54 protein-coding genes (1 of these 54 cut by a window edge) are annotated in these 55,711 nt (G+C 67.3%); 27 read left to right on the top strand and 27 right to left on the bottom strand.

From position 1 onward, the window contains the following. Positions 1–13: 13 nt before the first annotated feature. The 4 genes from AB4Y79_RS19415 to AB4Y79_RS19430 all read left to right on the top strand — a co-directional run bounded on the left by AB4Y79_RS19415 (position 14) and on the right by AB4Y79_RS19430 (position 3,388). The gene (locus AB4Y79_RS19415) at positions 14–1,090 is read left to right on the top strand and encodes an L-idonate 5-dehydrogenase (protein WP_441865470.1); all 1,077 of its coding nucleotides are present in this window, start codon (positions 14–16) and stop codon (positions 1,088–1,090) included. Further along, the gene (locus AB4Y79_RS19420; protein WP_441865350.1) at positions 1,087–1,641 is read left to right on the top strand and encodes a gluconokinase; all 555 of its coding nucleotides are present in this window, start codon (positions 1,087–1,089) and stop codon (positions 1,639–1,641) included. Before AB4Y79_RS19415 ends, AB4Y79_RS19420 begins: the two co-directional genes overlap by 4 nt. 101 nt (positions 1,642–1,742) lie before the next feature. Next, entirely contained in the window at positions 1,743–2,339 is a 597-nt protein-coding gene (locus tag AB4Y79_RS19425; protein ID WP_441865353.1) for a TetR/AcrR family transcriptional regulator, read from the top strand. Next, entirely contained in the window at positions 2,336–3,388 is a 1,053-nt protein-coding gene (locus AB4Y79_RS19430; protein ID WP_441865355.1) for a DMT family transporter, read from the top strand. Before AB4Y79_RS19425 ends, AB4Y79_RS19430 begins: the two co-directional genes overlap by 4 nt. Here the strand turns inward: AB4Y79_RS19430 and AB4Y79_RS19435 are convergent. The 3 genes from AB4Y79_RS19435 to AB4Y79_RS19445 form a co-directional block, all read right to left on the bottom strand. After that, positions 3,299–3,595, bottom strand: coding sequence for a DUF3040 domain-containing protein (locus tag AB4Y79_RS19435; RefSeq protein ID WP_441865358.1), 297 nt, complete (start codon positions 3,593–3,595; stop codon positions 3,299–3,301). The genes AB4Y79_RS19430 and AB4Y79_RS19435 overlap by 90 nt on opposite strands. A 91-nt stretch (positions 3,596–3,686) precedes the next feature. Next, a complete protein-coding gene (locus AB4Y79_RS19440) occupies positions 3,687–4,211 on the bottom strand; it encodes a DUF488 domain-containing protein (protein ID WP_441865360.1) in 525 nt (174 codons plus the stop codon). 115 nt (positions 4,212–4,326) lie between these two features. Next, positions 4,327–5,373 (bottom strand): aldo/keto reductase, encoded by a 1,047-nt coding sequence (locus AB4Y79_RS19445; protein ID WP_441865362.1) that lies wholly within the window; start codon positions 5,371–5,373, stop codon positions 4,327–4,329. 283 nt (positions 5,374–5,656) lie between these two features. Here AB4Y79_RS19445 and malQ point away from each other — a divergent pair, with 283 nt between their 5' ends. Continuing rightward, positions 5,657–7,867: a 4-alpha-glucanotransferase gene (gene malQ, locus AB4Y79_RS19450; protein ID WP_441865365.1), complete on the top strand. Its 2,211-nt coding sequence runs from the start codon at positions 5,657–5,659 to the stop codon at positions 7,865–7,867. A 262-nt stretch (positions 7,868–8,129) separates the two neighbouring features. Further along, complete coding sequence (locus AB4Y79_RS19455; RefSeq protein WP_441865367.1) at positions 8,130–8,972, top strand: putative protein N(5)-glutamine methyltransferase; 843 nt, start codon at positions 8,130–8,132, stop codon at positions 8,970–8,972. 157 nt (positions 8,973–9,129) lie between these two features. Here AB4Y79_RS19455 and AB4Y79_RS19460 read toward each other — a convergent pair whose 3' ends face one another. From AB4Y79_RS19460 to AB4Y79_RS19510, 11 genes are all read right to left on the bottom strand, one after another. After that, positions 9,130–9,525 carry a YtxH domain-containing protein gene (locus AB4Y79_RS19460; protein ID WP_441865370.1) on the bottom strand — a complete coding sequence of 132 codons (396 nt, stop codon included), beginning with the start codon at positions 9,523–9,525 and terminating at the stop codon, positions 9,130–9,132. Between the two features lie 126 nt (positions 9,526–9,651). After that, complete coding sequence (locus AB4Y79_RS19465) at positions 9,652–9,918, bottom strand: GlsB/YeaQ/YmgE family stress response membrane protein (protein WP_308928877.1); 267 nt, start codon at positions 9,916–9,918, stop codon at positions 9,652–9,654. A gap of 132 nt (positions 9,919–10,050) precedes the next feature. Further along, entirely contained in the window at positions 10,051–10,884 is an 834-nt protein-coding gene (locus tag AB4Y79_RS19470) for an aldo/keto reductase (RefSeq protein WP_441865373.1), read from the bottom strand. 80 nt (positions 10,885–10,964) lie between these two features. Beyond that, positions 10,965–11,882, bottom strand: a complete 918-nt coding sequence (locus AB4Y79_RS19475; RefSeq protein ID WP_441865376.1) for an alpha/beta fold hydrolase — start codon at positions 11,880–11,882, stop codon at positions 10,965–10,967. 74 nt (positions 11,883–11,956) lie between these two features. Next, the gene (locus AB4Y79_RS19480; protein WP_441865378.1) at positions 11,957–13,513 is read right to left on the bottom strand and encodes a long-chain-fatty-acid--CoA ligase; all 1,557 of its coding nucleotides are present in this window, start codon (positions 13,511–13,513) and stop codon (positions 11,957–11,959) included. A gap of 40 nt (positions 13,514–13,553) precedes the next feature. Beyond that, a complete protein-coding gene (locus tag AB4Y79_RS19485) occupies positions 13,554–14,750 on the bottom strand; it encodes an acetyl-CoA C-acetyltransferase (protein ID WP_441865381.1) in 1,197 nt (398 codons plus the stop codon). Between the two features lie 47 nt (positions 14,751–14,797). After that, a complete protein-coding gene (locus AB4Y79_RS19490; protein WP_441865383.1) occupies positions 14,798–16,054 on the bottom strand; it encodes an acyl-CoA dehydrogenase family protein in 1,257 nt (418 codons plus the stop codon). A 125-nt stretch (positions 16,055–16,179) separates the two neighbouring features. Then, on the bottom strand, positions 16,180–16,902 hold the full coding sequence (locus AB4Y79_RS19495; protein WP_441865385.1) for a TetR/AcrR family transcriptional regulator: 723 nt from the start codon (positions 16,900–16,902) through the stop codon (positions 16,180–16,182). A gap of 81 nt (positions 16,903–16,983) precedes the next feature. Further along, on the bottom strand, positions 16,984–18,006 hold the full coding sequence (locus AB4Y79_RS19500) for an SDR family oxidoreductase (RefSeq protein WP_441865387.1): 1,023 nt from the start codon (positions 18,004–18,006) through the stop codon (positions 16,984–16,986). Beyond that, positions 18,000–18,971: an aldo/keto reductase gene (locus tag AB4Y79_RS19505; RefSeq protein ID WP_441865389.1), complete on the bottom strand. Its 972-nt coding sequence runs from the start codon at positions 18,969–18,971 to the stop codon at positions 18,000–18,002. The genes AB4Y79_RS19500 and AB4Y79_RS19505 overlap by 7 nt, the downstream gene beginning before the upstream one ends. Before the next feature lie 76 nt (positions 18,972–19,047). Then, positions 19,048–19,869: an aldo/keto reductase gene (locus AB4Y79_RS19510; RefSeq protein ID WP_441865391.1), complete on the bottom strand. Its 822-nt coding sequence runs from the start codon at positions 19,867–19,869 to the stop codon at positions 19,048–19,050. A 201-nt stretch (positions 19,870–20,070) separates the two neighbouring features. Between AB4Y79_RS19510 and AB4Y79_RS19515 the strand changes: the two genes are divergently transcribed. Together AB4Y79_RS19515 and AB4Y79_RS19520 are read left to right on the top strand one after the other, a co-directional pair. Then, positions 20,071–20,988: a helix-turn-helix domain-containing protein gene (locus tag AB4Y79_RS19515; protein WP_441865393.1), complete on the top strand. Its 918-nt coding sequence runs from the start codon at positions 20,071–20,073 to the stop codon at positions 20,986–20,988. 150 nt (positions 20,989–21,138) lie between these two features. Further along, entirely contained in the window at positions 21,139–21,345 is a 207-nt protein-coding gene (locus AB4Y79_RS19520) for a hypothetical protein (protein ID WP_308928867.1), read from the top strand. A gap of 73 nt (positions 21,346–21,418) precedes the next feature. Here the strand turns inward: AB4Y79_RS19520 and AB4Y79_RS19525 are convergent, their stop codons facing one another. Next, positions 21,419–21,631, bottom strand: coding sequence for a dodecin (locus AB4Y79_RS19525; RefSeq protein WP_308928866.1), 213 nt, complete (start codon positions 21,629–21,631; stop codon positions 21,419–21,421). Between the two features lie 116 nt (positions 21,632–21,747). Beyond that, on the bottom strand, positions 21,748–22,452 hold the full coding sequence (locus tag AB4Y79_RS19530) for a FadR/GntR family transcriptional regulator (protein ID WP_308928865.1): 705 nt from the start codon (positions 22,450–22,452) through the stop codon (positions 21,748–21,750). Between the two features lie 172 nt (positions 22,453–22,624). Here AB4Y79_RS19530 and AB4Y79_RS19535 point away from each other — a divergent pair, with 172 nt between their 5' ends. From AB4Y79_RS19535 to AB4Y79_RS19565, 7 genes are all read left to right on the top strand, one after another. Further along, positions 22,625–24,133, top strand: a complete 1,509-nt coding sequence (locus AB4Y79_RS19535) for a four-carbon acid sugar kinase family protein (RefSeq protein WP_441865396.1) — start codon at positions 22,625–22,627, stop codon at positions 24,131–24,133. Between the two features lie 87 nt (positions 24,134–24,220). After that, on the top strand, positions 24,221–25,120 hold the full coding sequence (locus tag AB4Y79_RS19540) for an NAD(P)-dependent oxidoreductase (RefSeq protein WP_441865398.1): 900 nt from the start codon (positions 24,221–24,223) through the stop codon (positions 25,118–25,120). Between the two features lie 165 nt (positions 25,121–25,285). Then, positions 25,286–26,752: a GntP family transporter gene (locus tag AB4Y79_RS19545; RefSeq protein ID WP_441865400.1), complete on the top strand. Its 1,467-nt coding sequence runs from the start codon at positions 25,286–25,288 to the stop codon at positions 26,750–26,752. Then, the gene (locus AB4Y79_RS19550; RefSeq protein WP_441865402.1) at positions 26,752–27,615 is read left to right on the top strand and encodes a class II fructose-bisphosphate aldolase; all 864 of its coding nucleotides are present in this window, start codon (positions 26,752–26,754) and stop codon (positions 27,613–27,615) included. Before AB4Y79_RS19545 ends, AB4Y79_RS19550 begins: the two co-directional genes overlap by 1 nt. Positions 27,616–27,650: 35 nt before the next feature. Continuing rightward, positions 27,651–28,049 (top strand): DUF1304 domain-containing protein, encoded by a 399-nt coding sequence (locus AB4Y79_RS19555; protein ID WP_441865405.1) that lies wholly within the window; start codon positions 27,651–27,653, stop codon positions 28,047–28,049. Positions 28,050–28,146: 97 nt separating this feature from the next. Next, a complete protein-coding gene (locus AB4Y79_RS19560) occupies positions 28,147–29,502 on the top strand; it encodes an acyltransferase family protein (RefSeq protein ID WP_441865408.1) in 1,356 nt (451 codons plus the stop codon). Positions 29,503–29,517: 15 nt separating this feature from the next. Next, a complete protein-coding gene (locus tag AB4Y79_RS19565; RefSeq protein ID WP_018763726.1) occupies positions 29,518–29,847 on the top strand; it encodes a GNAT family N-acetyltransferase in 330 nt (109 codons plus the stop codon). Here AB4Y79_RS19565 and AB4Y79_RS19570 read toward each other — a convergent pair. Further along, on the bottom strand, positions 29,814–30,206 hold the full coding sequence (locus AB4Y79_RS19570) for a hypothetical protein (RefSeq protein ID WP_441865412.1): 393 nt from the start codon (positions 30,204–30,206) through the stop codon (positions 29,814–29,816). The two genes, AB4Y79_RS19565 and AB4Y79_RS19570, sit on opposite strands and share 34 nt — an antisense overlap. Before the next feature lie 171 nt (positions 30,207–30,377). Beyond that, on the bottom strand, positions 30,378–30,713 hold the full coding sequence (locus AB4Y79_RS19575) for a hypothetical protein (RefSeq protein ID WP_441865415.1): 336 nt from the start codon (positions 30,711–30,713) through the stop codon (positions 30,378–30,380). 242 nt (positions 30,714–30,955) lie between these two features. On the opposite strand from AB4Y79_RS19575, the gene AB4Y79_RS19580 reads away from it, so the two are divergent. The 5 genes from AB4Y79_RS19580 to AB4Y79_RS19600 are packed head-to-tail and all read left to right on the top strand — an operon-like array spanning position 30,956 to position 37,209. Beyond that, positions 30,956–32,581: a pyridoxal phosphate-dependent decarboxylase family protein gene (locus AB4Y79_RS19580; protein WP_441865418.1), complete on the top strand. Its 1,626-nt coding sequence runs from the start codon at positions 30,956–30,958 to the stop codon at positions 32,579–32,581. Further along, on the top strand, positions 32,578–33,918 hold the full coding sequence (locus tag AB4Y79_RS19585) for a lysine N(6)-hydroxylase/L-ornithine N(5)-oxygenase family protein (protein WP_441865421.1): 1,341 nt from the start codon (positions 32,578–32,580) through the stop codon (positions 33,916–33,918). The genes AB4Y79_RS19580 and AB4Y79_RS19585 overlap by 4 nt, the downstream gene beginning before the upstream one ends. Beyond that, on the top strand, positions 33,915–34,502 hold the full coding sequence (locus tag AB4Y79_RS19590) for a GNAT family N-acetyltransferase (RefSeq protein WP_441865424.1): 588 nt from the start codon (positions 33,915–33,917) through the stop codon (positions 34,500–34,502). Before AB4Y79_RS19585 ends, AB4Y79_RS19590 begins: the two co-directional genes overlap by 4 nt. Continuing rightward, positions 34,499–36,403 carry an IucA/IucC family protein gene (locus AB4Y79_RS19595; RefSeq protein ID WP_441865427.1) on the top strand — a complete coding sequence of 635 codons (1,905 nt, stop codon included), beginning with the start codon at positions 34,499–34,501 and terminating at the stop codon, positions 36,401–36,403. Before AB4Y79_RS19590 ends, AB4Y79_RS19595 begins: the two co-directional genes overlap by 4 nt. Positions 36,404–36,429: 26 nt before the next feature. Next, complete coding sequence (locus tag AB4Y79_RS19600) at positions 36,430–37,209, top strand: SDR family NAD(P)-dependent oxidoreductase (RefSeq protein ID WP_441865430.1); 780 nt, start codon at positions 36,430–36,432, stop codon at positions 37,207–37,209. Here AB4Y79_RS19600 and AB4Y79_RS19605 read toward each other — a convergent pair. Beyond that, positions 37,159–38,301, bottom strand: coding sequence for an FUSC family protein (locus AB4Y79_RS19605; protein WP_441865433.1), 1,143 nt, complete (start codon positions 38,299–38,301; stop codon positions 37,159–37,161). The genes AB4Y79_RS19600 and AB4Y79_RS19605 overlap by 51 nt on opposite strands. A 223-nt stretch (positions 38,302–38,524) precedes the next feature. Then, positions 38,525–40,114 (bottom strand): MFS transporter, encoded by a 1,590-nt coding sequence (locus AB4Y79_RS19610; protein WP_441865436.1) that lies wholly within the window; start codon positions 40,112–40,114, stop codon positions 38,525–38,527. 435 nt (positions 40,115–40,549) lie between these two features. Between AB4Y79_RS19610 and AB4Y79_RS19615 the strand changes: the two genes are divergently transcribed. Then, complete coding sequence (locus tag AB4Y79_RS19615) at positions 40,550–40,807, top strand: hypothetical protein (protein ID WP_441865439.1); 258 nt, start codon at positions 40,550–40,552, stop codon at positions 40,805–40,807. 115 nt (positions 40,808–40,922) lie between these two features. Here AB4Y79_RS19615 and AB4Y79_RS19620 read toward each other — a convergent pair whose 3' ends face one another. Further along, positions 40,923–43,430 (bottom strand): ATP-dependent DNA ligase, encoded by a 2,508-nt coding sequence (locus AB4Y79_RS19620; protein ID WP_441865442.1) that lies wholly within the window; start codon positions 43,428–43,430, stop codon positions 40,923–40,925. A 40-nt stretch (positions 43,431–43,470) separates the two neighbouring features. Here AB4Y79_RS19620 and ku point away from each other — a divergent pair, with 40 nt between their 5' ends. From ku to AB4Y79_RS19635, 3 genes are all read left to right on the top strand, one after another. After that, complete coding sequence (ku, locus tag AB4Y79_RS19625; protein WP_441865444.1) at positions 43,471–44,610, top strand: non-homologous end joining protein Ku; 1,140 nt, start codon at positions 43,471–43,473, stop codon at positions 44,608–44,610. A 177-nt stretch (positions 44,611–44,787) separates the two neighbouring features. After that, the gene (locus AB4Y79_RS19630; protein WP_441865446.1) at positions 44,788–45,627 is read left to right on the top strand and encodes a class I SAM-dependent methyltransferase; all 840 of its coding nucleotides are present in this window, start codon (positions 44,788–44,790) and stop codon (positions 45,625–45,627) included. 2 nt (positions 45,628–45,629) lie between these two features. Then, complete coding sequence (locus AB4Y79_RS19635; protein ID WP_441865448.1) at positions 45,630–46,061, top strand: SRPBCC domain-containing protein; 432 nt, start codon at positions 45,630–45,632, stop codon at positions 46,059–46,061. A 114-nt stretch (positions 46,062–46,175) separates the two neighbouring features. Here the strand turns inward: AB4Y79_RS19635 and AB4Y79_RS19640 are convergent, their stop codons facing one another. From AB4Y79_RS19640 to AB4Y79_RS19660, 5 genes are all read right to left on the bottom strand, one after another. Continuing rightward, positions 46,176–46,454 carry an HPr family phosphocarrier protein gene (locus AB4Y79_RS19640; protein ID WP_018763716.1) on the bottom strand — a complete coding sequence of 93 codons (279 nt, stop codon included), beginning with the start codon at positions 46,452–46,454 and terminating at the stop codon, positions 46,176–46,178. A 67-nt stretch (positions 46,455–46,521) separates the two neighbouring features. Next, complete coding sequence (locus AB4Y79_RS19645) at positions 46,522–48,621, bottom strand: PTS fructose transporter subunit IIABC (RefSeq protein ID WP_441865451.1); 2,100 nt, start codon at positions 48,619–48,621, stop codon at positions 46,522–46,524. A gap of 2 nt (positions 48,622–48,623) precedes the next feature. Next, complete coding sequence (locus tag AB4Y79_RS19650; RefSeq protein ID WP_441865454.1) at positions 48,624–49,646, bottom strand: 1-phosphofructokinase family hexose kinase; 1,023 nt, start codon at positions 49,644–49,646, stop codon at positions 48,624–48,626. After that, entirely contained in the window at positions 49,643–50,449 is an 807-nt protein-coding gene (locus tag AB4Y79_RS19655) for a DeoR/GlpR family DNA-binding transcription regulator (protein ID WP_441865456.1), read from the bottom strand. The genes AB4Y79_RS19650 and AB4Y79_RS19655 overlap by 4 nt, the downstream gene beginning before the upstream one ends. 290 nt (positions 50,450–50,739) lie before the next feature. After that, positions 50,740–50,997, bottom strand: coding sequence for a DUF6458 family protein (locus AB4Y79_RS19660; RefSeq protein WP_308928844.1), 258 nt, complete (start codon positions 50,995–50,997; stop codon positions 50,740–50,742). Between the two features lie 172 nt (positions 50,998–51,169). Between AB4Y79_RS19660 and AB4Y79_RS19665 the strand changes: the two genes are divergently transcribed. The 3 genes from AB4Y79_RS19665 to AB4Y79_RS19675 all read left to right on the top strand — a co-directional run bounded on the left by AB4Y79_RS19665 (position 51,170) and on the right by AB4Y79_RS19675 (position 55,200). Continuing rightward, a complete protein-coding gene (locus AB4Y79_RS19665; protein ID WP_441865459.1) occupies positions 51,170–51,787 on the top strand; it encodes an alpha/beta hydrolase in 618 nt (205 codons plus the stop codon). 198 nt (positions 51,788–51,985) lie between these two features. Then, positions 51,986–52,723, top strand: a complete 738-nt coding sequence (locus AB4Y79_RS19670) for an HAD family hydrolase (protein WP_441865462.1) — start codon at positions 51,986–51,988, stop codon at positions 52,721–52,723. A gap of 131 nt (positions 52,724–52,854) precedes the next feature. After that, a complete protein-coding gene (locus AB4Y79_RS19675) occupies positions 52,855–55,200 on the top strand; it encodes a glycoside hydrolase family 65 protein (protein ID WP_441865464.1) in 2,346 nt (781 codons plus the stop codon). 63 nt (positions 55,201–55,263) lie between these two features. Here the strand turns inward: AB4Y79_RS19675 and AB4Y79_RS19680 are convergent, their stop codons facing one another. Further along, positions 55,264–55,711, bottom strand: the end of a protein-coding gene (locus AB4Y79_RS19680) for an MFS transporter (RefSeq protein ID WP_441865467.1). 863 nt of this gene lie beyond the right edge of the window; 448 of the gene's 1,311 nt are visible here — the last part of the coding sequence; its start codon lies off the right edge, out of view — the gene reads right to left on this strand; it ends in the stop codon at positions 55,264–55,266.

Below are 55,711 nucleotides of genomic sequence, written 5' to 3' on the forward strand. Positions count from 1 at the left end.
CGGTGGTGGTTTGATGGCAACGCCCCTTGACCTTGAATTGCCGGCCACGGGTCCGGCGCTGGTGGCCCATGCCGCCGGTGACCTGCGGATCGATGAGGTCCCGCTGCCCCGGCCGGCAGCAGACGAAGCGGTGGTGGAGGTGGCGTTCGGCGGGATTTGTGGTTCGGACCTGCATTACTGGCTACACGGTGCGGCGGGGGAGTCGATCCTGAAGGCGCCGCTGGTCCTGGGCCACGAAATTTCCGGGACGGTGGTGCGGGCCGCGGCCAACGGGGCAGGCCCGGTGGCCGGGACCGCCGTCGCCGTCCACCCCGCCACGCCGGGTCCCGGCGCGGCGCGGTATCCGGCGGACCGGCCCAACCTGTCCCCGGGGTGCACGTACCTGGGCAGCGCCGCCCGCTACCCGCATACCGATGGGGCGTTCAGCCGGTACGTGAACCTCCCGGTGCGGATGCTCCGGGCCCTGCCGGCGGGACTGGACCTGCGGACCGCAGCATTGATCGAGCCGGCGTCCGTGGCCTGGCACGCGGTGTCCAGGGCCGGGGACGTGGCGGGCAAGACGGCGCTTGTAGTCGGTTCCGGTCCCATCGGCGCCCTCGCCGTCGCAGTCCTGAAGCGGGCCGGCGCCGCCCGGGTCACCGCCGTCGACCTGCACCCCAAACCCCTTCAGATCGCCCGCGCCGTCGGGGCCGATGAGGTGATCAACGCCGCGGACACCGCAGCGATCGCCGCCGTGGAGGCCGACGTCGTGATCGAATCCTCCGGCAACCACCACGGCCTGGCCTCAGCCATCACCGGCGCGGTCCGCGGCGGGACCGTGGTCATGGTCGGGCTGCTGCCCACCGGCATGCAGCCGGTCCCCATCTCCCTGGCCATCACCCGCGAACTCGACCTCAAAGGCTCCTTCCGCTTCAACGACGAAATCGACCAGGTCATCACCGCCCTCGCGGACGGTTCCCTGCACATCGAGCCCGTCATCACCCACGAATACCCCCTCACCCAGGCACTGCAGGCCTTCGAAACCGCCAAGGACTCCACCAGCTCGGGCAAGGTGCTTCTGAGCTTCGGCGATGCGGGGCAGATCCAATGAGCGGCCATCTGCCTCCGCTGGTGGTGATGGGAGTCTCCGGCTGCGGGAAGTCCACCGTTGGCGCCCTTTTGGGCCGGCGGCTCGGCATGCCCTTCCTCGACGGCGACGACTTCCACCCCGCAGCCAACAAGGAGAAGATGGGCGCCGGGATTCCGCTCACCGACAGCGACCGGGAACCATGGCTCGCCCGCCTGGGGCAGTTGCTTGCGGGAACGGACGACGACGGTACGGCAGTTGCGCCGATCGTCGCCTGTTCGGCACTCAAGCGCCGTTACCGGGACCTGCTGCGCAGCGCAGCGCCGGAGGTTGTCTTCATCCACCTCACCGGCACGGAGGCCACCATCGGCGCGAGGATGGATGCCCGTGCCCACGAGTTCATGCCGCGAACCCTGCTGGAATCCCAGTTCGCGGCGCTTGAGCAGCTGGAAGAGGATGAGGCGCACGTCCTGGCCGACATCACCCAGCCGCCGGAACTCCTGGTGGAATCGCTGGCCTCGCAGCTCAAAGCCCTGTCCGCCCGGGCCGAACTCAAGGCCACGTCCGGGGGCTGAAGCAGCATCCACAGCAGCCCGCACTGCTTGGACCACAAGAGCGTTTCCGTCGGAGTGGAGGTAGGTAGACTGGTCTACCTACCTCCACCGCAAGGAGCCCCATGCCTGCATCCAGCATCCCGGCACCCGCCCGCCGCCCCGCCAGGGAACTGCTGCTCGACGCGGCCGCGCGCCTCTTCTATGCCCGCGGCGTGGCGGCCACCGGGATTGACACGATCACCGCCGAGGCCGGCGTGGCCAAGAAGAGCCTTTACAACAACTTCACGTCCAAGGCGGACCTGGTGGACGCCTACCTGCAAGCACGGCACGAGGAATGGCTGGGCCTCTACCGCAGCCGGCTGGAAGGTGCCGTCACCCCGGCGGAGCAGGCACTGGCGGTTTTCGACGCGTACCTGGACCACGCAAACGCCGCCTACCAGCATGGGTTCCGCGGGTGCGGGCTGCTCAACGCTGCGGCTGAACTGCCCACGGGAGATCCTGGCCGGGCGGCTGTACGTCAGCACAAAGAGGAAGTGCAGGACCTCCTGGCCCGGCACGTCACGGCACTGTTGCCCGGGCGTGAAAGCCAGGTGCCCGCCGTTGCCGCCCACTTGGCGTTCTTGCTTGAGGGAGCCATGGCCAGGGCGGGCCTGGAGGGCGGCGACGCGCCGCTGCGGCAAGCCCGTACCATCGCCGCGCAGCTGTTGGATGCACTGTGAACACCATTCCACGCCACCCGAAAGCGCAGCTCTGGGGAACCTTGTCCGTGGTGGCGGCGTCCGTCCTTTGGGGGACCACCGGGACGGCCGCCACGTTCGCGCCGGGCGTGAGTCCCCTGGCCATCGGCGCGGTGGCCATGGGGGCGGGCGGGTTGCTGCAGGCTCTGTACGCCGCACGGCATATTGCCAACCAGCCAGGCGGCCTGCTGCGTCGGTGGCGCCTGGTGCTGCTGGGGGCCGCGGCGGTGGCTGTCTACCCACTGGCCTTCTACAGCTCAATGCACCTCTCCGGCGTGGCCGTGGGAACGGTAGTCTCCATCGGCTCGGCGCCCATCGCGGCGGCACTCATCGAGCGGGCAGCGGACAGGAATCCGCTGCGCCGGCGGTGGATTGCCGGCGCGCTGCTGGGGATTGGTGGAGCGGCGCTGCTGTCCTTTGCAGGGCACGCCCCGGCCGGATCCGCGGCCGCCCCGGATTCCTGGACCACCATGGCGGGAGTCCTCCTGGGACTGCTGGCCGGCAGCACCTACGCCCTCTATTCATGGGCAGCTCACCGCGTGATCGGCGGCGGGGTCACGCCCAGGGCCGCCATGGGCACAGTCTTTGGCCTGGGCGGGCTCCTCCTAATGCCGGTCCTCGCCGTCACAGGCGGCCCGCTGCTGGCGTCCTGGACCACCATCAGTGTCGGGGCCTATATGGCGGTTGTGCCGATGTTCGCCGGCTATCTCCTGTTCGGCTGGGGCCTGGCCAGGGTGGGCGCGAGTACGGCCACCAGTATCTCGCTGCTCGAAACGGTGGTGGCTGCCGTGCTGGCGGTACTTGTGGTGGGGGAGAGGCTTCCGCCTCTCGGCTGGCTTGGCGCTGCCGCGGTCCTGGCCAGTCTGTTCATCCTGGCGCCGCGGCCACGCGCGGTACCAGGCGCACCCGCCATCACCGGTCCACAATTAGCGGCGGTGCCGTCAGGCGGTGGGCTGCCGCCGCGTGCTCCGGTTCAGCCCGATCGGGCCCAGCAACAGGCAGGCGCCCAACCCCAGCAGCAGAATTCCTAGCACTACCGCGCCGGGGGCCGGCAGTCCTGCCCCCGCCAGGATGAGCACCAAGCCGATCACGGCTGCTGCCAACCCGGGGAAAAGGCCGGTGGGGAAACGGCGCGCTGGATAGCCGGACAGCAGTTCCATGGCCAGATGGGGATCGTCCGCGATCAGCCCCAGTTCCAGCTCCTTGAGCAGGCGTCGCTCCTCATCGGACATTGGCATGGCAGCCCCTGTATTCCCTGGGAGGCGGTTCCGGTATCGACCGTAGGAGTCTTCTACCGCTTAGTCAATAGCCCGGCCACCCGGGCGGCGGTCACTCCAGGACGTCGTAGCGCAGCTCATTGCCCAGCACCCGCACGCCCTTGGTGGGAACGTGCGGTACCGCCTTGTCCGGCGGCATCAGGTGTTCAACCGGCACGTTGGCCAGCAGGACGCAGTGGTCTGAGATCAGCCTGCGGTGGCAGCGCCACCACAGCGTTTCGCTGCACATGATCGCCGTCTGGACGGCCTGGGAGCCGGTTACCAGTTCCTCGACAGCTGCGGCGAAGTCTTCGCTGCGCATGTAGGCGGCATAGGCGCGGAAGGACTCATTGCGCAGGGCCGTGTCCGGGGAATCGGGAGGCAGTTTCCGGAAGCCGCCCAGCCGTCGCTCCCAGCGGTAGCCGATGCCGGCAGCAGGCAGCCAGTCGGCCATGCGATCCTTGCCGAAATGCGGATACTTGCGGCTGCCCGGCCCAATCCGGACATCCACCAGCGATTCCGTCCCGGCGGCGCGGAGCAGCTTGGTGAAATCCTCCTGGGACGCGGTGCCGTGACCTACGGTGAACAGGGCCTTCATCGAAGCCATCATAGGCACTGGACGGTGGAGCTCTGCCGGCGGAAATCAGAAGGCACGACGACGGTACCGGCCTTCACGGGGCGCGGCACCTGGGTGCGGGCCGGCCGGGAGCCCGCTACCGGCGTCGTAATTCCGCGAACTCGATGGACGGGACAATGGCGCCCGCGTCCCGCTCCACGAAGTTGGTGCCCGGTGGAACAAGTTCGTCGATGGCGTCCAGGACCGTCTCGCCCAGTTGGACGTCCGCGGCGCGGAGGTACGCCTGGAGGTGTTCCTCGCTGCGCGGGCCGATAATCACGCTGCTGACGGCGGGGTGGGTCAGGGCAAAGCCTACGGCCAGGTCAACCAGGGATATCTCCAGCTTGTCCGCCAGCCGGGCCAAAGAATCCGCGGCGAGCAGCTTCCGCTCACTCGACGGCCCGGAAATGTCGTACCGGCCTGGAAGCGTGTGCACCCGGGTGGGCGGCTTGCCTGAGTCCAGGACGAAGCTGCCGGAGAGCCAGCCGCCCGCCAGCGGGCCGTAAGCGAGGACGCCCAGGCCGTACTGCTGGGCGATGGGCAGCACGTCGCGTTCATTGCCACGGACCAGGAGCGAGTAGGGAACCTGGTTGCCCAGCGGTGGAATCAGGTGGTTGGTGGTGGCCAGCCACTGTGCCTCGACAAGCTGGGCCGGCGTAAACACCGAGGTGCCGTAGTAGAGGATCTTGCCCTGGCGGATCAGGTCGTTGAGGGTGGTGATGGTTTCCAGCACGTCGGTGTTGTAGTCGGGCCGGTGCGCCTGGTAGAGGTCGATGCGGTCCGTCTGCAGCCGGCGGAGGCTGCCCTCGACGGCCTGGGTGATCCAGCGGCGGGAGTTCCCCGAGTGTGCCGGATTGGGGCTCATCTGGCCGTGGAACTTGGTGGCCAGGAAGACGTCGTCGCGCCGGCCGCGCAGGGCACGGCCCACCACCTGTTCGGACTCGCCCTGCGAATAGACGTCGGCCGTATCAATGGCCGTGATGCCGGCATCAAGCGCCGCATGGATGATGCGGATGGCGTCATCCGCGCCGGTGGGGGCGCCCGGCGGGCCGCCGGTCCCCTCGCCAAAGTTCATGGTGCCCAGGGTGAGTGGGCTGATGGGGGTGCCCGACCGTCCGAACACCCGCAGTTCGCTAAGGCCCATCTCCGGTCTCCTCCATATGGTTGCCGCGCCGTGGATCGTCATGACGCTACACAGATTCCGCAGACCACCGCAGATTTCCGCCTTAGTCCTTCTCTTTTCTTCGCATGAAGTAACCGGAGGGCCCGGGATGACGTTTTGTGGCTTCGCCGACATCTGCGGTCCGGGTTTCGCCCCGGCTGCGCCCTGCAATAATCTGAACCAACGGTTGTGCACTGGGGTGTCAGCTCCCGGGGCAACAGGCAGCACTGTAAGTTCGGGACCATCACAGACGAGGCGGACACCCATGACGGCTTCAGACCAGCAGCACGCACCACGGCCATGCATGCCCGCAGACCCTCCCGCCGCCCAGGCGCCGGTGGATCCGCACCTGCTCCAGCAGTTGGCGGACGCGCACGGGGTTGGCACGACCTTCCAGGGGTGGGACGGGCTCCCGCACTCCGTTGCCGAATCGACGCTGATCAAGGTGCTCGCCGCCCTGGGTGTGCAAGCCGATACGAACCAGCACATCGAAGCTGCCCTGGCGGAGGCGGAACTGGCGCCATGGCGTCGGATGCTGCCGCCCGCCGTCGTCATTAAGCAGGGCGAGCCCGCCCAGGTCCCGGTCCACGTCCGGGACGGCGCCACGGCCCGGCTGACGGTCACGCTCGAAGGCGGCGCGGGCTCACTGGAGGCGGCCCAGGAGGACGTCTGGGTCCAGCCCCGGGACGTCGACGGCGTCCCGACCGGCCGTGCCACCTTTTCCCTGCCGCCGGACCTCCCCTTGGGCTGGCACACCCTGCACGCCGACGCCGAGGGCGCCACGGCCACCGCCACCTTGGTGGTGACGCCTGCGCGGCTGGACACGGCGGCACCGCTGGTGGAGCGCCGCGGTTGGGGCCTGGCCACGCAGCTGTATTCGGTCCGGTCCAAGCGGTCGTGGGGCATCGGCGATTTCGCGGACCTGGCGGACCTGGCAGCCATCAGCGGCGAGCGCGGGGCCGACTATGTGCTGGTCAATCCGCTGCATGCGGCTGAGCCGGTTCCGCCGGTCCAGCCCTCGCCCTACTCACCGTCCACGCGGCGGTTCTTCAACCCGCTGTACATCCGCATTGAGGCGGTTCCCGAGCTTGCCTACCTTCGGCCGCGGAAGCGGGCGGCGCTGGAAAAGCTGCACGAGGAAGTCGCCGGGCTGAACAGGGACGGTGCACGGCTGCACCGGGATGCTGTGTACGCGGCGAAGCTGCAGGCGCTTGAGATGCTATACCACACGCGGCGCTCGCCGGCCCGGCAGGCAGCGTTCGACGAGTTCTGCCGCATCTCCGGGAGCGGCCTGGATGATTTCGCGCTGTGGTCCGCCATCAGGGAGGACCTCGCGCCGGACGATCCGCTGTGGACGGACCCGGCCTGCGCCATCGGAACACGTGAGGCGGAGGCGCTGCGGGAGAAGCTCGCGGACCGGATCGGGTTCCACCGCTGGCTGCAGTGGATCTGCGACGAGCAGTTGGAGGAGGCCCAGCAGGCCGCGTTGCGCTCCGGGATGCGGCTCGGTGTGGTGCACGATCTCGCCGTGGGGGTGGACCACAGCAGTGCCGACGCGTGGACGCTCCGCGGCGTGCTGGCGCCGGCCACCAGTGTGGGTGCGCCGCCGGACATGTACAACCAGCAGGGCCAGGACTGGGGCCAGCCGCCATGGCACCCCACCCGGCTTGCCGAAACCGGCTACGAGCCGTTCCGCAACATGCTCGCCACCGTGCTCAGGCACGCCGGCGGTATCCGCGTTGACCACATCCTGGGCCTGTTCCGGCTGTGGTGGATCCCGCAGGGCAACGCGCCGGGGGACGGCGCCTATGTCCGGTACGACCATGAGGCGCTGATCGGCATCCTCGCCCTCGAAGCGCACCGCGCAGGTGCCGTGGTGATCGGGGAAGACCTGGGCACGTTCGAGCCATGGGTGCGCGACTACCTCGCCGCCCGCGGCATCCTCGGCACGTCCATTCTTTGGTTCGAGTACGACGGCGATTCGCCGCTTGCGCCGGAAAAGTACCGTACGCAGGCACTCGCCAGCGTCAACACCCACGACCTCCCGCCCACCGCCGGCTACCTCGCCGGGGACCACGTGGCGTTGCGGAGCCGTCTTGGCCTGCTGGAGCGCTCCGAGGAGGAAGAGCGGGCCGAACACAACGCGTCGCTGGAAAAGATGTTCGCCCTGCTGCGCGAACGGGGGTACCTCTCCGAGGTGGCTGCCGGTGGACAGTCGGCTGAGGAACACACCATCGAGGCGCTGCACCTCCTGCTGGCCCAGGCACCGTCGGTGCTGCTCGGCGTGGCCCTGGTGGATGCGGTGGGGGAGCGGCGGGTCCAGAACCAGCCCGGAACCACCGAGGCGCTGTACCCCAACTGGCAGGTTCCGTTGGGCGGCCCCGACGGCAAACCCCTCTACCTCGACGACCTTCCCGCAAACAAGAGGTTCAATGCGTTGCTCGCGGCGGTGGAAGGGGCCCTCCACGGGTCTTGAATGGTCGTCAAAGGGGTGTAGCTGCCGATTCAAAGAATATTGCTGGCTGTGCCGGAGGTCGTGGTTCCATCCTTCTGCCAGTTCGCCCCCGTTTCCGTGAACCGGGCGGGCCGTTAGCATGGGATTCCGGCCATGGCAGAAGGGGCGCGGGTGCCGTTTCTGCCGTTTCGGATGTCCAAGCATGGCCCGTTTGGAGCTTTTGGTCCCTGGCTGCTGGCTGGCCACGGTGCGGGTTGCCGCCGGTTCACTGAGAGGCGTTCATATGCCAGTTCCTGAATCAAGCGCTGTTGACAGCCACCCCACTGCGGCCTTCGACCACATCGTGACGCTCCTGCGCTCGGCTGGCTGCGTTTTCGCTGAGGAGGAGGCCCGGCTGCTGCTGTCGGAAGCCACCGGGCCTGCGGAACTCGCCCTTAATGTCCAGCGCCGCGCTGCGGGGATGCCGCTGGAATACGTCCTCGGCTGGGCGGAGTTCGCCGGCCGGCGAATTCGTGTTGAGGCGGGCGTCTTCGTCCCGCGGCGCCGCACTGAACTGCTGGTCTGCCAGGCTGTGGCGCTGCTGTCCACCAGCCCGTCTGCGGAACCTCCGGTTGTCGTCGACCTGTGCTGCGGGTCCGGCGCCGTGGGAGCGGCTATGATTCGAGCGCTGCCCGGAGTGGACCTGCATGCCGCTGACATCGACGCCACAGCCGTGGAGTGCGCGCGGCGGAATATCGAACCACTCGGCGGCAGCGTTCATCGTGGCGATTTGTTCGAGGCGCTCCCATCGACGCTGCGCGGCCGGGTCAGGCTGCTGGCTGTCAACGCCCCATATGTTCCCACCGAAGCCATCAGGACCATGCCGCCCGAAGCCCGGCTGTACGAGCCGGCGATCTCGTTGGACGGCGGCGCGGACGGACTGGACTTCCATCGACGCGTTGCCGCCGGATCCATCGAGTGGCTCGCCCCCGGGGGGCACCTGCTCATCGAGACCAGTGAACGGCAGGCGGCCGGAACTTCTGCCATCATGGCCGCGGCCGGGTTCCGGACAGAGACCGTCCGTTCGGAGGACCTGGACGCGACGGTGGTTGTGGGCCGTGTACCGCCGGGGATCGGCAAGGACTAAGCCAGGGGAAGGCCAGCGTCACCTGCTTAAGACAATGCTGGCCGCCGCGTCCCCCAAGGATCGCGACGGCCAGCAAAGCGATTCAGTTGTAGCACAAGACTGGTCAAGTCCGCTTGTCACGCGGCTGAAGCACGTAACCAAGGGCGCGGACCAGGAGTCAGGCTTTTCCTCCGGCCCCGTCCGAGGTACCAAGGTTGGTGGTCTCCGGGTGGGTGCTGTGTGCGGGGATGTGGTCCTCGCCCAGCCCTGCCGCGTCACCAGTTGGGGATGTACCGGCGGCGGAGGACTTGCTCCCGCCGGACGTCCCGTCCCGGTGCATTGCAGAGCCGATCACGGTGCCTGCCCTGCGGGCGGCTTCGCCCAGTTGGTCGGCCACTTCGGGCGCCTTTTCCTTGACGGCCTCCGTTGCCACGGCCACCTTGTCCTGGACGGGCTTGCTGTCCCAAATACCGGCCGCTCGGGCCTTCAGCTTGTCGTAAGCTGCACGGCCCGACCGCGAGCCGAGAACGTAGCCGATGGCGACGCCCACACCTAAAAGAAGCTTGTTTTTCACGATGAACTCCTGCTCTGCGAGAAGGTTGTCAGTTCCGGCCCGGCCAGCGCTTGCCCGTTACCGGAGAAAATGAAAGCCGACTTGGGGAGGGTGTCCCCAAGCCGGCTTCCTGGCTTGCCCGTGCAGTTAGCCGCGGGCGCTGCGCCTGGTGACCATGCCGTAAATGGCAAGGACGATCAGCGAGCCGACGATCGCCAGCAGCCAGGTCTGGATGGAGAAGAACTCCTGCAGTCCACTGCCGAAGATCATTCCGCCCAGCCAGCCGCCGAGGAGCGCGCCAACAACGCCCAGGATCAAGGTGATGACCCAGCCGCCACCCTGCCTGCCCGGGAGGATCGCCTTAGCGATCGCACCAGCGATAAGTCCGAGAATCAGAAATGCAATAAATCCCATTTGTCGCTCTCTTCCTACGTAGAGGAGGCCTCCGGGTCCCGGAGGCACTTCATCCTTCTGGCTCAATAGTAATCATGCTTACTATCTTTTTGCCAACCCCGTTCGTCGAAAAAAGTGCACTTCAGGCTGATTTTAGTGCCCGGTTTTGTCGGAATCGTTGCCAGCGCCGGGACCGTCGTCCAGGACTGAAAGTTCCGCTAGATCCTGCGGGTCCAGGGCGAAATCGAACACATCCAAATTCTCCTGCATCCGCTCCGGAGAAGAGGTCTTGGGAATCGTTACCAATCCGTTTTGTATGTGCCACCGCAGAACCAGTTGGCCAGGGGATTTTCCGTGTTTTTCAGCGAGCTGCGCCAGGATGGGCGCGCCCAGCAAACCCGCGCCCTGCCCGCCCAGTGGACTGTAGGATTCCGTGACGATCCCGTGCGCGGCATGGAACTCGCGCTCCGCGGTCCGGGTAATCGCGGGGTTGAGCTGGACCTGGTTGACCGCCGGCACCACATCCGTCTCTGCCATCAGGCGCTCCAGGTGGGCCGGCTTGAAGTTGGACACCCCGATGGACCGGACCTTTCCCTCGGCCTGGAGCCGTTCAAACGTCTGCCAGGTGGAAACGTATTGGTCCCTGCCAGGCAGCGGCCAGTGGATCAGCAGCAGGTCCACATAATCCAGCCCCAGACGCTTCAGGGACCCCTCCAGCCCCGCAACGGCGCGGTCGTGGCCTTGGAATTCACCGTCCAGCTTGGTGGTGACGAAGAGTTCGCTGCGGTCCAGGCCAGTGGCCCGGATGCCGTTGCCCACACCACGTTCGTTGCCGTACTTCACCGCGGTATCAATGTGCCGGTACCCGGCTTCCACGGCCTGCACGACGGCGGCCGCCACCTGATCGTCGTCCAGCGGCCAGGTGCCTAAACCGAGTTGGGGGATGCTGTTGCCGTCGTTGAGGGGGATGAGCGGTGCAAGTGTCATTCCCCCAGTCTCCCTTGTAGCGGCCGTCCTGGCTCGCGGGAGGGCGGAGAATCTTTCGGCCTCCCTGAGGGGGCGGCAATTCAACGCGCCTTGAGGTCCTCCTGCGCCAACATGTCCTTGACGACGGCGGCAACCCTGGCCGCCCCGGCGCCTCCCATGACAATGGTGTAATGGTTGACGCCAGGAATCAGCTCTGCCCTCTTCAACGGCTGGCCATGCAGGTGCGTTTCCACGATTTCCTGCGTGTAAAGGCCGGGGGATTCATCGCGAAGTCCTCGCGGCGCCCACAACAGCACGGTGGCGTGGCGCAGGTTATCCAGCGCACGGCGGACTGATTCCCCTGCCAGGAGGTCCCTGGAGTCCTCGCTCATGGCTTCCACGACGGTCGATGGGTGAAGGTCTGGAGCTTCACCCATCAGGTCGTAGCGCGCATAGGCTTCCACGTCGGTGTTCCAGTCTGCTGCGAAGGCGGGATGATTTCGCCAGAAATCCAAGTAGGTTTCGTGGTCCGGGAACGTCATGGACAGCCGGGCGGCGGCCGGCCCGAGGATCGCCTGGATGGCTTGGTCCACGGTGACGCCGGCGGGTACGGGAAGGGGCAGCCCGCCGTCGACCAGGACGAGCGAGCTGATCCGGTCGGGATGGAGGTGTGCAAACACCTCGGCCACGAACGCTCCCATGGAATGCCCCAACACCAGGACCTGCCTGGCCGAGACCGCGTCGAGGACGTCAGCCAGGTCCTGGGCGTGCGACGCCATGCCGTAGGGGCCGGGCAGGCTGTTGCTGTGTCCGCGTCCTCGCAAGTCGGGCGCAATGATGCGGACGCCGGGGAGCGCGTCGGCCAGGACCGCCCACTGCATGTGCGAGGACGTCACCCCGTGCACGGCAAGAACGGTGGGCGCCCCGGCATCAGGTGACCCCCAGACCGCGGTACGGAGGAGGCCGCCCCGGACCGGAACGTCAATGGTGGTGTACTCGTTACGGCTGGGCGCGGTCACGGGCCGGGTCCCTTCGGGAGATCGGAACGGTGGGGTTTGTCGAGGCTGGCACGATTCGGCCCTGGAAATTACACCTAGGCCGGGTCCTCGGCCAGTTTCCGCTTGAGGATCTTTCCACTCGGTCCGAGCGGGAGCTCGGACAGGATCCTTACTACGCGCGGGTACTTGTAGGCCGCAAGCCGGGTACTGGCGAACTCAATCAGCTCGGCCTCCGTGAGGGTGGCCCCCGCGTCCAGCACAATCGCTGCCGCGACCTCCTGTCCATGGACGTCGTCCGGAATGCCGTAGACGGCGGCGCTGACCACTGCCGGGTGCGTCAGCAGGACTTCCTCGACTTCCCGCGGGTAGACGTTGTAGCCGTTGCGGATGATCATGTCTTTCTTGCGGTCCACGATGGTGAGGTAGCCGTCGTCGTCCTTTGTCCCAAGGTCCCCGCTGCGGAACCAGCCGTCCACCATGGCTTCTGCCGTGGCCTCCGGGCGGTTGAGGTAGCCCTTCATCAGCAGGTGTCCGCGGATGACGAGTTCGCCGAGCTCACCGCTGGGCAGCAGCTCGATTCTCTCTACCACCTCCGGCCGGGCGATTTCGATATCAACTCCCCAGATCGGGACCCCGATGGTTCCAGGCCGCGGCGCGGTGCCCACGTGGTTGAACGCCGCCACGGGTGAGGTCTCCGTGAGGCCGTAGCCCTCATGGATTTCCACGCCGAAGACGTCCCGGAACCTGTCCATTATGGCCAGCGGAAGCGATGCTCCGCCGGAGATGCCGTACCGCAGGGAGGCCGGCCGGTCCGGCACCGTCTTGGCAGCTTCCAGGAGCGCCACGTACATGGTGGGCACGCCTAGGAAGATGTTCACGTCGTGCTTCGCCAGCAGCTTCAGGGCATCTGCGCCGGTAAAGCGTGGCATCAGGACGATCGTGGCGCCGGCGCGGAGCCCGGTGTTGAGGACCACCGTCTGGCCGAAGGTGTGGAAGAGCGGCAGTCCACCGAACAGGACATCGCCGGGCTTGAAGTCCATCACGCTGGTCAGCAGGACGCTGGTTTGTTCCACCAGGGCGAAGTGCGTGCCCAGCGCCCCCTTCGGCTTGCCCGTGGTGCCCGAGGTGTAAAGAATCGTGGCCGTGTCCGAGGGGCGGCACGGTTCGTAGGTCCGGATCGGCTCTGCGGCGGCGGCCTCCGTCTCCAGCCGGGGGAACCCGTCGTCGTCCGGGGCCAGCACCGTCAAGACGTCCACTCCGCTGGCCGCGGCGCCTGCCGCGCCCTCAGCCAGGAGCGGGGCCGCGCAGATCAGCAGCCCGGCCCCGCTGTCCTGCAGGACATATTCGATCTCGCGGGCCTTGAGCAGGGCGTGCACAGGGACAACGACGGCGCCCAGGGACAGGATGGCGTAGTACACCCGCGCGAAGTCCGGAACGTTGGGAATCAGGACGGCGACGGCGTCTCCCGGGCCTACGCCGCGCGCCCGCAAGGCCCCGGCGTACGTGCGGGTCTGGTTCCACAGGTCGCGGTAGCTGACCTGGTCCTCACCGACGAGGAGGGCGATGCTGTCCGGAGTCCGGTGTGCCGATTCGGCCAGGATGGCTGCGACGGAGATGGTGGCGAAGCCGTCGGCGGAGTTGGTGTTGTTCATGGCCTGCTTCTTTGGTGGGAGGGTCACGCTGGTGGGAGGGTCAAACTTTGAGAATGAGGGCGTCGCCTTGGCCGCCGCCCCCGCAGAGGGCTACGACGCCGGTGCCTCCGCCGCGGCGTTTCAGCGCCAGCGCCTGGTGCAGCACCAGGCGGGCGCCAGAGGCACCGACGGGGTGGCCCAGGGCAATCGCGCCGCCTTCCGCGTTCACGGTTCCGGTGTCGATGCCAAGATCGTTCGCGGACTGGATCAGGACCGACGCGAAGGCCTCGTTGATTTCCACCAGGTCCAGGTCCTGCATGCTGAGGCCTTCATTCTTGAGGGCGCGCTCGATGGCCCGGGCGGGCTGGGAGTGCAGCGATCCGTCCGGTCCGGCAGTCTGGCCGTGCGCGCCGATCTCGGCGATCCACTCCAGCCCGGCGGCAATGGCGGCGGCCTTGCTGGCAATCACCAGCGCCGCGGCACCGTCGGACAGGGGGGACGCCGAGCCGGCGGTGATGGTGGCTGCGGCATCCTTTGAGAACGCGGGCCGGAGCTGCGCCAGCGATTCCGCGGTGGTTTCCGGCCGGATGCCCTCGTCGTGCTCAAGGGTCACGGCGGGGCCTTTGCGCTGCGGCACCTGGATCGGTGCGATTTCCTCCGCGAGCACGCCGGCGGTGCGGGCCGCTTCGGCGCGCTGGTGGGAGCGGGCGGCCACAGCGTCCTGCTCGGCACGGGTGATGCCGCGCTCGGCGTTTCCGGCGTCGGTTGACTCGCCCATCAGCTTTCCGCTCACCGGGTCCTGGAGCCCGTCGTGGTTCAGGGAGTCGAGCATGGGGGCATCGCCGATGACGACGCCGGCGCGAAGCCCGGGGACCAGGTGCGGTGCGTTGGTCATCGATTCCTGGCCGGCAGCGACGATAAAGTCCGCTTCGCCGGTGCGGATCATCCGGGCGGCGTCAATGACTGCCGTCAGCCCGGACAGGCAGAGCTTGTTGATGGTGATGGTGGGAACGTCCCAGCCGATGCCGGCGGCCAGGCTGGCCTGCCGTGCAGGGCCCTGGCCGGCGCCGGCCTGGATCACCTGCCCCACGATGACGGCATCGATTTGCTCCGGGGCCACGCCGGTCCGTTCCAGCGCTGCCCGGATCGCGTGGGCGCCCAGCTCGCTCGACGAAAACGGCGTGAGGCCGCCACGGAACCTGCCGAAGGGCGTCCGGGCGCCGCCGAGGATGACGGGGATGTTGGCGTTCTGGTTCAAGAACAGTCCTTTCGGGAAGAGGGGCGGCCAAAGTCAGGCGGTAGGGCTCAGGCGAAGGCGGAGACGCCTGTGATGCCGCGGCCGATGATCAGCGCCTGCACGGTTTCGGTGCCTTCGTAGGTGTGGATTGCTTCGATATCGGCCAGGTGCCGGGCCACGCGGTTGGCCAGCAGGATGCCGTTGCCGCCCAGGAGGTCGCGGGCATTGGAGGCGATGCCGCGGGCCGTCCGGGTGCAGGTGTACTTGACCAGCGAGGCCTGTTCCGGGGTCAGGGTGCCGGCTTCGTCGAGCCGGGTCATCTGGACCACCATGAGCTGCATGGTGGCCAGTTCGCTGAGCATCCGCGCGAGGCGCTCCTGGATGATCTGGGAGGCGGCCAGCGGGCGGCCGAACTGCTTGCGCTGCCTGGCGTACTGGACGGCCGTCTCGTAGCAGGCAGTGGCATGCCCGACGGCGGACCAGGCCACACCGAGGCGGGTCGCCAGCAGGACGCGGGCGGTGTCCTTGAACGTGCGTGCGCCCGGCAGGACGTTCCCTTCGGGAACGAAGACGTTCTCCAGCCGGATGTGGGCCTGCCAGATGGCGCGAAGGGCCAGCTTGCCTTCGATCGTGGTGGCTACGTAGCCGGGGGAGTCTTGCGGAACCAGGTAGCCGTGGACCTGGCCGTCGTCGCCGCGCGCCCAGACTACGCTGACTCCGCCGATGGAGCCGTTGCCGATCCACTTCTTTTCGCCGTTGAGCAGGAAGCCGCCGTCCGTGCGGGTGGCCGTGGTTTCCAAGGCCACGGAGTCGGATCCATGGGTGGGCTCGGTGAGGGCAAAGGCTGCGTACTCCGTTCCGCGGGCGATCGACGGCAGCCAGCGCTCCTTCTGTGCCTCGGATCCGCACTCCGCGACGGACCGCAGGGCAAGGCCGCCCTGGACCGCGATCATGGTGGCCACGGATCCGTCCCCGCGGCTGATTTCCATGTTCACCAGTCCGGCGGCCATGCTGCTCATCGGTTCGAAGCCGTCCACGGTGATGCCGTCGCGGAGCAGGTCCAGTTCGCCGAGGCGGTGGAGGAGGTGCAACGGGTACTCGCCGCGTTCCCAGTAGCCGTCGATGACGGGGAGGACTTCCTCCTGGACGAAGCGGCGGGCGCGGTCCCAGTACTTCCGGTCTTCGGCGTTGATGCCGGCGAGGACGGAGGCAGGATCGGTGCCGAGCGCCTCGGTGAGAAGGTACTCGGGTTCCACCGTTCCGGCCGGGAACTCCGGCGCACTTCCGGTGGCGGTGGGCGCGGGGGCGGGCGACGTCGTTGTCATGTCTGCATCCTCTGGTTCAGCGGCGGCCTCGGGCCGAACGGGTGATGTGGCTCACGCCGCATCGACTAAGAATGCACTGAAACGCAGTTCCACGTCAAGAAACTCCGTACCACGCCTCCCGAAGGTCAGGGCAAGGCATCGCGGACCGCTTGGGCGATGGCGTCCTTGTCCGCCGGTCCGGCGAGCACGGTGACGACGACGGTCGCCGCCTTTTGATCCGGGGCATCGGCAGGCGCGGCAGGACCGAGGAGCGCCGGCCGGAAGGTTTCGGCCAGGGCTGCGAGTTCGCTGGCCAGGGCTGCTGCCCGTGCTGAGTCAGGCTGCCCGGTTTCCCGGGCGTTGGGCGCCCCCCGCAGCCACTGCCGGAGGAAGGCATTGTGCACGGCCACCACGGCTGCGGCGAAGGCAACGGCAGCGTACTCGCGCCGGCCGTCCTCGGGCAGGTTGTCATTGAGGTACCGCAGGAAGGCCCGCTCATACCGGTGTGAGGTGACCAGTTCCCGGTCCCGGAGGGCCGGCACCGCCTGCAGGAGCCTGTACCGGGCCAGGGATGTTGCGCGGTTCTGCAGGTGGTGGTCGAACACCAGCAGTGCCGCGTCCGCCACGGCGGCCAGGGGCTCCAGCCGCGACTCGGCGAGCCGCTCGTTCACCTGGTGCAGGATGCGCTCGTGGTCAGCGAAGACCACATCCTCCTTGGATCCGAACCTCCGGAAGAACGTGCTGCGGCTCATTCCCGAGGCTTCGGCCAACTCCTCAACAGACGTGGCATCGAAACCCTGTTTGGCCAGGAGGTCGATGGCGGCGGCAACAGGCCCGTCGGCAGGATGGCTGGGAGGGGGCGAGGTCATGCGCCGAAATCTAGCACAGCAGCAATATGGCCGGCCTGCCGCGGGATGCTGCGGCAGGCCGGCCACGCCGGCACCTTCGGATCAGGCGCCTTGCCGGGACCAGCTGATGAGCTTGTCCGAAAGCTGCGTATAGGCCTCGTTGACCTGCTGCAGCTCCGGATGGGCGTCATGCCACTGGACGATTTCCCGGGCGCCGTCCGCAAACGGGATGGTGGCCGAGTAGTCCGGGACCAGGGACTTGATCTTGGTGTTGTCGAAGACCACCGAATGGGACCGGTCGCCAAGCAGGTTGGAACCCAGCTCCTGGTCGTGCGCGGCGATGGTCTGGGATGCCACATGCACCAGTTCCGGTTCCTTGACACCGGCAGCCCGTGCGAAGAGCCGGTAGATCTGGTTCCACGGCAGGTACTCGTCGGAGGTGATGGTGTAGCTTTCGCCCACCGCCTGCGGCCTTCCAAGCAGGCCCACAAACGCCTTGGCGAAGTCCTTGCTGTGCGTGAGCGTCCACAGGGAGGTGCCATCGCCGTGCACCATGACGGGAAGCCCGCTCCGCATCCGGTGGATGTCCGTCCAGCCGCCCACCATGGCGATCTTGGTGCGGTCGTAGGTGTGCGACGGCCGGACCACGGTCAGCGGAAAGTCATCCTCCCGGTAGGACCGGAACAACAGCTCCTCGCACGCGATCTTGTCCCGCGAATACTGCCAGAACGGATTCTTCAACGGCGTGGATTCCAGGATGGGCAGCCGCGTTGGCGGCTTCTGGTAGGCGGAGGCGGAGCTGATGAAGACGTACTGCCCCACCCGGTCCCGGAACAACTCCATGCTCGTTTGCGCCTGGTCCGGGGTGTAGGCGATGAAGTCCGCCACGGCGTCGAACTCCCTGCCGCCCAGCACCTCGCGGACTGCGGCCGCATCACGGACGTCCGCGTGCAGCACTTCGGCGCCGTCCGGAACCGGCCTGGTGGATTGGCCCCGGTTCAGGATGGTCAGCCTGTGGCCCAGCGCGACGGCGCGTTCTGCCGCCGCCGCGCTGATGACCCCGGTGCCACCGACAAAGAGGATGCTCCGCGGCGCCACGGTGTCGGCATTCCGGGAAGTCACCACGCGTAGTCTTCCGGTGCCGTGCGGTGCCCGGGGAAGATGTCGTCCAGCCGCTTGAGCGCGTCCGCGTCGAGGGTGACGTCCAGGGCGCGGATGGCGGCATCCAGTTGTTCCTGCGTGCGCGGGCCCACGATCGGGGCGGTCACGGCGGGCTGGTGCAGCAGCCAGGCCAGTGCCACGTCGCCGGGTTCGTGCCCCAGTTCGTCGGCGAAGTCCTCGTACTGGCGGATCTGGTCCTCATGCTTCTTCAGCGTCTCGGCGGCGCGTCCTTCGGTGCGCCGCACGCCCTGCCGTTCCTTCTTCAGCACGCCGCCCAGCAGGCCGCCCTGCAGCGGCGACCAGGGGATCAGGCCCAGGCCGTACTGCTGCGCCGCCGGGATGACTTCCAGTTCCACCTGCCGCATGAACAGGTTGTAGATGGACTGTTCGCTGACCAGTCCGTTGTAATTCCGCCGCCGCGCCGCTTCCTGGGCCTGGGCGATGTGCCAGCCGGCGAAGTTGCTGCTGCCCGAGTACAGGATCTTTCCTTGCTGCACTGCCACGTCGATGGCCTGCCAGATCTCGTCCCAGGGCGTGTCACGGTCGATGTGGTGGAACTGGTAGACATCGATGTAGTCCGTCTGCAACCGCTTGAGGCTCGCATCCAGCGCCCGGCGGATGTTCAGCGCCGACAGCTTGGATTCGTTGGGCCGGTCCGTCATGGTGCCGTACAGCTTGGTGGCCAGGACGCTGTGCTCGCGGCGCTCGCCGCCCTTGGCGAACCATCGCCCGATGATCTCCTCGGTCCAGCCGCGGTGATCGGCCCCGCCGTATACGTTGGCGGTGTCGAAGAAGTTGATGCCGGACGCGTGGGCGGAGTCCATGATGCTGTGGGCGTCCGCTTCCTCCGTTTGCGGCCCGAAGTTCATGGTGCCAAGGCAGAGGCGGGAAACTTTCAGGCCGGAGCGGCCCAGGTGGGTGTACTGCATGGAAAATCCTTTCGAGGGTCGGGCGTGTCCGCCCGGAGGTTGAGCTTGTCCGCCCGGTGGTTGAGCTTGTCGAAACCTACATCTGGGTGAAGGCGGCGACAGCGGGATCGGAACCGATGCGGGCGCCGGACTCCAGCGCCGTGATGGCGGCAAGTTCGTCGGTGGAGAGCGTGAGGGATGATGCCGCGAAGTTCTCCCGGATCCGGCCGGGGTTGGCCGACTTGGGGATGACGATGTTTCCGTTGGCCAGGTGCCAGGCCAGCACCACTTGGGCGGTGGTGGCATCGTGGGCCTGGGCAATTTCGGTAACGGCGTTCCCGTTGAGGTCCCCGCCCTGCCCCAGCGGGCTGTACGCCTCCACCGCGATGCCCAGGCCCCGGCACTTTGCCGCCAGGTCCGCCTGCTGGTAGCTGGGGTGGAGTTCGATCTGGTTGACCGCCGGCACGGTCTGGGCGGATTCCAGCAGCGTGTCCAGGTGGTCGGAGAGGAAGTTGGAGACTCCGATGGCGCGGATCTCCTTGTTCTCGTACAGCCGCTCCATCTCCTTCCAGGCCTGGACGAACAGTCCCTGGGAAGGGACCGGCCAGTGGATGAGGTAGAGGTCGACGAAGTCCAGGCCCAGCGCCTTGCGGCTGTTCTGGAAGGCTTCCTGCGCCCGGCCCTGCTCACCGTTTCGGAGCTTGGTGGTGACGAAGATTTCCTCGCGGGGGATGCCGGTGGCGGCAAGTGCCGCGCCCACTCCGGCCTCATTGCGGTAGGCGGCCGCTGTATCGATGTGGCGGTATCCGGCCGCGAGGGCGTCCTCCACGGTCCGCTGGGTGTCCTCCGGCGGAACCTGGAAAACGCCGAAGCCAAGTTGCGGGATGGTGACGCCGTTGTTGAGTGTCAGCTCTGACATGGGTGTGCTCCTATGGCGATGGTGATACGTGGATCGGTGCCGGCTGCTCGACGACGAGAAAGCGGTTTCCGCTGGCTCACTCCTGAGCCTATGCACTTTTGCCCGACAAGTCAGCAAGCAAAGCTGTTCCTGTTTTTCCTAGGATTCCCAGTCCTACCTTGCGTGTAGAGCAAGGCGCCTGTCCCGGGCAGAATGGTCTGCATGGGTCAAAGCGCCGAGTTCGGAAAATTCCTCAAGGCCATGCGGTCCCGGCTGAGTCCGGAGGTGGCCGGAACGGGTCCCAGCACCGGTGCCCGCAGGGTTCCGGGCCTGCGCCGGGAGGAAGTGGCCCGGCTGGCCGGGGTCAGTACCGACTACTACGTCCGGCTCGAGCAGGGCCGCAACATCCACCCCTCACGCACGGTGCTGGACGCGGTGGCCCGGGCGCTGCGGCTGGACAGCAGCGAGCACGCACACATGCTGGACCTGCTCGAGAACTGTGCGGGCGGCCCCCGTGAGGCCGGTGGGGCAGCCGCCCAGGGGGTCCGGCCGGCGCTGCGCCAGCTCCTCGACGCGGTGGGGGAAGTGCCCGCCATGGTGCTGGGCCGGCGCAGCGATGTCCTGGCCGGCAACCGGATGGCATTCCTGCTGTTCACCGATTTCCCTGCGCTGCCTCCCGCTGAGCGGAACCTCACCCGCTGGACCATCCTTGACCCTGCGGCACGGGAGCTCTTCAGGGACTGGAAAACGGTGGCTGCCGAGGCTGCCGGGTCCCTTCGGGTGGACGTCGGGCGGCACCCCAACGATCCGCAGGCCAACCACCTCGTGGGGGAGCTGGCCGTGAACAGCGAGCATTTCCGCCAGTGGTGGGCCGGGCACCGGGTGGCTACGCGGGCCGCGGGCACTGTCAGGCTGCACCACCCCGAGGTGGGCGATCTGGAACTGAACTTTGAGAACCTGGTGCTGCCGGAGGACCCCGACCAGATGCTCCGGGTGTACTCCGCGCGGCCGGGCTCGCCGTCGTCGGACGCGCTGGCGCTGCTGGGCAGCCTGGGTGCGCCTGCCAGCAGCGCCGGTGTGCGGGACGCAGGCAGTGCGCGGGACGCAGCCGCGGTGGCCGAGGGCGGCCAGGTGGATTGAGCGGCGCGTTAAAGGCGACGTTACTGTACATTCGTCCAGCGAATGGCGGCGATTCTGGCCAGCCGCCCATTGGTCCGCGGCCGGCCGTTTCCTAGGGTGGGAGTACAAGCTTCCCTGCCCAGTTTTAATCACCCCAGGATGGTCTCAACGATGAAACGCATCGCACTGCTGAAGGAGCGCCAGGCGTCCGCCGGCGCCACGTCCACAGCCACGGGTTCGCACTGCCCGGCCTCCGGCCTGTGGAGCCCGGAATCCGACTCCCGCACCGTCCTGTCCTTTTTCGAGGGGCAGGTTTTCCCCGCGTTCGACGGCGCCGCAACAGTGTGGCGGCGCCGCAGCCCCGGTACGGCGAACTAGGGCGCGCCCGGTCAAACAGCAGGAGGTCGTGAAGCCAACGCTTCACGACCTCCTGACGTTAAAGCTGGAATGTTCAGTGATCTTCCAGGCGGAAGCCGAGCTTGATGGTTACCTGCCAGTCCGCCACCTTGCCGTCTTCGAGGTGGCCCCGGACTTCCTTGACCTCGAACCAGTCGAGGTTCCGCAGGGTCTGCGATGCCTTGGCGATACCGTTCCGGACGGCGTCGTCCACGCCCTCGGTAGAGGTGCCGACAATTTCAGAAATGCTGTACGTGTGGTTGGACAACTTCGCTCCTCGTGATCATCGTTGCTCCCGGTTGCGGGCCGTCCCTGAAGCCTAGTAGTACTCCGAGAGCGTTGACCAGAGGGGATTGCCCCGTGCATCAGTGCCGGCCGGCGGGCCTACTTGGCCGGCAGGACCAGGTTCCGCAGGTCGTCCAGCGTCTGCTGCATGTGGAGGTCCATGGCCGTGCGGGAGCGGACGGGGTCGCGGGACTCCAGGGCCTCGGCGATGTTCTGGTGGTGCCCGATAGCGTGTTCCTGGATTGCAGGAACTGCCGACGTCTCCGCCCGGCGCTTTTCCAGGACACGGTGCAGCGGCTCGAACAGGACCGAGACGAATACGTTCCCGGCGGCGCGCAGGATGAGGTCGTGGAAGCCGAGATCGGCCTCCACGAAAGCTGCGACGTCGTTGATGCTGTTGGCGGCCTTCATAGCCGAGACGTATGCGAACAGGGAGGCGATGTCCTCCTCCGAGATCCGTCCGGCGGCAAGTTCGCAGGCTCCGGTTTCCAGCATCCGGCGGAGCTCGATGAGCTGGATGGAGGCAGCGGCGTCGTTCTTGCCCTCTGACGCTGCCCGGAGCACGGCTTCCAGTGATGTCCAGCGGCTCAGGGGGTTGACGAACGTCCCCCGGCCGCGTTCGACGCTGAGGATCTGTTGGGCCTGGAGCGTCTTCATCGCTTCGCGGACCGTCATCCGGCTGACCTCATGGCGGGCGCTGAGTTCCAGCTCGCCCGGAACGGTGGCGCCTGGCGGGAACTCGCCTTCGATGATGCGGTCCAGCAGCTCGTCGGCCACGATGCCCACCAGCGATTTCCTTGCCATGGTTCCCCCGCTTCCTGCTTCCGGCCCACGCCCGGCGGATATGTCAGACAAGTCTACTTGCGCGTCTTTATGCCGTGTGCCACACTAACATTCAAATGCAAGATGTCAGACATCTTACAGTTACCTTTACATCAGTATCCGGGTCCCGGATCGCTACACAACGGAGTGCACTGTGACGCTTGAAGCAGACCTTCTGGCCGCCTATCCGGCAGACATGGAGATCCCGGCAGGGCTTGTGGCCGGCTCGCTGGCCGCTTCCAACGCGGAGGTTCCCCGCGTCCTGGTAGTGCTCGACGACGACCCCACCGGCACCCAGTCCGTGGCAGACCTGCCCGTGCTCACCAGGTGGGACGTGGAAGACTTCACATGGGCCTTTGGCCAGGGAAAGCCCGCGGTTTACGTCCTCACCAACACCCGCAGCCTCGACCCTGCCGAAGCCGCAGCCCGCAACGAGGAAGTGGTCCGCAACGCCCTGGCAGCAGCAGGATCGCCGGACGCCAGTGCCGGTTCCAGTCTGCGGCTGGGTTTCGTCAGCCGCAGCGACTCCACCCTCCGCGGCCACTTCCCGCTGGAGCCGGACGTCATCGCGGCCACCGTTGCCGAGGTCAGCGGAGAGAAGACCGACGGCGTGGTCCTGGTTCCCGCGTTCCCCGACGCCGGCCGGCTCACCATCGGCGGCGTCCACTACATGCGCGGCACCGGTGAGGCCAAGGGCACCCTGGTCCCCGTCTCCGAGACCGAGTTCGCCAAGGACGCCACGTTCGGTTTCAGCACGTCCGTCATGGCCGACTACGTCGCTGAGAAATCCCAGGGCAGGTTCCCGGCGGACTCAGTGATCGTCCTGGACCTGAACATCATCCGGGCCGGCGCCTCCGCCCAGGACCCGGCCATCTCTGCCAAAGCCATCGCGGATGCGATCGAGCCCGCCACCGACTCCACCCCGATCGTGGCGGACATCGTTACCGAGAACGACTTCCGTGCCCTGGCCCTGGGCCTTGAAGAGGCTGAACGCCGCGGAAAGAAGCTCCTGTACCGTGTTGGCCCCCCGTTCGTCCGCGGCCGTATCGGCCAGGAAGTCCGCGCTGCACTGACCGCCGAAGAGGCCTACGCAGGGAACACCCCATCGGAGGCCGGCGGCCTGATCGTTGTTGGCTCGCACGTCGGCCTCACCACCCGCCAGCTCAACGTCCTCACCGCCGAACACAGCTCGGCGCGCATCATCGAGATCGACGTCGAGAAGCTCCTCGGCGCCGAAACCGAAGCGGGCGCACACCTGGACCAGACCGTGGACGCCGTCATCGAGGCCCTGCGCGCCGGCGACGTCATCGTCCACACCAGCCGCCTCCTCATCAAGACGGACGACCCCGCCGAAAGCCTGCGGATCGCCCGGACCGTATCCGCCGCCGTCGTGGACGTGGTCAACCGCACCCTGAAGACCTTCCCGCCACGTTTCGTCATCGCCAAAGGCGGCATCACCTCCTCCGACGTCGCAGCCCACGGACTGGAAATCCGGCACGGCATTGTCCGCGGCCCCATGCTCCCGGGCATCGTCAGCCTCTGGGAACCGGTGGACGGCCCCGCCAAAGGCATCCCCTACATCGTGTTCGCCGGCAACGTGGGCGACGACGACTCCCTGGCCCAGGTCACCCGCAAACTCAGCAGCTCCCCACGGACCCCCTAGCCTCGCAAGCTCGGCCAGGGAACCCTGTCCGTGTGGGCCCACCCGGCACAAATCCTAATTTCCCGCAAAAATTCAACGGAGAACACCATGACCAGCAACTACACCGTCACCGTCCTGGGCCTCGGCGCCATGGGCCTGCCCATGGCCACCCGCCTGGCCTCGCAGCTGACCGTCCACGGTTTCGACATCGCCGAGCCCCGCCTGGAGCTCGCCCGGGAAGCCGGCATCGCCACCTTCACCACGGCCCGCGAAGCCGCCAAGGGTGCCAACGCCGTTCTCCTGGCCGTCCGTAACGGCGAGCAGCTCAACGACGTCCTCTTCGGCGAAAACGGCGTGGCCTCGGTCCTCGAGCCGGGCGCCGTCGTCATCCTCGGCAGCACCGTGGGCACCGACGCCATCCCCGCCACCGTGGCCAAGCTGGCCGAATACGGCGTGGACCTGGTGGACGCCCCGCTCTCCGGCGGCCCCAAGCGCGCCGGCGAAGGCGACCTGCTGATCGTCGTCGGCGCTTCCCCCGAAGCCCGCGCAAAGGCCGCCCCGGCCCTGGACCTGCTCGCCTCCACCCTCACCGTGGTGGGGGACAACCCCGGCGACGGCCAGGCCCTGAAGACCGTCAACCAGCTCCTCTGCGGCGTCCACATCGCCGCCGCCGCCGAGGCCCTGGCCCTGGCCGACGCGCTGGGATTGGACCAGGCCAAGACCCTCGCCGCCCTTGAAGCCGGCGCCGCCGGTTCCTTCATGCTCTCCAACCGCGGCCCGCGCATCCTGGAGGCCTACAACGAGGAAGGCGCCGAGGTCCTGTCCCGCCTGGACATCTTCGTCAAGGACATGGGCATCGTAGGCAAAGCCACCCGCGCCGCCGGCCTGGCAGCCCCCGTTGCCGCCGCCGCCGAGCAACTCTACCTGCTGGGCCAGGCCCAGGGCCTCGCCGCCGCTGATGACTCCGCCGTCATCAAGGTGGTCGCCCCGGCCAAGCGCACCAAGTAAGCCACCCTCCCGCCCTTGTGGCCCTAAAGGTACGACGACGGCGGTCCCCCCTCTGCCGTCGTCGTACCTCCCAGCGTTGCCGGCGCAGTCCCGCAACGTTTATCCCCACCCCATTCCGTGATGCCGCCCTGCCCCGGGCCGGCCCGTCAAAGGAGACAACTCCCCGTGAACCACCTGATGAGTCCGCTGATACAGCGGGCGGCCGACGCTCCGGCCATCAAGCCCGCCGTTGAGCTGGGCACCCCGGTGCTGCTCACCATCGCAGCGGCGGGCATCGCCATCCTGCTGGTGATGATCATCCGTTTCAAGATCCAGGCCTTCGTGGCCCTGCTTACCGTCAGCATCCTGGTGGCCGTGGCGGCAACCATTCCGCTGCAGGACATCTTCACCGTGGTCTCCGGCGGCGTCGGCAGCACCATGGGCAAGGTTGCCATCCTGATCGCGCTCGGCGCCGTCCTGGGCCGCATGATCGAGGTCTCCGGCGGCGTCCAGTCCCTCGCGGACCACTTCACCCGCAAGCTTGGCGCGCGCCGGGTAGCCGTGGCGCTGACCGCCGTCGGCTTCCTGGTGGCCATTCCGGTCTTCTTCGAAGTCGGCATCATCGTGCTGGTGCCCATCGTCTACGCCTTCGCCAAGATCGCCAAGGTGCACCCGGTCAAGTTCGGCCTGCCCATGGCCGGCATCATGCTCTCCATCCACGTCGCCGTCCCGCCGCACCCGGGCATCGTGGCCGGCGCGGGTGTCCTTGGTGCGGACATCGGACTGATCGCCCTGATCTCGCTGCTGATCTGCGTGCCGCTGGGCTTCCTCTCCTACTGGGTGGCCTCCATCATGAACCGCAAGGACTACGAACTCCTGCCGGCCGTGAAGACCCAGGTGGAGGAATTCGGCTCCGACTCGCTGGTCAAGGTGGGCCACGTCGGCCCCGGTGCCGCCGCCATTGCACCGCCGCGGCCCGGCCTGATCATCTTCCTGATCGCCGCCCCGATCGTGCAGATCCTCCTCGGCACCGTTGGCACGCTCGTGATCCCCAAGAGCGATCCCCTGTACGGCCTGGCATCCTTCATCGGCAACCCGTTCCTGGCCCTCCTGGTGGCCGTGGCGCTGTCCTTCTTCCTGCTGGCCGTCCGCCGCGGCTGGTCCTTCCGGGAAACAGGTGAAATCTTCGAAGGCTCCCTCCCGCCCATCGCCTCCATCCTGATGGTGGTGGCCGCCGGCGGCGTATTCGGCAACGTGCTGCAGGTTTCGGGCATCGGCGGGGCACTCTCCAAGACACTGGATACGCTCGGCGTGCCGCTGCTGCTGCTCGGCTTCATCATTTCCCTGGCACTGCGCGCCGCCCAGGGTTCGGCCACCGTGGCCATCGTGACCACCACCGGCCTGCTCTCCGCGGCAGTCAGCGGCGGCGGCTACAGCCCCGCCCAGATTGCCGTGATCGTGATCGCCATCGGCTTCGGCGCCTTGGGCCTCTCGCATGTCACGGACGCCGGTTTCTGGGTGGTGGTGCGCTACTACGGGCTCACCGTTTCCGACGGCCTGAAGACGTGGACCGTCCTGACCACCATCCTGGGCCTGGCCGGCTTCGTGCTGACCTTCATTGCCTGGATCCTGGTGGGAGGCCTGGGCGTCTGATGCGTACCCGCCTGGACCACCTGGTCACCTCCGCCCTGCAGCAGGGTTCCGCTGCGCCGGCCTTCACCTGCTACGACTTCACCACCGCACTGGCCGTGGTGGCCGCCGCAGAGGAAGCGGGACGCGGCGCCATCCTGCTGGTGGCGCCCAAGACCGCCGCCACCGCGAACGGGCTGCGGCTCATCGCGGCTCTGCGTGGACTGGCGGATGCCGCCGCGGTGCCGGTCGCGGTGCAGCTTGACCACGCCAGCGACCTCAAAGTGATGGCCGACGCCGTCGCGGCAGGGGCGGATTCCGTCCTCGCCGACGGTTCGTCCCTTCCCTACGAGGACAACATTTCCCTGGTCAAGGCCGCCCGCGCGCTGCTGGGCCCCGACGTGGTGCTCGAAGCGGAACTTGGCGGCCTGGCCGGCGACGAGGACCGCGCCTTTTCCGCCGACCAGCCGGCCGGCCAGTCCGGCGTCGACGTGGCAGGCCTGACCGATTCGGCGCAGGTGGAGGACTTTGTTTCCCGCACCGGCGCGGAACTGCTCGCCGTTGCCGTGGGCAACGTCCACGGCAAGTACAAGGGCGAGCCGCGGCTGCGGTGGGATGTGCTGCAGGACATCGCGGCACGGGTCCACATTCCGCTGGTGCTGCACGGCGCCTCCGGCATCCCTGCCGGGGAACTGGTCAAGGCCGCGGCCATGAACGTTGGCAAGGTCAACTTCAACACCGAACTGCGGACCGGTGTGCTGGCCACCCTCCAGGACCAGCTCCCCGCCCACCGCGCGGACGGCGAAAACCTGCAGGGGCTCCTGGCCCGGTGGGACCACTCGGCCAAAGTATTCGCCGCCGCCACGCTGGCCACGCTTGCGCGGTAGGAAAGACTCCACTCCGGGGAGGCTAGGATCAAGCCATGACCCTGGCCTCCCTCTTTTTTGCCTTCCTTGCTGCGGCGCTGCACGTCTTCATCTTCACCATGGAATCCGTGACCTGGACCAGGCCGGCCACCTGGAAACGCTTCAGCATCGGGTCCCAGGACCATGCCGAGATCACCAGGCCGCTGGCATACAACCAGGGGTTCTACAACCTGTTCCTGGCGGTCGGGGCTTTGATTGGAATCGGCCTGGTGACGTTCGGGGCCGGCCCGGCGCAGGACGTGGCCGGCTGGACCCTCGTGTTTTCCAGCTGCGGCTCCATGCTCCTGGCCGCCGTGGTCCTGGCCCTCAGCGGCCGCAAGTACCTCCGCGCGGCCGCCACCCAGGGCGTAACGCCGCTGCTCGCCGTCGTCCTGGGCCTGGTGGCGGTGCTCTAGTAGGGCCGGCCGCCCGGCACACCTGCCCCTTCTGCGGCACAGGCAACAGGCGCAGAATGGTGCTGTGAACAGGGTCGGGACGCTGTAGGGCCACGCGGTGCGGCGGGAGCAGGGGAGTGAAGGCCTGGCGGACACGGCAGCCCGTGATCCGGCGATCGACCTTGTCCGCTTCGTTTGCCTGGTGCTGGTTGTGGTGGGGCATTCCATGATGGTCAGTCCGGTCCTGCACCCGGACGGGACCGTGACAACGGAGAACACCCTTGGCGACGAGGACTGGTTTGTCCCTGTCATCTGGATCTTCATGGTGATGCCACTGTTCTTCGTTACCGGGGGTGTGACCGGCCTGCAGTCCTGGCGCCGCCTGAAGGCGCGGGGCGGCACGGCGGCCCAGTTCATCCGTGCACGGCTCCTGCGCCTGGTCCGTCCGGCCACGGCGCTGCTCGCGGCGATGGTCCTGGGGCTGTCCCTGGCCGGTGCGCTTGGGGTGGACCAGCAGGTAGTCCAGCTCATGGCCACCGGCGCCGGCATGCCGCTGTGGTTCCTGGCGGCCTACCTCGCTGCGCAGTTGAACATTCCGGTCCTGGCGGCGCTCCATGCGCGTTCCCCGTGGCTGGCCCCCTGCCTTCTCCTCGGTCTGGTGGTTGCCGTGGATTGCCTCCGGGATGCGCTGCCGAACCTTGCCTATGCGAACCTGGTGTTCGTGTGGTGCGCGGTGCAGCAACTGGGCTTCCTCGCCGCTGACGGCTGGACCTCACGGCTTTCCCGTTCCGGGCTGCTGGCCATTGGGTTGGCAGCGAATCTTGCGTTGGGCTTGTTAACGGGGCTGGGGCTGTACACCGGCAACATGCTGGTGAACCTCAATCCACCCAACCTCACCCTGGTCCTTTTGGGCGTTTCCCAGCTGGCCGTGATGGAGCTGGCGCGGCCGGTCCTGGCGGCGCTCGCCGAGGTCCGCTGGATTGGCCGCCTCGTGGGCGTGGCGGGCAGCCGGTCCCTGACGGTGTACTTGTGGCACCTGCCGTTGCTGGGCGCGATGTCAGGGCTGCTGCTCCTGGTGCCGTTCCCCAAGCCCGGCGCCGGCACCGCCGCATGGTGGTGGTCGCGGCCCGTGGTGGTCCTGGCGCTGATCCTCCTGCTGCTCCCTGTCGCTGCCGCCTTCGGCCGCCTTGAGGATCGGTTGACCGCGCCATACGCCTACCGCAGCCGGCCCGCCTTGGCGGCGGCCGCCGTCGTAGTGGTCTTTATTCCCGCGGCAGACGCCGCCCTCAGCGGATTGTCACTGGGGCTGCTGGCTGCCGGCACGCTGTGCTTTTCCGCGGCGATCCTCCTGCTGGGCGGGTTTCCGCTGCGGCGCCGGCCATTGGCCGGGACCAGGCCCCGGCGCGGGCCGGCTGCCCGGCCTGCGTCCCGGCGGAGGCGCGGCCGAAGGGGCATTGCCAGCGGGGTGAAGTAGTGCCAGTGTCGAACCATGACCGAGAACACCATGTCCACAGAGGATAAGTTCACCCCCAACGTCACCCTGAGGCGTAACGACGCGGACCACCGGTATGAACTCCTGGTGGACGGCAGGCTCGCCGTCCAGGCCTTTTTCCACGACCTGCCGGGTCACATCGATTTCACCCACACCGAGACGGGCCAGGACTTCGAGGGGCAGGGGCTGGGCAAGGTGCTGGCCCATTTTGCCCTGGATGACGTGGTGGCCACCGGCAAACGCATCATTCCGCATTGCCCGTTCATGTCCAGCTACCTCCGCAAGCACGAGGGCTACGAGCAGTTCGTGGACTGGCCTGAGCGCTGACCCCATCGGGGGCCGGTGCGCACGGGATCCGGGGGGCAGCTGGCCAGGGCCTTGTCGCTGACCGCCGCGGTGGTCCCGGGGTCGTCGATGGTGAAGCCGCAGGCGCAGCGGTAAGTGGTGATGGTTTCGGCCGCCTCCGGCCGCAGGGCGACTACAGAGGTTCCGTCAACGTACACGGGCTGCCGTACCGGCAGTTCCCCGTGATCGACAAGCTGCATCGGCGTGCGGCAGTGCATGCGTGAATTGAGGGTCACCAGCAGTCCTGCGTCGACAGGTACCGTGGTGGCCAGAAACTGCTCAGCCGGCCCGCGGCGCTCCCCAAACGCCATCAGCTGGTCATCCATTGCGGTGGTCATCATGTTCTTCCTTGGGCTTCTTTCACGGAACCGCCAGCGGTGGCAGTCCCGCCGCGAACTGCTTGCGGAGGTTCATCTACCCCATAAGAAAAGCATGCTTACTAATTGGTGCACAAGTCGGGACGGTCCGATTGTCCGGTCCGCAGGCTGGTGTGCGGGCCCGAACTCCAGGGCTTAGCCGCGCCGCCGCTGCCACTGCCAGGCGTGCCAGAACAGCAGCGCAAGGCAGACCGCAATCCCCCCGGACACCCCTTGCGGAGCAAATGCGAAGACGAGGTATTGGAAGGTGGCCCGGTCCGCCATGGCCATCGACATGGGGTAGCCAAGGAGCGCCGCCGATCCGCCGGCGATGAGCGCTGCGGCAAGGACCCATAACAAAGCGATGAACGGGTTGGGTGCACGCCACCGCTTACCCGCGGGTGCGTCGACCGGCGCCGAATCGGGTGGCACTGGACGTCCATTCGCGTCCAGCTCCCGGAATCCGGTCACTGCTGCCTGTTGCCGATCCATGCTTCCCCCTTAGCGGCCGGCAGTCCCGCCGCCGGCGTGACCCCAAGCCTAGCGTCGCGGGGGTGTATGGGCGCGGTCCGGGACGGGGTGTTCGCGGCTGGCGACGAAATACATCACAAAAGTTTGATTAAAAGGGTTACCTAAGTAAGGCTTGCCTTACAAGACCGCAGCAAAGAGCCTTCCGCTCCAGCCCTGCCCGGTCCGAGCACTGCCCCTCCGGCAATGACCAGCAAAGGAAACCCATGCCGCTGATGCCACACCCTGCCCCGCATCACGTGGAAGCACCGCTTCCCGCGAATGACTCACCAGACCTTCTGGAACCGCCAGCCCTTCGCGCGGGCCAGGACTTCGCCTCCCGGCTGGAACTGGCGCTCGGGGCCAGCAACCACCTCTTCAATGCCAGGAACTCTTCCCGGTACGTGGCGCAGGTCCTGCAGGGTGTCAATGCCGTGGCCACCAAACTGGAGCGGACCACCCGGCCCTTCACCGGCGTCGAACCGTCAGAGCTGGAGGCCCGCGTGGGAGCGGTTGACCTGGATGCCCCGCTGCCGGACACCGCCGCCGCACTGGAGGAGCTCGAGGAGGTCTACCTGCGCGACGCCGTCTACTTCCATGACCCCAAATACGCCGCACACCTCAACTGCCCGGTGGTGATCCCGGCCCTGGTGGGCGAAGCCGTCCTATCCGCCGTCAACTCCTCATTGGACACCTGGGACCAGAGCGCCGGGGCCACCATGATCGAGCGCCGCCTCATCGACTGGACCGCGCAGCGGCTGCACCTTGGTAACACCGCGGACGGCATCTTCACCTCCGGCGGCAGCCAGTCCAACCTGCAGGCGCTGCTGATCGCCCGCAACCACGCCGTGGCGGCCCTCCGCCAGGACCCGGCCCGCAGCGGCCTCCGCCTGCCGGCGCTGCTGGATACACTCCGGATCTTCGCGTCCGAGGACAGCCACTTCAGCATCCAAAAATCGGCCGCGATGCTGGGCCTCGGATTCGACGCCGTCATCAGCGTCCCCTGCACGTCGGACCGCCGGCTGGACCCCGCCGCCCTGGTGGCCGCCATGGCGGAAGCGCGCGACGCCGGCCTGGTGCCGATGGCCGTGGTGGCAACCGCCGGGACCACCGACTTTGGCGCGGTGGACCCGCTCGCAGAGCTCGCTGCCCTGGCCCGGACGTCCGGCGCCTGGTTCCACGTCGATGCCGCCTACGGCGGCGGCCTGATGGTCTCCGGCCGGTACCGGCACCTCCTGGACGGAACCCGGCTCGCCGACTCGGTCACAGTGGACTTCCACAAGACCTTCTTCCAGCCCGTCAGTTCCAGCGCGCTGCTGGTCAGGGACCGGGCCATGCTGCGGCACGTCACCTACTACGCCGATTACCTGAACCCCGAAAGCGCCGCCCTCGCGGACATTCCCAACCAGGTGGACAAGAGCCTCCAGACCACCCGCCGCTTCGACGCCCTCAAACTGTGGCTGACCCTGCGCGTCATGGGGGCGGACGCCCTCGGCGCGCTGTTTGACGAAGCCATCGACCTCGCCGGGCGCGTGGGCCAGCTCCTGGACGCCGATGACGACTTCGAGCTCGCCGCACCGCCGCAGCTCAGCACCCTCGTGTTCCGTTACCGCCCGCGGCTGGCTGGCGGGCAGCGGCTCAGCGAAGACGCCGCGGATGCGCTCAACCCGGCAGTGCGCGCCGCTGTCTTCGCTTCCGGCAAGGCAGTGGTTGCCGGCACCACAGTGAGCGGCCGCCACTACCTGAAATTCACCCTCCTCAACGCCGAGGCCACGCTCGAGGACATTGACGGAATCATCACGCTCCTGCGCAGCACCGGCGCGGAAATCCTGCGGGACGGAGCCGCCGCATGAGCACCCCCGCAGACGGCGCCATCCACGATTTCGCCGCCATCGGCGTCGGGCCCTTCAACCTTGGTCTCGCCGCCTTGGCTGAACCCGTGGAGGGGCTGGCCGGCGTCTTCCTGGAGCAGCGCGAAACCTTCGACTGGCACCCAGGGATGATGCTGGAACCGGCCCACCTGCAGGTTCCCTTCATGGCGGACCTGGTGACCATGGCCGACCCCACCTCGCCCTACTCGTTCCTGAACTTCCTCAAGCAGACCGGGCGGCTGTACCGCTTTTACATCCGCGAGGACTTCTACCCGCTGCGCGCCGAATACAACCAGTACTGCCAGTGGGTGGCCGGGCAGTTGACTTCCGTGCGTTTTGGCACAACCGTGCTGGATGCGGTGTACGACGACGGCGTGTACCGGCTGGCCGTCTCCGGTCCATGCGGGAGGGAGGTACTTTCGGCGCGGCGGCTGGTGCTGGGCACCGGCACCAGCCCGTACGTGCCCGAGGCCGGCCGGGGCATCATGGCCGATGCCGCCGCCGGCCGCGGGGGAGTGGCCTTCCACAATGCCGACTACCTGGCACGGAAGGCGGAGCTGCAGCAGCGGCGCAGCATCACCATTATCGGCAGCGGGCAGAGTGCGGCGGAGATCTACTACGAGCTCCTGCAGGAAGCGGACGTCCACGGTTACCGGCTGGACTGGGTGACCCGCTCCGGCCGGTTCTTCCCGCTGGAGTACACCAAGCTGACCTTGGAAATGACCTCGCCCGAGTACGTTGACTACTTCCATGGCCTCCCGCAGGAACGCCGCGACCACCTCAACAAGGCGCAGAAGAACCTGTACAAGGGCATCAACCCAGACCTGGTCGACGCGATCTACGACCTCCTCTACACCAGGAGCCTCTCCGGGATGGTGGACACGCGGCTGCTGACCCATTCCACGCTCACCGCCGCCGGGTGGGATGCGGCTGCCGGAACGCACACCCTGCACCTGCACCACGACGAGCAGGGCGCCGCTTACAGCCTGGACAGCGAAGCCGTGGTGTTCGCCACGGGCTACGGCTACCGGGAACCGGAGTTCGTCTCGGGCATCCGGGACCGGATTGCCCGGGACAGTGCGGGCCGCTTCGCGGTGGACCGGAACTACAGCACCGGGGTGGTGCCGGGGGAGATCTTCGTGCAGAACGCAGAGCTGCACACCCACGGGTTCGCCACTCCGGATCTCGGCATGGGTGCGTACCGCAACTCGTGCATCCTCCGGGAGATCACCGGCCGGGAGGTGTACCCCGTGGAACGGAGCATCGCCTTCCAGCAGTTCGGTGCGCCCGCCGGCATCACGGTGCAGGTACCGGCATGAGGTTCACGTTCCGCTGCGTCGACCCCCGGGCCGACGCCCCGCTGCTGCACAGCTGGGTTACGCGCCCCTACGCCTCCTTCTGGGGGATGCTGGCCGCCGGAGTTGACGACGTCGCCGACGAGTACGCCGCCATCCAGGCGAGCGGACACCACCACGCCCTGCTGGGGCTCGACGTCGGCGTCCCGGCTTTCCTCGTTGAGGAATACCTTCCAGCGTCCTCGCCGCTGGCAACGGCATACCCGGTGCAGCCCGGCGACGCCGGCATGCACCTGCTGGTGGCTCCGCCGTCGAACACCCCGGAAGCCGGCTTCACCACGGCCGTCATGGACGCAGTCCTGGCCCGGCTGTTCGCCAAGCCCGGGGTGGACCGGATCGTGGTGGAACCGGACGTCCGGAACACCAAAATCCACGCCCTCAACGAACGGCTTGGTTTTCGCCCGGCCGGTGTTGTGGCGCTCCCTGACAAGGACGCGCTGCTGAGCTTCTGCAGCCGGCACGACTACCTCGCCGCCCGGGCCGCGAACCCCTTCACTGCCCCTGCCCCTCCCGCCCACTATTCCGACAGCAATGGAGCACCACTGTGACCACCGACCTATACCCCGCCGCAGCCCCAGCAAACCAAGCGGCCCCAGCTGCCCCCGCCGCGGCAGTTGCCTCTCCGTCCGCGGTTTCCCACCTCAGCCCCCTCCGCTGGGAGGCGGCCAACCGGCACCTGCTCCGCAAGGCGCTCGCTGAGTTTTCGCACGAGCGCATCCTTGCGCCGGAGCGGATCCTTGCGCCGGAGCGCATCCCGGCCGTGGAGCACGCCGGCAGCTACCGGGTAGTGAGCGACGACAGATCCCACGAATACCGTTTCGACGCGCGGATCCTTGACCTGGACCATTGGTCCATCGACGCCGGCTCCATCCGGCATTTCCATGAGGGCGCCGAGGCGCCGCTGGATGTCATGGAGTTCATCACGGCCTTCCACGAAACCCTTGGCATCAACGTCTCCATGCTTCCGGTCTACCTGGAAGAAGTCAGCAGCACGCTGGCCGGCCACGCCTACAAGCAAGCGGCCTGCCGGCCAACCTCGGCGGAACTGGCCGCAGGAGCGACCCGAGGCGCGGACGTTGCCGCCGACTTCCAGGCCATCGAACGCAGCATGTCCGAGGGCCACCCCTGCTTCGTGGCCAACAACGGCCGGCTGGGCTTCGGCATCAGCGACTACCACGCCTTCGCCCCCGAAACCGGTGCCCCTGTGCACTTGGAGTGGATCGCCGTGCACCGCAGTTGCGCCGTCTTCACCTCGGCGGCCGGGTTGGACTACCGGACGCACCTCGGAGCCGAGCTCGGGCCGCTGCTGGGCACGTTCCACGCCGCGCTGACGGAGCAGGGACTCGACCCGGAGCAGTACTTCCTCATGCCGGTGCACCCCTGGCAGTGGGAGAACAAGCTGGCGGTCACGTTCGCGGCGGAGATCGCCCGGCAGCGCATCGTCCATCTGGGCGCCGGAACCGATCCGTATCAGGCGCAGCAGTCGATCCGGACGTTCTTCAACACCGCCGCCCCCGCGAAAAACTACGTCAAGACCGCCCTGTCCGTGCTGAACATGGGCTTCATGCGCGGGCTTTCCCCGCAGTACATGAAGGCGACGCCCGCCATCAACGACTGGCTGCGGGAACTGATCGGCTCAGACCAGGCGCTGCAGCGGCGCGGGTTCACCATGATCGGCGAGGTAGCCGCGATCGGATACCAAAACCCGCAGTACGAGGCAGGCTCCACGGACGGCTCACCGTACCGAAAAATGCTGTCCGCCCTCTGGCGGGAAAGCCCCGTGCCGTTGCTGCGGGATGGCCAGCAGCTGGCCACCATGGCATCTCTGCTGCACGTGGACGGGGCCGGCAAGCCGATGGCCGCGGCCTTGATCGAGCGCTCGGGGCTGGCCCCCGCCACGTGGCTCCGGCGGTACTTCGAGGCCTACCTCGTTCCACTGGTGCACTGCCTCTACCGCTATGAACTGGCCTTCATGCCGCACGGCGAAAACGTCATCCTGGTCCTCGAAAACGGCGTGCCCGTCCGTGCCGTTATGAAGGACATTGCCGAGGAAATCGTCGTGATGGGGGACCGGGTTGAGGTGCCGGTGGAGGCGGCGAGGATCAAGGCGGCGATCCCCGACGAGGAGAAGGTGCTGGCGATTTTCACCGACATCTTCGACTGCATTTTCCGCTTCCTCGCGGCGCTGCTGGACGAAGACGGCACCCTGCCCCAGGAGGAGTTCTGGCGCACCGCAGCCGCAGCCATCCGGGACTACCAGGCGGACCACCTCGGACTCGCCGGCCAGTTCGCCCGGCACGACCTCTTCGCCGCGGACTTCCCCCTGTCCTGCCTCAACCGGCTGCAGCTGCGCAACAACCAGCACATGCTCGATCTCTCCGATCCCTCCGGCGGGTTGCAGATGGCCGGGCGGCTGGCCAACCCGCTGGCCCGGTTCGCCGGCCCGTAACACCAGCGGCTGGTTAGGCTTGCAGCATGACGCCAACAACCGCACTTGTCACCGGGGCCAGCGCCGGGCTCGGACATGAATTCGCCAAGCAGCTCGCGGCCCAGGGGCACCACCTGGTCCTGGTGGCGCGCAACGCCTCGCGCCTGGAGGAAACGGCGGCGGACCTGCACCGGCGCTACGGGGCCACGGCTGAGGTGCTGCCCGCGGACCTGACGCGGGACGCCGACGTCGCCGCCGTCGTCGAACGTCTCCAGGACGCCGGGCGCCCGGTGGGAATCCTGGTGAACAACGCCGGAATCGGGCTGCTGCACAACTTCGAGGACAACCCGATCGGGGCGGAGAAAGACCACCTGAAGCTGCACGTGGAAACGGCCATGGTGCTCACCCACGCGGCGCTGGGCGGAATGCTTGGGCGCGGGGAAGGCAGGATCATCAATGTGGCCAGCGTGGCCGCGTTCCTTCCCCGCGGCACCTACTCGGCCGCGAAAGCCTGGCTGGTCAGTTTCAGCCGGTGGGCCAACCTGGCGTACCGCAGGCGCGGGATCAAGGTCACTGCGGTTTGCCCGGGTTTCACGCACACGGAGTTCCACGACCGGATGGGCATGGACAAGTCCGTGGCCCCGTCCTGGACGTGGCTGCGCGCGGAGCGGGTGGTGCGGGAGGGCCTGGCGGACAACGAGCGAGGCAAGGCGGTCTCCATACCCTCCAAGCGCTACAAGGTGGTGGCCGCCGTGGCCAAGCTGGCGCCGGCGCAGCTAATGGCGGGACCTGCGCGCAAACCAAAGCCGGTGCGCAACCCGGGGTAACGGTGCCTGCCCTGCGAGGTTGGTGGCTGTCCGCGGTCCGGACCGACGGACAGCCACCACCACCAGGATCCCCAGCAATGCTCCCACCATGGTTTCCACTGCCCGCTCCACAATCAGGACCCTTGGTTCCACGGGAGAGGCCAGCTGGGTCATGAGCAGGATAACCGGGGTGAACCAGACCATCGCCAAACCGTAGTGCCTGGTCATGAACAGCTCGGTGGCGAACTGGAACAGGATCACCAGGAGGGCCAGCACCTGGGCCTGGAGCACAGGCTCCTGGAATCCGGGGTACAGCCCGGCAAGCGTCCAGGGCGCCGGAAGGATGACGACGGCGGTCACCGCCAGCCCCAGGAACGTCCCCACGATGCGGTGAATGCCGCGTCGGACGCGGCTGGGGAGGTCCGCCCCGGCCAGCGGAACTGCCGCGGCGGCCATGGCCCAGTGTGGGTGGCCGCTGCCGCTAAGGACGCCCACCGTCCCCGCGGCGCCCACGGCCAGCACATACCGCGCGGCGTGGACCAGGAGTTCACGCCGGCCCGCCGGTGAAGGCGACGGCAAGGCCCTGGTGGCGCCGGGTTCCCAGGACCTGCGCCGAATCCAGCCACTGAAGCCCACCGCAATGGAGAACAATGCCGATCCGCCGGCGATGAGCATGGCCACGTACCAGGGGACCGCAGCGGGGACGGAAGCGCAGGCTCCCAAAGCCAGGATGCCAAAGAAGGGTCCGTTGGGTTTCAGCCGCACCCGGTCCGAGTAGACCGAGCCCACTCCGGCAAGGGTGGCTTCCACGGCCACCAGCCACCAGGAATGGAGGTGGTTAATGGACAGCGTGATCCCCACGGCTACTCCGCTGAGCAGTACCAGGGCTGCCTGGCCCTGGTGCCGGAGGCGCAGCTGGTGCGGCTCAGAGCGGCCGTACATCCCGGTAAGGGCCCCGAATACGGCGTAGATGATGAGGTCGGTCCGCCCTATGGCCAGCAGGATCAAGGAGGGGGCGGCGACGCTGAGGGCCACCCGAAGCGCCGCAAGATGGTCGTTGTTGGCCGGCTCCAGCCGGTGCAGCGCGCGTACTTGGTCCACTACGCGCTTCATGTCCCGAATCCATTCCGTGTTATTGCCGTGCCGGCGCCTAATAGGGGGCCCTTGGGAACGTATCACCAGCCATCGAGCAGAGTCATGTTGCCGGCAGGGCTCGCGGACACAATCGGACATTCGGCAGGCACGCGAAGGCCCGCTCCCTGTACTTCCCGCGGGAGGCACAGGGAGCGGGCCTGTGAGCATGGGCTACAAGAATGCCCGGGCGGCCGGCTGGGGGTTACGCGCCCGCCGGAACCTCGCGGTGTGCCTGGGGGTCCAAGGCGTCCTGGGTTTCGAACGGCAGTTCGTCCAGGTTGATCAGCGGGTTCTGGTCCTGGGTGGCCACCAGCTCTTTGGCCTCCGCCTGGGTGTCCACGCTGGGCATTGATCCCGGGAGGGGTCGGTTGGCGGATTCCTTCAGGAAGTAGATGGCCACTGCGCCAACGAAGGACGTTGCCATCAGGTAGTACGCCGGCATCATGTCGTTGCCGGTGGCGCTGATCAGCGCCGCCACGATGAAGGGAGTGGTCCCCCCGAAGATCGCCACCGCGAAGTTGTAGGCAATGCCCATGGCTCCGTACCGGCTGGACGTGGGGAACTGGGCCGGGAGGGCCGAGGCCAGGTTTGCCACGTAGAACGTGACGGGGAAGGCAACCAGGGCCAGGCCTGCCAGGGTGGACCAAATCTGTCCGACGCCGATCAGCATAAAGGCCGGTATGGCCAGGACGATGGTGCTCACGGCACCGATCCACAGAACGGGACGGCGGCCGATCCGGTCGGAAAGCTTACCCGTCAGCGGGATGCAGAGGCTCATCACAACCAGTACGGGAATGGTCAGCAGCGTGCCGTGAACTTCGTCGTAGCCCTTGGACTCGGTCAAGTACGTGGGCATGTAGGAGGTGAGCGCGTAACCGGCCGTGTTGGCCGCGGCCACCACCACCATGGCAACGATGATGGGGCGCCAGTAGGCCTTGACGATCCCAACAGGTCCCTTAGCCTTGGCAGGTTCGCCCTCGGAGGCGTTCTTGGCGATCTCTTCCTGGGCGTCCAGGGTTGCCTGGAACTGCGGCGATTCCTCAATCTTGCTCCGGAAGTACACGGCGATCAGGCCCAGCGGGCCGGCCACCAGGAACGGGATCCGCCATCCCCACTCCTCCATGGTGCCCTGGCCCAGGGTCAATTGCAGGACGGAGACCAGGGCGGCGCCGATGGCGAAACCGAGGTAGCTGCCGAGGTCAAGGAAGCTGGCAAAGAAGCCGCGGCGCTTATCGGCGGCATACTCGCTGACGAACGTAGTGGCGCCGGCGTATTCACCGCCGGTAGAGAAGCCCTGGATGACCTTGAGGAGCACCAGCAGAGCTGCTGCCCACAGTCCGATCTGGGCGTATCCGGGCAGCAGGCCGACGGCGAACGTGCTGGCGGCCATAATCATCAGGGTGGTGGCCAGGATCTTCTGGCGGCCCACCTTGTCGCCCAGCCATCCGAAAATTACACCGCCGAGGGGGCGGGCGATGAAGGTCGCCGCGAACGTTCCCAGCAGGAACAGCGTCTGGGTTGTGGGGTCGGATTCCGGCAGGAACACGGGGCCCATGGTGGTGATGAGGTAGCCAAAAACGCCGACGTCGTACCATTCCATCGTGTTTCCAACGATGGTTCCGCCGAGTGCTTTTTTGAGCATGGGCTGGTCAACGACGTTGACGTCGGATTCCTTGAGCCGGCGGCGTGGCAGCAGCCTGGGCTTCTTGGCAGCCGTGGGGGCTGACGGGTCTGTTCCGCGGGCGTTCCTGGCGCCTGCTGGAGAGTGGATACTGCTTCGGTCTGTGGGCATTTGGGCAACTCCTGTGGAGGTCATTTGCTTGCGACTTGTAGCTGCCCCGCTCCGGGCAGGCCTTCAATTTTACGGGATCCCTGTGGCGTGCCGACAGTTTCATGGCGTAGGGTGCGCGCTTTTGGGGCAGTTCAGGGGCCGGATCCGAAGAATTTTGTCCCGCGTTTTCCCGCGCTGCTACAGGGAAGCAGGCTGATCAACGGCGCCGTCGCCAAAAATTTTCCGGCGGGAAGCGTTTCAACCGGCTTTTTGGGGTAATCGCGGGCGCGGAAGTGAGCGCGGTCACGGCCTTTTGGAGGGGTTCACAGGAGCCCCTGACGTGCCTATGGTAGAGCGATGAACACACTTCTTTTCGGGTAATACTCCGCGCACGCCCGGGCGCTGAAGCCGGCGCCTCGTTTCAACGAAGAACGAAGGAGAGAAGGGAAGAAACACATGGGTGAAGAGTCCAACCAGTTCCACATCAGGCCGGAGGTGGCGGACCACCTGGCCGCAGCCATGGATGCACCGGTCACGCCGGGCCCGGCAGCAACCGGGGCCGTCCCCCTGGCCCAGCAGAACGCGTGGCCGGACGGCGGCGGCAAACGCCGGCATCCGAAGGACCGGGCCGCCGGCCACGGCCGCATGGGCCACGATGCCGCCGTAACGGCTGTCCACCGGACCGGCCGCCCACAGATGCCGCACTCCTCGTAGCGGCCCGGCGACGGCCACCTTACCAATCGACACGCAAATTACCTGGCGCCCCGAAAATTTCGTGGGCGCCAGGTAATATGTGCGTCGCCGGCGGCCTTGTGCCTCGAAAACGGGGTCATCCTTCCCGGACCACCTCCGCCGGGTCCTTATCGACGCGCCAGCCACGCCACCGCGGGTGCCGCAGCCTGCCCGGCCCGGTCCACTCGCTGTAGGTCACCTCGCCCACCAGTTCCGGGGCCACCCAGTGCGCGTCCGCTGCGTCCGGCCGGGGGACCTCGTGGAACGGGGACGTCTTCCGGCCCAGCCGTTCCACGGTTTGCCGCAGTTCCGAGAGTTCGCGGGTACTGAAACCACTGCCAACCCGGCCCACATACTTCAGTTTGTCTCCATCCGGTATCCCCACCAGCAGTGAGCCCACCGTCTCCTCCCGCCCGCCTTTCCCCGGCCGCCAGCCGCCCACCACCACTTCCTGGGTCTGCTCAAGCTTGAGTTTGACCCAGGTCCGGGTCCGCTGACCGCTCACGTAGCGGCTGTCGGTCCGTTTGGCCATCACCCCCTCGAGGCCCAGTTCCCTTGCGCTTTCGAGGAGGAGTCCCACGGGTTCGTCCAGCACCATGGACAGGTCCACCGGAGAGTCCGACGGCCGGAAGAACGCCTCCAGCCGCCGGCGCCGCTGGCTGAGCGGCAGGCGCCGCAGGTCCTCCCCGTCCTCGAAGAGGAGGTCGAACAGCATCAGCTGCACGGGGATGGCGGTGCGGGCTTTGGCGACGTCGGCCGCCCGCGTGAGTTTCATCCGGCCTTGCAGGAGTCCAAAGTCGGGCCTGCCTCCGGGCCCGACGGCGATGATCTCGCCGTCGGCCACAAACGGCTGCTCCGGCCAGCAGACGCGGTCCGTGAGCTCCGGGTAGGTCTTGGTGACGTCGTTGCCGTTACGGCTCAGGATGCGGATCTTTTCCGTGTCAGCCACCAGGATGGCCCGGACCCCGTCCCACTTGAGTTCGTACTGCCATGTGCTGCCGCGCAGGTCTGCCTCGGTGCCCGCCGTCGCCATCATGGGCCGGTACCCGGCAGGGTCTGCGGACGTGTCCGTGGTGGGCTCCGCGGTCGGTGCGGGCCCCGCAGACTCGGCCGTTTCGCCCGCGCCGGCTTCTTCGCCGGCTTCCGGCGAAGGCTCTGTTACCGCCTGGGCCGCGTGCCGTCGTCGTCCACCCGGGTGCTCCGGGTCCATCAGGTGGATGAGCCACTGTTTTTCCGCGTCCTTGCCCTGGCCGCGGCCCGTGTGGATGAGCGCGAGTTTCCTGGCGCCGCCCAGCCCCCCGCCCTCTGATCCGGTAAGGGTGACGATGACTTCCTTGCCGTTGATCCACTTGTGCAGCTCATACGTGCCGGTGTCCCAGATGGTCATCTCACCCGCCCCGTACTGCCCCTTGGGGATGGTCCCGTGGAAGGTGAGGTAGTCCATCGGATGGTCCTCGGTCTGGACCGCCAAATGGTTCTTGCCGCCGGATTCCGGGACACCCTTGGGCAACGCCCAGGACGCCATGACGCCCTCGTGCTCCAGGCGCAGGTCCCAGTGCAGCCGGCTGGCGTGGTGTTCCTGGATGACGAACGCGTTCCCGCCGGTCGGGATGCCCGCGAAAGGTTCCGGCGTCGCCTGGGGATCCCGCATGGAGCGGTACGCGCCCAGGCGGGGGTCGTCGTCGTGCCCGTCCTCCTGTTGCTCCGCACGGGCCGCAGCGTTGACGACGACGGCGAACGGGTCCTTGCCGTCCCGCACCCGCCGCAGCACCTCCTGGTAGTCCAGGTGCTTCAGGCGGGGAGACTCGATTTCCCGCCACGTCCGCGGTGCGGCCACCATGGGCGTGGGGCGGCCCCGTAACGAGTACGGGACCACAGTGGTTTTCGCCGCGTTGTTCTGGCTCCAGTCCACCAGCACCTTGCCCTTGCGGAGCGTCTTCTTCATGTCGCTGACCGCGAGGTCCGGGTGGTCCGCCTCCAGCGCCCGGGCCAGTTCCCGGGCAAAAGCTGAGATCTGGTCCGAGGTTTGGGAACCGTCAAGCGCGGCGTAGAGGTGGATGCCTTTGCTGCCGCTGGTGACCGGCACGGGTTCCAGGCCTACATCCTCCAGGATGGACCGCGCCAGGAGTGCCACCTCGCGGCATTCCGGCAGGCCCGCCCCGTCACCAGGGTCCAGGTCCAGTACCAGCCGGTCCGGGTTGAGCTGGTTGCCGTGCGGATCCACCCGCCACTGCGGTACGTGGATTTCCAGTGAATTGATCTGGCCGAACCACGTCAGCGTGGCGGCGTCGTTGACCAGGGGATAGTGGATGGTCCGGTCCTTGTGCGTGATCGCCGCCCGGGGGAGCCAACCAGGGGCGGAGTCCTCCAGGTCCTTCTGGAAGAACACTTCGCCCGGCTTGTCCGCCGTGCCCACCCCGTTGACCCATCGTTTACGGGTGGCCGGACGGTTTGCCGCCGCCGGGATCAGGACGTGGGCCACTGCTGCGTAGTAGGCCAGCACGTCAGCCTTGGTGGTGCCGGTCTCCGGATAGATGATTTTGTCCAGGTTGGTGAGCGTCAATTCGCGCCCCGCAACCCGGACACGTTCCCTACTGCCGGCCACAGGTCTTCACCTCCGGCCCGCTCTGATGTTGACTGTAGGAATGAGAGCCATCTGGAAGGGTGCCATCGCGTTCGGGCTGGTCAACGTGCCCGTGAAGGTCTACAGCGCCACTGAGGATCATGACATCAGTCTGCACCAGGTACACAACGCCGACGGCGGCAGGATCCGCTACCAGCGCCGGTGCGAGGTCTGCGGGGAGGTGGTGGACTACTCGGACATTGAGAAGGCGTTCGAGGAGGACGGCCGCACCGTGGTGCTGTCCAAGGAGGAGCTCAAGTCCATTCCGGCCGAGAACAGCCACGAGATCGAAGTGGTGCAATTCGTGCCGTCCGAACAGCTCGAACCCATGATGTTCGAGAAAAGCTACTACCTGGAACCGGACTCCAAATCGCCCAAGGCGTACGTGCTGCTGCGCCGGGCCTTGGAGGACACGGACCGGGTGGCGATCGTCCAGTTCGCGCTGCGGGAGAAGACCCGGCTGGGGGCCCTGCGGATCAAGGACGACGTGCTGGTGCTGCAGTCGCTCCTCTGGCCTGATGAGGTGCGGGAAGCCAGCTTCCCGTCCCTTGACGCCGACATCAGGATCTCGGCCCAGGAACGCGACATGTCCGCGGCTTTGGTGGAGTCCATGGCTGCCGACTTCGAGCCCGCCTCCTTCACGGATGACTACCAGGTGCAGCTCCGGCAGCTCATCGAGGCCAAGCTCGAACAGGGCGAATCGCTGGACACGGAGGAGACCTTCGGCGTCGAAGCCGGCGAGGGCGGCAAGGGCGAAGTCATCGACCTCATGGAGGCCCTCAAGCGGAGCCTGGACCGGAAGCGCGGCGGCGCTGCCGCCGGCGGGGATTCCGACGGCGGCGCGGACACCGGGGAAGAAGAACCCTCCAAGCCCGCACGCAAGGCCGCCGGCACCAAGGCCGCCGCGTCCGGGAGCGCCGGCACCAGGACGGCCTCCTCCAGGACGGCCGCCAAGACAGGGACGGACGATGCAAAGCCGGCCGCCACGAGGCAGGCCGGCAAGGCCCCCGCCACCAAGGCCGCCGCGAAGCCGGCGGCCAAGACTGCTGCCAAGGCCACAGGCACCAAGTCCTCCACCACCAAATCCAGCACCAATTCCGCCGGCACAGCAGACGACAAGCCGGCCGCAAAGACCAGCACCAGGGCGCGCAAGCCTGCCTGACACTGTCCGGGCCGGAACAGCTGCTGTGCCTTTACAGCGGCCGCCATGGCGTCCACAATGAGTCGCATCGCAGCCACCGCTGTGCCAACAGCGTGCTGTCACCTATTGGGAACGGACCCATGCGAACGGACCCGCCGGAACGGACCCGTGGGAACGGACACGAAAAGGGGCGCGGACATGAACGATCAGGCCGCCGCGGAGGCGGACCGGCAACTCAAGGCCAAACACCGGGCCATGTGGGCGTCAGGGGACTACCCGGCGCTCGCCGACGAAATGCTCCTGGAACTGGGCGCGGTGCTGGTGGAGGCGTGCGGCATCAACCCGCGGCAACGCGTCCTCGATGTTGCGGCAGGAACCGGCAACGCAGCCATCCCTGCTGCCATGATGGGCGCCAAAGTAGTGGCCGGCGACCTCACACCCGAACTCTTCGACGCAGGGCGGCGGGAGGCAGCGAACCGGGGCGTCACCCTCGACTGGCAGGAAGCCGACGCCGAAGCCCTGCCCTTCGGTGATGAAGAGTTCGACACCGTCATGAGCTGCATTGGAGTGATGTTCGTTCCGCGCCACCAGGCAGCCGCCGACGAACTGCTCCGGGTCTGCAAACGGGGAGGCACCATCGGGCTGCTCAGCTGGACCCCGGAAGGATTCGTCGGGCAGTTGTTTGCCGCCCTGGGTCCGTTCGCGCCCCCGCCCCCGCCGGGTGCGCAGCCCGCCACGCTGTGGGGGAGCGAGGAATACGTCCGCGAACTGCTGGGAGACAGGGCCGGCGGTATCCGCACCAGGAAGCAGAACCTGGCCGTCCGGAGCTTCCACCAGCCGGCGGACTTCGTCAGGTATTTCAAATCGCACTACGGCCCCATGATCTCCGTGTACAAATCACTGGCCGATGACCGGGACAAGGTCAAAGCCCTGGACCAGGCCCTCACCGACCTGGCCGAGTCCTGCGGGGACGCGCACGGCGACGTCCCGTTCCAGATGGAATGGGAATATCTGATCTTCACGGCGAGAAAGGCTTGAGCATGACCGGAAACCATGTGGCAACGTCCGTTACCACCATCCACGCCACGCCTGAACGTGTGTGGGAGGTGATCACCGACCCCGAGGCGGTGAAGGAGTTCATGTTCGGAGCCACCCTGCAGACGGACTGGAAAGTTGGCAGCCCCATCGTCTGGCACGGCGAGTGGGAGGGGAAGCCGTACCAGGACAAGGGCGAGATCCTGGATGTTGAACCGGGGCGGAAACTGGTCCACACGCACTTCAGCCCGTTGTCCGGCCAGCCGGACGAGCCCGGGAATTACCACAAGCTCGAATGGACCCTGGAGGACCAGGGCGGCACCACCCGGCTGACCCTGGCCCAGGACAACAACCCCAGCGAAGAAGCCGCAGCGCACTCCAGGGCGATGTGGGACAAGCTGGTGGCTGACGTGAAGGCCATTGCGGAACGGGGCTGACCGTCAGGCCTCCCCAAGGAGGCATGGCGCTTAAAGCCAAACGGCCGCCGTCGGGCGTTCCCTGGGGAAGCCCGACGGCAGCCGCCGGCTGTGTGCTGCAAGGCAGCGTGGCTGCTACTCGGCGTCGTGATCCGTTTCCAGGATCTGCACCAGGCGTTCCAGGGCGTCGTCCGCACCGGCGCCTTCGGCGCGGAGGACCACTACGTCGCCGTGCGAGGCGCCCAGGCTCATGAGGGACAGGATGCTGGCGGCATCCATCGCCTCGTCTGCCGGCTCGCCTTCACGGGCGATGGTGATCTCCAGGTCGAACTCGCCGGCCGCCTCAGCGAAGATGGCGGCGGGGCGTGCGTGCAGGCCCACTCGGCTGGCGACGGTTGCGGTGCGTTCTGGCATTGTTGCTCCTTAGTCGTTCGGCGTGCTGACGGTTCAGCGCCGGGAGGATAGGTGGGTCGGGGCCGGCTTAGACGGTTACGGGAACCGGTTCAACCGTATCAACGGTCTTCTTGACTGCCCAGCGTTTGAGGGCGATCACCGACAGGGCCGTAACTACCGTACCCACCACGATCGAGACGAAGAACATCAAGAAGTTATCGATGGCGAAGAAGACGAAGATGCCGCCGTGCGGTGCCTTGGATCCGACGCCTGCCGCCATCGAGATGGCTCCGGTCACCGCGCCGCCCAGCATGCTGGCGGGGATGACGCGCAGAGGATCGGCCGCGGCGAAGGGGATGGCACCTTCCGAGATGAAGGACGCCCCCAGCAGCCAGGCGGCCTTGCCGTTTTCCTGCTCCGCGAGGCTGAAGAGCTTCTTGTTCAGGACCGTTGACGCCAGCGCCATGGCCAGCGGGGGAACCATGCCGGAGGCCATGACCGCTGCCATGATCTGCCAAGGCGCCTGGTTGTCGATGGTAGCCGCACCCAGGCCGGCGACGGCGAAGGAGTAGGCAACCTTGTTGACCGGGCCGCCGAGGTCGAAGCACATCATCAGGCCCAGGATCACGCCGAGCGCGATGGCACCGGCACCGGTCAGGCCGGACAACCAGGCGTTCAGGCCCTTGGTGATGGCCACGATCGGGCCGCCCAGGATCAGGAACATCAGGCCGGAGGCCACCAGCGATGCCAGTAGCGGGATGATCACCACGGGCATCAGGCCACGCAGCCAGCGGGCTACCTGCAGGCGGCCCACCACGTGGGCGATGTAACCGGCGAGCAGGCCGCCGACGATACCGCCGAGGAAGCCGGCTCCCATGAACCCGGCCACGGCACCGGCGACGAAACCGGGGGCGATGCCCGGACGGTCAGCGATCGCGTAGGCGATGTAGCCGGCCAGCGCCGGAACCAGGAAGCCCAGCGAGAGGGCACCTATCTTGAACAGCACCGCGCCCAGGTAGGCGCCCAGCGGACCCCACGCGTTGTCAGGGAACTCGGTGGGCAGGTTGAAGAGGCTGTTCTGGACAACGATATTGTCCGCATATTTGGTGATCAGGTAGCCGCCCATGAGGAAGCCGAGGGCGATCAGGAGGCCGCCGCCTGCCACGAACGGAATCATGTAGCTGACGCCGGTGAGCAGGGCCTTCTTGAGCTTCTGCCCGATGTGCTCGCCCTTTTCCTCAGCCTCGTGCTCGGCCTGTTCCTCGGCACCGAAGTGCGGGACGCGGCGGGCGTGGGGGTTGTCGGCTGCGGCGAGCGCTTCCTGGACCATCTTGTCCGGTTCGTCGATGCCGCGCTTCACGGGGGCGTTGATGACGGGCTTGCCGGCAAAACGCTCCTTGCCGCGCACGTCCACGTCAACGGCGAAGATCACGGCGTCCGCGGCGGCGATGACGGCGGGGTCCAGCGCCTTGGCGCCGGAGGAACCCTGGGTTTCCACCTGCAGGTCAATGCCCATTTCCCGGGCGGCCGCCACGAGGGAGTCGGCTGCCATGTAGGTGTGCGCGATGCCGGTGGGGCATGCGGTTACGGCTACGAGGCGCTTGGGGCCGCGTCCGCCGGAGCCGGCGGCACCGGTGGCGGGAGCGCCGGAAGCGGAGCCGGCGGCACCCGCTGCGCCAACGCCGGCAGCCACCGGAACTGCATCCGCCGCGGGGGCGGCAGCGTGCGCGGCAGGCTTGTCCGCCAGTGCGCCTTCAACGAGTTCCACGATCTCTGCCTCGGAGGAGGCGTTGCGCAGCGCTGCGGTGAAGTCCTTCTTGATCAGGGAGCGGGCCAGCTTGGAGAGCAGCTTCAGGTGCTCCTGGTCCGCGCCGTCCGGTGCGGCGATGAAGAACACCAGGTCCGCCGGGCCGTCCTTGGCGCCGAAGTCCACCTTCGGGTTCAGGCGGGCCATGGCCAGGGTGGGCACCGTGACGGCGGCGGAGCGGCAGTGCGGGATGGCGATGCCGCCGGGGATGCCGGTGGCGGTCTTCTGCTCGCGGGCGAAGGCATCGGCGAAGAGGCCTTCGACTTCTGTGGCGCGTCCGGTGGCAGCTACCTTGCTTGCCAGATGCCGGATCACCGCTTCGGGCGCGTTACCCAGGTTCTGGTCGAGCTCGACCAGTTCCGTGGTGATGAGCTGAGTCACTGTCAATCCTTTCGAAGGGCCGTGATGGTTACGGCATCCGGGGTGGTTTGGTGTACTGCCGGAACAGTGGAACCCGGCAGCGAGGCAGCGGCGGCACCGTGGGCCACCGCCTGACGGAGGCAGTCGGCCGGGGCGGATCCCCGGCCGTGGGCGAGCAGGTAGCCGGCCAGCGCGGAGTCGCCCGCGCCCACCGTGCTCACTGCGGCGACCGGCGGGTGCGTGGCCAGCCACGCACCGTCGGCCGTTACGAGGACAGCTCCCTTGGAACCGAGAGTCGCCAGCACAGCACCCACGCCGGAACGAACGACGGCGGCCGCGGCGGCTGCGGCAGCAGCCGGGTCCGCTTCGAGCTCGTCTCCGGTGGCCGGGGCAAAACCGGCGGCTGCGGCCAGCTCAGCCAGTTCTTCGGCGTTGGGTTTGAGGAGGTCCGGTTTCCCGGAACCTGGGGTTGTTGCGCCGCTGCCCGTGCCGTCGTCGGACGTTCCGGCGTCGGTCAGGGAAGCGGCCAGGGGCGCCCCGGAGGAGTCGACGGCGATCAGGGGCGCAGTGCCATTGCCCGCCTCCCTGATCCGACGGGCCACCGTGGCGTAGAAGTTGTCCGGGAATCCGGGCGGCAGCGAGCCGGCCAGGACCACCCAGCTGGCGCCGCGCGAGCTTTCCAGCAGCAGCTTGATGAGCGCTTCCTGCTGGTCTGCCGCCAGGACGGGCCCGGGTTCGTTGATCTTGGTGGTCACGCCGCCGGGTTCGGTGAGCGCCACATTGGTCCGCAGCGGCTCGTCGATGGGCAGGGACACGAAGGGCACCGCCTGCTCGCGCAGGCCGGCGAGGACGGGATCGCTGTCCGCTCCAGGGAGGACGGCCAGGGACTCGAGGCCGGATGCCACCAGGGCGCGGGAGACGTTGACTCCCTTGCCGCCGGACTCCTGCCGGACGGAGACGGCGCGCTGCACCTCACCGCGGGCCAGGGGGCCGGGCAGGGCAACGGTACGGTCAAGGCTGGGGTTGGCCGTGAAGGTGACGATCATGCGATCACCACGTCTACGCCGGCGTCTTCCAGGGCGGCCGTGAGTTCCGGCCCGGGTTCACTGTCTGTGATCAAGGTGTCCAGATCTTTCAGGGAGGCGAACTGGACCAGGGTTTCCGTGTCCAGCTTGGAGGAGTCGGCCAGTACCACAATGCGGCGTGCCGACTGGACGAAGGCTGCCTTGACGGCGGCTTCTTCAGGATCGGGAGTGCTGACGCCAAAAGTGGCGTGGATGCCGTTGGTGCCAATGAAGGCTATGTCGGGGCGGAGGCGGGAGGCGGAGTCCACCGTTGCCTGGCCCACGGCCACCTGGGTGATTCCGCGGACCCGCCCGCCCAGGATCTGCAGGGCAACGCCGGGAACGTTGGAGAGCTTGCTGGCGATGGGGACAGCATGGGTGATGACTACCAGTTCGTTGTGCGGACCGGTTCCGTCGGACGGTTCGACGGCGGTGCGCCGCGCCAGCATGTCCGCGAGCACTTCGGTGGTGGTGCCGCCGTCCATCAGGACACTGGCCGGCGAGTTCCGTGGGATCAGCGCGAGTGCGGCTTCTGCGATGCGGATCTTCTGGTCCGGCCGCTGGATGGCGCGCTCGGTGACGCTTTCTTCGGTGGTGCTGAACCGGTCGGCAGCCACGGCGCCGCCGTGGACGCGACGGACGGTGCCGGCGTTCTCCAAGGCGGCGAGGTCCCTGCGCACGGTTTCGGTAGTGATGCGGAAGCGCTCAGCCAGCAGGGTCACGCTGACCCGGCCGTTGCCGGCGACAAGCTCGGCAATCTGTTGCTGGCGCTCTTCGGCGAACACGTACCCTCCGTTGCGTAGGTTCCTGCGTGACTGGCATCACATTGATGTTGAGTTACTTGACTTTATCTTTGCTTATGTTGGTTTGTCAATGGAAACCCACACGAAACAAAATGCTCTCCTTGTGGGCTGTGGAGACTTTGCCGGACGTGCCCGCTTCGCGGGCCGCACGACACCCAGGCGGAAGTCCGGCGAAATGCGAAAGCCGGGCCGGTCCGCAGTGGACCGGCCCGGCTTGCGGGCGTGCAGCTGGCTCCCGGGGAGGTTCACCCGGTTCCGTTGTTCCGTGGTGGCTAGATGCCGCCGTCGCGCGTTTCGTTGCGGGTGATGCGCTCGCCCGTGTTGGGGTCGATGACCGAACGGGACTCGCTGACGCGGCGGCTACGGCCGGGGGAGGCCAGGATCAGCGAGGCGATCAGGCCGATCACGCCTACGGCGATCAGGATGTAGCCCACCAGCTGCTGGTCCACGAAGGGGATCAGTCCTGGAGCCACAGCCCAGGCAAGGATGGCGCCGAGGGCGATGAGGAAGATTGACGAGCCGATTCTCATGACGTGCTCCTTATAGCCGCGTCCAGTGCGGCACTGGTATGGCGTTACGGGAAAGTGTTACGTATGGTGCCACTGCTAAGCATGCTGTCTGTCAGGCGACACGCTACCTCCCGGCGGTACCGGATTCAATCACCCTGTCGGGAGGGGGCGCTTGCGTCGCTACGCTGGTCCGGTGGAAACAGTAGTGTGGTCCAAACCCGAAAAGCTGCGCGCCGGTACGCCCTTGTTGGTGATGATGCATGGCTACGGCACGGACGAGTCCCGGATGGTGCGCCTCTTCGAGTACCTGCCCCTGGAGTTCACCTTCGCCGCGCTGCGCGCTCCCATGCCCATTGGCGACCACTGGGGGTGGTTCCTGCTGGACTATTTCCTGGCCAACGACTTCGCGGACGTCATCTCCGCCGCCACCTCCGTGCGGGCCTGGATCAGTTCGGTCAGGGACCAGCACAGCAGCGTCACCCTGATGGGGTATTCCCAGGGGATGGCGATGGCGAGCACGCTCCTGCGGCTGCACCCTGACGACTACAAAGCTGTCGTTGGACTGTCCGGGTTCGTACTCAATAACGAGCTCCTGTCCACCATGGACTCCTTCGAGACCAAGAAGCCCTTCTTTTGGGGGCGGGACAAGGCAGACCTGGTCATCAACGAGGACGCCACCGCCTACACCGCCGAATGGCTGGCGGAGAACACGTTGCTGACGGCCCGGACGTACCCGGGCATGGGGCACGCCATGTCCAAGGCCGAGATGGTCGACGTCAGCGCCTTCCTGCGCCACTACGTGCTGCGCTGAACCTCCGGCGGATGCTGCCGGCGCGCGGAAAAAACAGTTGCCAGTCAAATTTGCAAGCGCTTACACTCGTCTGTGGCCATGATCGGTCCTGCAGTGGGCGGACACGGAGATGCTGCTGTGCGTGTGAGCACAGGAGCATCCCGTTGGCCGCACCAACGGGGCCGGCTGTCCGCAGACTGAAAGGACACCGCACCGCTGATGACACACCACACGTCACCCGGGACCACCGACTGGACCGGCGCCGCCGCAATCCTGTTCGACCTCGACGGAGTACTGACGCCCACGGCCACCGTGCATGAGCGCGCCTGGCAGGAACTGTTCGACGGCTACCTGGCCTCGCATCCGGACGTTCCCGGGTACCGCGAAAGCGACTACTTCGACCACATCGACGGCAAGCCCCGTTTTGACGGGGTGCGGGACTTCCTTTCATCCCGCGGAATCACGCTGCCCGAAGGCCCGTTCGACGACGACCCCGCCCACGAAACGGTCCACGGCCTGGGCAACCGGAAGAACAGGCTTTTCAACGACATCGTCAGTGCCGGCGTCGAACCGTTCGAGGGCTCGGTGCGGTTCCTGGAAGCGGTGCTTGCCCAGGGACTCAAGGTCGCCGTCGTCTCATCATCCCGGAACGCGCCTTCTGTCCTGCAGGCGGCGGGACTCAGCCACCACTTCCCCGTGGTGGTGGACGGGGTGGTGGCCGCGGAGCAGGGCCTGCCCGGCAAGCCGAGCCCGGCCACCTACGAATACGCCGCGAAACTGCTGGACCTCTCCAGCGCGGAGTGCGTGGTGGTGGAAGACGCCGTATCCGGCGTGCAGGCCGGCCGGGCAGGATCGTTCCACTCCGTCATTGGGGTGGACCGCGGTGCCGGCCGGCAGACGCTCCTGGATGCCGGCGCCACCCTGGTGGTCAACGACCTTCAGGAACTCATTCCCTAAGCCGGTGTTGCCCGCCCCAAGGCAACTGGTGCCGCCACCCCCAATATGGCACCAATCCGAGCAGCGCATTTCCCCCGAATACCTCGTGCCCGCCCCCGGCGGCACCCGGCAAGGCCAAAAGGATCCCCACCATGGCAGTCATTACCGCGGACCGCGAACGGTTCCCCGACACCCCCTGGCAACTCGTTGAAACCCGCCATGAGGCAGGTGACGCGGGAACCCTCGAGACACTGTTTGCGCTCGGAAACGGGCACCTGGGCATCCGCGGCGCCCACTGGGCGGCAGCGGACGCCGGGCTGCCGGGCAGCTTCATCAACGGCCTGCACGAAATCTGGGACATCAAGCACGCGGAAAACGCCTTCGGGTTCGCCCGGACCGGGCAGCGCATCCTCTACATTCCGGACGCCAACAACTTCGCGGTGGTGGTGGACGGCGAAACCCTCAGCCTCGCCGAGTCCGAGGTCCTGGAATACCGGCGAACCGTTGACTTCTCCACCGGAATCTATGAATGCCGCGTCACCTGGCAGTGCCGGTCCGGGGCTGCCGTGGCCACCACCGAACGGCGCGCCGTGGGCTTCGAGTCCCGCGGCTGCCTCGGCATCTCGCTCGAGGTGGCCACGGACCGGCAGGTCTCGCTGGACGTCACCTCACAGGTCATCAACCGCCAGGACCAGCCGGTGGAAGACCACTCCGTGCACGATCCGCGACGGTCCGGCCGCCACGCCGGACGCGTGCTGCTCCCGGTGCGCCTTGATGGCGGCGACGGTTCGCTGCGCCTGTCCTGGGAGGCCGCCGAATCCAAGCAACGCGTGGGCCTGGCCGTGGACCATTGGACCTCCGCGGGGCACCAGCCCTTCGAAACCCTGGTGGACCAGGACGACAGCAGCGTCCGCTACGTCCTGGCAGTGGACCCGGACGAGCCCTTCCGGCTGGAAAAGAGCGTCAGCTACGCCGCCGGCCGTCCCGTCCAGGACCCCGGCGTCGACGCAGCAGCGGTGGCCGAGGAAGCCCTCCGCCCGGTCAACGAGATCTTTGCCGAGAGCATGGCCCATTACCGCGGCTACTGGGCCACGTCGGACATCGTGGTGGGCGGCGGCAGCCCGGGGCTGCAGCAGGCCATCCGGTGGAACCTGTTCCAGCTGGCCCAGGCCACGGCACGCGCCGATGTTGCCGGCATCCCTGCCAAGGGCGTGACCGGCTCCGGCTACGAGGGGCACTACTTCTGGGACCAGGAGGTGTACCTGTTGCCCTACCTCACCTACACCCATCCCGACGGCGCGCGGCAGGTGCTGGAGTTCCGCCACGGCATGCTGCCCGAGGCGAAGATCCGGGCCAAGGAGCTGAGCGTGGATGGCGCCCTCTTCCCGTGGCGTACCATCAACGGACTCGAGGCCAGTGCCTACTACGCTGCCGGAACGGCCCAGTTCCACATCGCGGCAGCGATTGCGTTCGCCACCAACCGGTACCTCTGGGCTACCGGCGATGCGGCGTTCCGGGACGGGATGGGCGCTGAACTCCTGATCGAGACCGCCCGGATGTGGATCTCCCTGGGCTTCTTCGGCAAGGACGGGCTCTTCCACATCCACGGCGTCACCGGCCCCGACGAGTACACGGCCGTGGTGAACGACAACCTCTATACCAACGTGATGGCCCGCTTCAACCTGCGTGCCGCTGCGGCGCTGGAACACCCCGAAATCACGCAGGAGGAGCGCCAGCTGTGGCAGGCGGCGGCCAGCCGGATGCAGCTGCCGTTCGACACCCGGATGCAGGTGCACTCCCAGGACAACGACTTCATGACCCTGGAAGCGTGGGACTGGACCACGCCGCGGTCAAAGTACCCCCTGCTGCTGCACTTCCACCCGCTGGTGATCTACCGCCACCAGGTCCTCAAGCAGGCGGACACGGTCCTGGCCATGTTCCTCCAGTGGCAGGACTTCACGGCCCAGGAGAAGCAGCGGGCCTTCGACTTCTACGATCCGATCACCACTGGCGATTCCACCCTCTCTGCCTGCGTGCAAGGGATCATGGCAGCCGAGGTGGGGTATTCGAAGGAAGCCCTGGACCACTTCACCAGTGCCGCGTTCATCGACCTCGACGACACGCACGGCAACACGATCGACGGCGTCCATATCGCGTCCACGGGCGGCGTGTGGAGCTCGCTGGTGTGCGGCTTCGCCGGTATGCGGGACCAGGGGCCGGTGCCGTTCTTCGATCCGCGCCTGCCCGCAGAATGGGATGCGTTGGCCTTCCACTTGAAGATCGAAGGGCGACTGCTGCTGGTCCAGCTCGCGTCCGGTTCCATCACCCTCACCGTCCAGGACGGCGAGCCCCTGGAAGTCGACGTCCGGGGCCAACGCGTCCTCGTGGCGGCGCAGCCCGTGCAGGTTCCGCTGGAACCGGTGGCCGTTCCCGCGCCAACGGTCTTTCCCAGCGGCCTGCCGACCGCGAGCATCCCGGTGGTGCGCGGCAACAGTTAGGCGGCCTGCCGGGCACGCAGGACGCGTCCGACGGCGGGAGGAGACGGCGGTGCCCCCGCCGCCTTAGTCTCCTGCCGTCGTCGCCCGTTCCACCTGCGGTACCGCGTCCAGCGGATGTGCGAGTTCGTCGCGGGGCATTTTGGCGGCAGCCATGGCCATCACCGCCATGAGGGGGCACACGCCGCCGGCCACCAGGAAGATCAGCCATATGGGCAGCACTTCCGCCGCCGGTCCTGCCAGCGCCATGGATACCGGCATCAGGGCCAGCGACACAAAGAAGTCCAGGCTGGAGATCCTGCCCAGGAGGTGCGGCGGCACGCGCCGTTGCAGCAGAGTGCCCCAAATGACCATGCCGACGCTGCCGGTGGCGCCGAACACGAACAGGGCCGCGCCGATCGCCCAGAAGTTGTCCATCACTCCGATCGCTGCCAGCGGAAGGCTCCCTGCGCCCCAGGAGACCATCATCACCGTGAGGTACCGCCGCGGCAGCCGGAAGGACGCGGTGAGCAGC

It is taken from the genome of Pseudarthrobacter sp. YAF2 (assembly GCF_052113345.1).
Lineage (GTDB): Bacteria > Actinomycetota > Actinomycetes > Actinomycetales > Micrococcaceae > Arthrobacter.

What these genes read in the sequence shown, in the direction of transcription:
- AB4Y79_RS19415 (WP_441865470.1), top strand. Translation starts at nt 14, where the DNA reads ATGGCAACGCCCCTTGACCTTGAATTGCCGGCCACGGGTCCGGCGCTG.
- AB4Y79_RS19420 (WP_441865350.1), top strand. Translation starts at nt 1,087, where the DNA reads ATGAGCGGCCATCTGCCTCCGCTGGTGGTGATGGGAGTCTCCGGCTGC.
- AB4Y79_RS19425 (WP_441865353.1), top strand. Translation starts at nt 1,743, where the DNA reads ATGCCTGCATCCAGCATCCCGGCACCCGCCCGCCGCCCCGCCAGGGAA.
- AB4Y79_RS19435 (WP_441865358.1), bottom strand. Translation starts at nt 3,595, where the DNA reads ATGCCAATGTCCGATGAGGAGCGACGCCTGCTCAAGGAGCTGGAACTG.
- AB4Y79_RS19440 (WP_441865360.1), bottom strand. Translation starts at nt 4,211, where the DNA reads ATGAAGGCCCTGTTCACCGTAGGTCACGGCACCGCGTCCCAGGAGGAT.
- AB4Y79_RS19445 (WP_441865362.1), bottom strand. Translation starts at nt 5,373, where the DNA reads ATGGGCCTTAGCGAACTGCGGGTGTTCGGACGGTCGGGCACCCCCATC.
- malQ (WP_441865365.1), top strand. Translation starts at nt 5,657, where the DNA reads ATGACGGCTTCAGACCAGCAGCACGCACCACGGCCATGCATGCCCGCA.
- AB4Y79_RS19455 (WP_441865367.1), top strand. Translation starts at nt 8,130, where the DNA reads ATGCCAGTTCCTGAATCAAGCGCTGTTGACAGCCACCCCACTGCGGCC.
- AB4Y79_RS19465 (WP_308928877.1), bottom strand. Translation starts at nt 9,918, where the DNA reads ATGGGATTTATTGCATTTCTGATTCTCGGACTTATCGCTGGTGCGATC.
- AB4Y79_RS19470 (WP_441865373.1), bottom strand. Translation starts at nt 10,884, where the DNA reads ATGACACTTGCACCGCTCATCCCCCTCAACGACGGCAACAGCATCCCC.
- AB4Y79_RS19480 (WP_441865378.1), bottom strand. Translation starts at nt 13,513, where the DNA reads ATGAACAACACCAACTCCGCCGACGGCTTCGCCACCATCTCCGTCGCA.
- AB4Y79_RS19490 (WP_441865383.1), bottom strand. Translation starts at nt 16,054, where the DNA reads ATGACAACGACGTCGCCCGCCCCCGCGCCCACCGCCACCGGAAGTGCG.
- AB4Y79_RS19495 (WP_441865385.1), bottom strand. Translation starts at nt 16,902, where the DNA reads ATGACCTCGCCCCCTCCCAGCCATCCTGCCGACGGGCCTGTTGCCGCC.
- AB4Y79_RS19505 (WP_441865389.1), bottom strand. Translation starts at nt 18,971, where the DNA reads ATGCAGTACACCCACCTGGGCCGCTCCGGCCTGAAAGTTTCCCGCCTC.
- AB4Y79_RS19510 (WP_441865391.1), bottom strand. Translation starts at nt 19,869, where the DNA reads ATGTCAGAGCTGACACTCAACAACGGCGTCACCATCCCGCAACTTGGC.
- AB4Y79_RS19515 (WP_441865393.1), top strand. Translation starts at nt 20,071, where the DNA reads ATGGGTCAAAGCGCCGAGTTCGGAAAATTCCTCAAGGCCATGCGGTCC.
- AB4Y79_RS19520 (WP_308928867.1), top strand. Translation starts at nt 21,139, where the DNA reads ATGAAACGCATCGCACTGCTGAAGGAGCGCCAGGCGTCCGCCGGCGCC.
- AB4Y79_RS19530 (WP_308928865.1), bottom strand. Translation starts at nt 22,452, where the DNA reads ATGGCAAGGAAATCGCTGGTGGGCATCGTGGCCGACGAGCTGCTGGAC.
- AB4Y79_RS19540 (WP_441865398.1), top strand. Translation starts at nt 24,221, where the DNA reads ATGACCAGCAACTACACCGTCACCGTCCTGGGCCTCGGCGCCATGGGC.
- AB4Y79_RS19550 (WP_441865402.1), top strand. Translation starts at nt 26,752, where the DNA reads ATGCGTACCCGCCTGGACCACCTGGTCACCTCCGCCCTGCAGCAGGGT.
- AB4Y79_RS19555 (WP_441865405.1), top strand. Translation starts at nt 27,651, where the DNA reads ATGACCCTGGCCTCCCTCTTTTTTGCCTTCCTTGCTGCGGCGCTGCAC.
- AB4Y79_RS19565 (WP_018763726.1), top strand. Translation starts at nt 29,518, where the DNA reads ATGACCGAGAACACCATGTCCACAGAGGATAAGTTCACCCCCAACGTC.
- AB4Y79_RS19570 (WP_441865412.1), bottom strand. Translation starts at nt 30,206, where the DNA reads ATGATGACCACCGCAATGGATGACCAGCTGATGGCGTTTGGGGAGCGC.
- AB4Y79_RS19575 (WP_441865415.1), bottom strand. Translation starts at nt 30,713, where the DNA reads ATGGATCGGCAACAGGCAGCAGTGACCGGATTCCGGGAGCTGGACGCG.
- AB4Y79_RS19580 (WP_441865418.1), top strand. Translation starts at nt 30,956, where the DNA reads ATGCCGCTGATGCCACACCCTGCCCCGCATCACGTGGAAGCACCGCTT.
- AB4Y79_RS19585 (WP_441865421.1), top strand. Translation starts at nt 32,578, where the DNA reads ATGAGCACCCCCGCAGACGGCGCCATCCACGATTTCGCCGCCATCGGC.
- AB4Y79_RS19590 (WP_441865424.1), top strand. Translation starts at nt 33,915, where the DNA reads ATGAGGTTCACGTTCCGCTGCGTCGACCCCCGGGCCGACGCCCCGCTG.
- AB4Y79_RS19600 (WP_441865430.1), top strand. Translation starts at nt 36,430, where the DNA reads ATGACGCCAACAACCGCACTTGTCACCGGGGCCAGCGCCGGGCTCGGA.
- AB4Y79_RS19605 (WP_441865433.1), bottom strand. Translation starts at nt 38,301, where the DNA reads ATGAAGCGCGTAGTGGACCAAGTACGCGCGCTGCACCGGCTGGAGCCG.
- AB4Y79_RS19610 (WP_441865436.1), bottom strand. Translation starts at nt 40,114, where the DNA reads ATGCCCACAGACCGAAGCAGTATCCACTCTCCAGCAGGCGCCAGGAAC.
- AB4Y79_RS19615 (WP_441865439.1), top strand. Translation starts at nt 40,550, where the DNA reads ATGGGTGAAGAGTCCAACCAGTTCCACATCAGGCCGGAGGTGGCGGAC.
- ku (WP_441865444.1), top strand. Translation starts at nt 43,471, where the DNA reads ATGAGAGCCATCTGGAAGGGTGCCATCGCGTTCGGGCTGGTCAACGTG.
- AB4Y79_RS19630 (WP_441865446.1), top strand. Translation starts at nt 44,788, where the DNA reads ATGAACGATCAGGCCGCCGCGGAGGCGGACCGGCAACTCAAGGCCAAA.
- AB4Y79_RS19635 (WP_441865448.1), top strand. Translation starts at nt 45,630, where the DNA reads ATGACCGGAAACCATGTGGCAACGTCCGTTACCACCATCCACGCCACG.
- AB4Y79_RS19640 (WP_018763716.1), bottom strand. Translation starts at nt 46,454, where the DNA reads ATGCCAGAACGCACCGCAACCGTCGCCAGCCGAGTGGGCCTGCACGCA.
- AB4Y79_RS19650 (WP_441865454.1), bottom strand. Translation starts at nt 49,646, where the DNA reads ATGATCGTCACCTTCACGGCCAACCCCAGCCTTGACCGTACCGTTGCC.
- AB4Y79_RS19660 (WP_308928844.1), bottom strand. Translation starts at nt 50,997, where the DNA reads ATGAGAATCGGCTCGTCAATCTTCCTCATCGCCCTCGGCGCCATCCTT.
- AB4Y79_RS19670 (WP_441865462.1), top strand. Translation starts at nt 51,986, where the DNA reads ATGACACACCACACGTCACCCGGGACCACCGACTGGACCGGCGCCGCC.
- AB4Y79_RS19675 (WP_441865464.1), top strand. Translation starts at nt 52,855, where the DNA reads ATGGCAGTCATTACCGCGGACCGCGAACGGTTCCCCGACACCCCCTGG.